Below are 54,934 nucleotides of genomic sequence, written 5' to 3' on the forward strand. Positions count from 1 at the left end.
AAAACCCCCCCCCCCCACCCACCCCCCCAAAACTTTTTTTGTCGCGCGGGGGGGGGCCCCCCCCCCCGGGGGGGGGGGGGGGGGCAATGGCCCCCCGGCCCCGCCGGAACGCCGTCGCGCGCGCTACGCGTCGACCTTCTCCATGACCTCGTCGCTGACGTCGAAGTTGGCGAAGACGTTCTGCACGTCGTCACTGTCCTCGAGGGCGTCGATCAGCTTGAAGATCTTCCGGGCACCCTCCTCGTCCAGTTCGACCTGCATGGTCGGGACGAAGTTGGCGTCGGCGGACTCGTAGTCGATGCCGGCGTCCTGGAGGGCGGTGCGGACCGCGACCAGGTCGGTGGCCTCGCTGATGACCTCGAAGGTCTCGCCGAGGTCGTTGACCTCCTCGGCGCCCGCGTCCAGGACGGCACCGAGCACGTCGTCCTCGGTCAGTTCGCCCTTGGGGACGATCACGACGCCCTTGCGGTTGAACAGGTACGACACCGATCCCGGGTCGGCCATGGAGCCGCCGTTGCGGGTCATGGCGACGCGGACGTCGGAGGCGGCGCGGTTGCGGTTGTCGGTGAGGCACTCGATGAGCACCGCGACACCGTTGGGGCCGTAACCCTCGTACATGATCGTCTCGTAGTCGGCGCCGCCGGCCTCCAGGCCCGCGCCGCGCTTGACCGCGGAGTCGATGTTCTTGTTGGGGACCGACTGCTTCTTCGCCTTCTGGATGGCGTCGTAGAGCGTCGGGTTGCCCTCGGGGTCGGCGCCCCCCATGCGGGCCGCGACCTCGATGTTCTTGATCAGCTTCGCGAAGAGCTTGCCGCGCTTGGCATCGATGACGGCCTTCTTGTGCTTCGTCGTGGCCCATTTAGAGTGGCCGGACATCTGCCTGTCTCCTTCGCGTAACCCGTCTTTGAACGAACGCAGGAATCCTACAAGGACTCCGCCGCCCGCTTCGCGCGCACCATGTCGGCGAAGAGGCGGTGGACGCGGTGGTCGCCGGTCAGTTCCGGGTGGAACGACGTGGCCAGCGCGTTGCCCTGGCGGACCGCGACGATGTGGCCGTCGTGCTCGGCGAGCACCTCGGCCGCGGCGCCCACGGACTCGACCCAGGGGGCGCGGATGAAGACGCCCTCGACAGGATCGCCCTCCACGCCCGTGACGTCGACGGCCGCCTCGAAGGATTCGTTCTGCCGTCCGAAGGCGTTGCGGCGCACGATCATGTCGATGCCGCCGACCGTCTCCTGACCGGAACGCGGGTCGAGGATCTTGTCGGCCAGCATGATCATGCCGGCGCAGGTGCCGTAGACGGGCATGCCGCCGCGCACACGCGCGCGGAGGGGTTCCATCACGCCGAAGAGGACGGCCAGTTTGGAGATGGTGGTGGACTCGCCGCCGGGCAGCACGAGGCCGTCGACCTCGGCGAGTTCTTCGGGGCGCCTGACCGACCTGGCCACGGCGTCTGCCGCGGCCAGGGCGACGAGGTGCTCCCGTACGTCGCCCTGGAGGGCCAGGACGCCGATGACGGGGGTGTCACTCATGGGTCCGGTGCCTTACCAGCCGCGGTTGGCGTAGCGCTCGGCCTCGGGGAGGGTGTCGCAGTTGATGCCGACCATGGCCTCGCCGAGGTTGCGGGACGCGTCCGCGATGATCTTCGGGTCGTCGTAGAAGGTGGTGGCCTTCACGATGGCGGCGGCGCGCTTGGCGGGGTCGCCGGACTTGAAGATGCCGGAGCCGACGAAGACGCCCTCGGCGCCGAGCTGGCGCATCAGCGCGGCGTCGGCGGGGGTGGCGACACCGCCGGCGGAGAACAGGACCACCGGGAGCTTGCCCAGCTCGGCGACCTCGCGGACCAGCTCGTACGGGGCGCGCAGTTCCTTGGCGGCGGCGTACAGCTCGTTGTTGTCGTAGCCGCGCAGGCGGGCGATCTCGTTCTTGATCTGACGCAGGTGGCGGACGGCCTCGACGACGTTGCCGGTGCCGGCCTCGCCCTTGGAGCGGATCATGGCCGCGCCCTCGGCGATGCGGCGCAGGGCCTCACCGAGGTTGGTGGCCCCGCAGACGAAGGGGGTGGTGAAGGCCCACTTGTCGGAGTGGTTGACCTCGTCGGCCGGGGTGAGGACCTCGGACTCGTCGATGTAGTCCACGCCGAGGGACTGCAGGACCTGGGCCTCGACGAAGTGGCCGATGCGGGACTTGGCCATCACGGGGATCGACACCGCGTCGATGATGCCCTCGATCATGTCCGGGTCGGACATGCGGGCCACGCCGCCGTCCTTGCGGATGTCCGCGGGCACCCGCTCCAGGGCCATGACGGCGACGGCGCCCGCGTCTTCGGCGATCTTCGCCTGCTCCGGCGTGACGACGTCCATGATCACGCCGCCCTTGAGCTGCTCGGCCATGCCGCGCTTCACACGGGCGGTGCCGGTCTCGGGGGCCTGGTTTTCGGAGAGCGTGCTGGACACGGGTACCTCACTGATGAGAACGGGGGGTTTCTGCATCACCGAGGAAACGCGAGTGGACCAGGCCACAGCAAGGGCCAATGGACAGCCGGTGGATCCTTTTCCCGGTGGAGACGCCGGGGACCGCGGCTAGGTACCGCGGCAGGCGACGTTCGCCCGGTGAGGAGTGGCGTCCGGTGCGTGCTCCGGGGGTCCCCCGGCCGGAGGCTGGGGGAGTGCCGGCCGGAAGCCCTCGTACTGGACGTACGCGGGCGTTCGTCCGGTGCGGCGAGTGGGGGCACCCCCTCCGGGAGAACGTGCCGGGCGCCGCGACGGGGCGAACGGCGCCTGTGGCGGCACTAGGCCCTGTCCACCAGCGCCGCCGGCGGCTCGTCGTCCATCTCGAAGGCCAGCGGGAAGGGCGCGTGTCCGGCCAGCCGGAACCAGCGCACCTTGCGGTGTTCACGCAGGCGGCGGGCGGCGCCCACGGCGTCGTTGTGGAAGCGGCGGGCCATCGGCACCTTCCGGACCGCCTCGGTCAGTTCGCGGGCCGCCTCCTCTCCCCCGGGCGCCTCGCGCACCGCCTCCACCTGCCGGGGGTCCTCGAACACCGCCCGCAGGGCCTGGCTCAGCTCGCTCTCGGCCACCTCCCGCTGCTCCTCCTCGGCCTGCCGGGCGGCGTGCGCGGCCTCGTACAGGACGATCGAGGCGGCCGGGTCCAGCACACCCGAGGTGGCCAGCTCCTGGGCCACGGAAGCCCTGCGCAGCAACTGGGCGTCGAGCGCGGCACGGGCGGCGTCGATCCGGGCGTGCAGCCGGTCCAGCCGCCCCGCCGTCCAGCTCAGGTACAGGCCGATCGCGATGAGGACGACCAGGATCCAGATGAGGGTGAACGTCACGGGCGGCAACCCTACGGGAGCGCTCCGCCGGGTCGGCCGGGTGCCTCCGCGGTGGGCGTCGCCGGGGGCCGTCGCCCCGGGGCCCCGCCCCGGCCCGAACGGCCTCGTCCGCGAAGCTTCCCCGGAGGGGGTGCCCCCCGGGACGGGCTGGACACGAACCCGGCGTTCAGTCCTTCGCCGCCAGGCCGAAACGTGCCCGCAGGCCCGTCGCCCTCTCGTCCGCCGCCACCGCCGCCGCGCCCGCCGTCACCGTCTCGTAGACGGACAGGATGTCCGCGCCCACCGTCGACCAGTCGAAGCGCCGTACGTGCGCGCTGCCCCGTTCCCGCAGCTCGGCCCGGCGCTCCGGGTCCCCCAGCAGCCGTATCGCCGCCTCGGCCAGCGCGTCGGCGTCCTCGTTGGCGAACAGCTCGCCGGCCGCCCCCTGGTCGAGGACCTGGGCGAAGGCGTCCAGGTCGGAGGCGAGCACGGGGGCGCCCGCCGACATGGCCTCGACGAGGATGATGCCGAAGCTCTCGCCGCCGGTGTTGGGCGCCACGTACAGGTCGACGCTGCGCAGGAAGCGGGCCTTGTCCTCGTCGCTGATCATGCCGAGGAACTCCACCCGGGGGCGCAGCTCGGCGGGCAGGGAGGCCACCGCCTCCTTCTCGTCGCCGCGCCCCGCGACCAGCAGCCGGGTCCCCGGGCGGGCGGCGAGGATCTTCGGCAGGGCCCGCATCAGCACCGGCAGGCCCTTGCGGGGCTCGTCGATGCGCCCGATGAAGCCGATCGTGTCGCCCTGCCACTCGGGCTTCGGCTCCGCCCCGGCGAAGAAACCGACGTCGACGCCGTTCGGGATGACGACCGCGTCCCCGCCCAGGTGCTCCACCAGCGTGCGCCGGGCGTACTCGCTCACCGCGATCCGCGCGCTGATCTTCTCCAGGGCCGCCTGGAGGATCGCGTACGCGGCGATCATCGCCCGCGAGCGCGGATTGGACGTGTGGAAGGTGGCCACGATCGGGCCCTGCGCCGCCCAGCAGGTCAGCAGACCCAGTGACGGCGAGGTCGGCTCGTGGATGTGGATGACGTCGAACGCGCCCTCGTGCAGCCAGCGCCGCACCCGCGCCGCCGACAGGAAACCGAAGTTCAGGCGGGCCACCGAGCCGTTGTACGGCACCGGCACCGCGCGCCCGGCCGAGACGACGTACGGCGGCAGCGGGGTGTCGTCGTCGGCGGGGGCGAGGACGGACACCTCGTGGCCGAGGCGGAGGAAGTACTCGGCGAGATCGCGGATGTGGAACTGGACGCCGCCCGGCACGTCCCAGGAGTACGGGCAGACGATGCCGATCCTCACGAGGCGTCCCGCTCGCCGGGGGCCGGCGCCTTGGCCGGGTCGAGGTCCTTCAGCCACAGGCGCTGGAGCATGTGCCAGTCCTCCGGATGGCCGGCGATCCCCGTGGCGAAGGCATCGGCCAGCGCCTGTGTCATGACGGACGTCCTCTCGCGCCGCGTACCCGACCCGGGCACCTCGACCGGCGGATGGACCCGGCCCCGCATGACCGGCGAGTCGTCGTACCAGAGCGTCACCGGCAGCAGCCGCGCCCCGGTCTGCTGGGCGAGCAGGGCGGGGCCGGCCGGCATGCGGGCCGTCTCGCCGAAGAAGTCGACCTCCACCCCGGAGGCGGACAGGTCGCGGTCGGCGACCAGGCAGACCAGACCGCCGTCGCGCAGCCTGCGGGCCAGCGTGCCGAAGGCCGTGCCGCCGCTGTGCGGCAGGACCTCCATGCCGAGGCCCTCCCGGTAGGCGACGAAGCGGTCGTAGAGCGTCTCCGGCCTCAGGCGCTCGGCGACGGTCGTGAACGGGATGCCCAGTTCGGTGGTGACCCAGGCGCCGGCGAGGTCCCAGTTGGCCAGGTGCGGCAGGGCGAGGATCACGCCCTTGCCCGCGTCCATGCCCTCCGTCAGGTGGTGCAGGTCCTCGGGGGTGAAGCCCGCCCTGACGCGCTCGGCGCTCCAGGCGGGCAGCCGGAAGGACTCCATCCAGTAGCGCAGGTACGAGCGCATGCCCGCGCGCGAGAGCTCCGCGAGCCGCTCCGGACCCGCGCCCGGCACCACGCGCGCGTAGTTGCTCTCCAGCCGCCGTACGCCCGCGCCGCGCTGCTTCCAGGCGAGGTCCGCGACCGTGCGGCCGAACCGCACCGCGACCGGCTCGGGAAGCTTCTTGACGGTGCTCCAGCCGGCGCCGTACAGGGCGTCGGACAGCCGCTCCCGAGCGCTCACTGCGTCGCCTCGGTGCCCTGGTCCTCCTGCGCCGCGGCGTCCGCCTCGGCGGACTCCCGGCGGACGGTGACGACCCGCTGGACCAGCGTGACGAGGCTGCCGACGGCGACGATCCACAGGGCGACGGGCAGCAGGTACTGGATGCCGGGCACGCCGAACTTGTGCAGGCCCGCGAAACCGGCCGCGACCAGGGAGACGACGAGGCGCTCGGCGCGCTCGACCAGCCCGTTGACGGCGACCGGAAGGCCGATCGACTCGCCGCGCGCCTTGGTGTACGACACCACCTGGCCGCTGGCCAGGCAGAAGATCGACACGGCGCACAGCACGTTGTCGTCGCCGTGGCCCGCGTACCAGAGGGCGAAGCCGCCGAAGATCGCGCCGTCGGCGACCCGGTCCAGGGTGGAGTCCAGGAAGGCGCCCCAGCGGCTGGAGCGGCCGAGCTGGCGTGCCATGTTGCCGTCGACGAGGTCGGAGAAGACGAACAGCGTGATCACGACCGTGCCCCAGAAGAACTCGCCCATGGGGTAGAAGACCAGCGCCCCCGCGACCACACCGGCGGTGCCGATGAGCGTGACCGTGTCCGGGCTGACGCCCCTGCGGATGAGAAACGCGGCGAACGGTGTGAGGACACGCGTAAAAAATGCACGCGCGTACTTGTTCAGCATGGCCTTCCCGACGGTCGGTGTGGCCGCGCGGCCCTTGCTGGCCACCGGCTGGCCCATCGTAGTCACGCGCGCGCGTGCACGGCGGACGGGCACCCGCACCCCGGCGCCCCGACCGGGACCGGGGTGCGTCCCTCGTATGGACGCGGCGTGACGGGAGTGGGAATCTCGAAGGACCGCGGGCGTCGCCGGAGCCGCCAGTGCACGCGGTCCCGCGCGTCCGCGCCCACAACGACCTCACCGTGCACGGGAGGCAAGGACATGGGCGAGAAAGCACATACCCACCCCGGAGCCGCCGGCAGGGCAACGGCGGCCGACCACCCCGCGTCCGTACGGAATGTGGTGCTGGTCGGCCACTCCGGATCGGGCAAGACGACTCTGGTGGAGGCCCTCGCGCTGACCGCGGGAGCCGTGAACCGGGCCGGCCGCGTCGAGGACGGCGGCTGCGTCTCGGACTACGACGAGATCGAGCACCGGCAGCAGCGCTCGGTACAGCTCTCCCTGGTGCCGGTCGAATGGGACGGCATCAAGATCAATCTCCTGGACACCCCCGGATACGCCGACTTCGTCGGTGAGCTCAGGGCCGGTCTGCGCGCCGCGGACGCGGCCCTCTTCGTCGTCTCGGCCTCCGACGGGATGGACGGCTCCACCCGCATGGTGTGGGAGGAGTGCGCCGCCGTCGGCATGCCGCGCGCCATCGTCGTCACGCACCTGGAGGCGGCGCGGGCCGACTTCGAGGAGATGACGCGGATCTGCGCGGACGCCTTCGGCGCGGACGACCCCGACGCCGTGCTGCCGCTCTACCTGCCTCTGCGCGGACCGCAGGCACCCGACGGGCACGCGCCCGTGACGGGGCTGATGGGGCTGCTGACGCAGCGGCTGTTCGACTACTCCTCCGGCGTGCGCGAGGAGTCCGAGCCGGTCGGGGACCAGCTGCCGCTGATCGAGGAGGCCCGCAACCGGCTCATCGAGGGGATCATCGCGGAGAGCGAGGACGAGACCCTCATGGACCGCTACCTCGGCGGCGAGCGGATCGACGTCAAGACCCTGATCCAGGACCTGGAGCGGGCCGTCGCGCGCGGCGCCTTCTTCCCCGTCCTGGCCGCCGCCCCCGCCGCCGAGGGCGCCCGGCAGGGCCTGGGCACGGTCGAACTGCTGGACCTGATCGTCCGCGGCTTCCCGACACCGCTGGAACGCGAGGCGCCCCGGGTGACCACGCCCGACGGCGCACCGCGCGAGCTGCGGATGTGCGACCCCGACGAGTCCCTGGTCGCCGAGGTCGTCAAGACGTCCTCCGACCCGTACGTCGGCCGCATCTCCCTGGTCCGCGTCTTCTCCGGCACCCTGCGCGCCGACCAGACGGTGCACGTCTCCGGGCACGGCCTGGCCGACCGCGGTCACGAGGACCACGACGTCGACGAGCGGATCGGCGCCCTGTCGACGCCGTTCGGCAAGCAGCAGCGGCCGGTCACGCACGTGATCGCGGGCGACATGGCGTGCGTGGCCAAGCTGAGCCGCGCCGAGACCGGGGACACGCTGTCGGCCAAGGACGACCCGCTGCTGATGGCCCCCTGGCAGATGCCCGACCCGCTGCTGCCGCTCGCCATCCGGGCGCACAGCAAACCCGACGAGGACAAGCTCTCCCAGGGGCTCGCCCGGCTGGTCGCCGAGGACCCGACGATGCGGCTGGAGCAGAACCAGGACACCCACCAGGTGGTCCTGTGGTGCCTGGGCGAGGCCCACGCGGACGTCGCCCTGGAACGGCTGCGCAGCCGCTACGGCGTCCAGGTCGACGTCGTCCCCCACCAGGTGCCCCTGCGGGAGACCTTCGGCGGCAAGGCGACCGGACGCGGGCGGCACGTCAAACAGTCCGGCGGGCACGGGCAGTACGCCATCTGCGAGATCGAGGTGGAACCGCTGCCCGGCGGCTCGGGCATCGAGTTCGTGGACAAGGTCGTCGGCGGGGCGGTGCCCCGGCAGTTCATCCCGTCGGTCGAGAAGGGCGTGCGGGCCCAGGCGGCCAAGGGCGTCGCCTCGGGCCATCCGCTGATCGACGTCCGCGTCACGCTGCTGGACGGCAAGGCGCACTCGGTGGACTCCTCCGACGCCGCCTTCCAGACGGCCGGCGCGCTGGCGCTGCGGGACGCCGCGGCGGGCGCCCGGATCCACCTGCTGGAGCCGGTGGCCGAGGTGAGCGTGCTGGTCGGCGACGACTACGTGGGCGCCGTGATGAGCGACCTGTCGGGGCGGCGCGGCCGGGTGCTGGGCACCGAGCAGACGGCCGGCGGGCGGACCCTGATCCGGGCCGAGGTGCCCGAGATCGAGATCGGCCGGTACGCGGTGGACCTGCGCTCCCTGTCGCACGGCACCGCACGCTTCGACCGCCGCTACGCACGGCACGAACCGATGCCGCAGCAGGTCGCGGAACGGCTGCGCGAGGAGGTGCACGCGGTGTCGTGACGGCACTTCGCACACCGGCCGCGGCGCTGCCGGAGCGGGCCGCGGCACTTCGGGAACCGGCGCGGGCCGCCCCGCGCCGGAGGCCCGCCACCCCGGCGCACGACGGCGCGCCCGGGTGTCAACCCGCGCGCGTGGGGGCGCCTTTGGCCGTCCGGTGACGCATGCCGCCGGCTACGGATACGCTGATGACCTGATCAACAGGTGTGCGGGGCGGAGAAGTCGGGAAGGCCGCAGGAGCGACAGTGGTGGCGATCGGGGGCGGGAATGACCGTTGACGGCGGTTACGCGGACTTCTTCGGACCGCAGGTTCCGCGTACGGACGACGGGGGGCAGACGGCCACCTTCGCGCTGGCCTCGGCCGCCTACCGGGACAACCCGGTGGAGGAGATCAAGAAGGCCGACAACGAGTGGCACCAGACGACCGTCAACGCGGGCCGCTCCTGGGCCACCATCTTCCGCCCCAACCTCGGCGAGGCCTTCTCCCGCGCGGTGGCCGACCGCATGCTCGGCGGTGACCGCAAGCCGCTCATCCAGTCCTTCGGGGCCGAGCCGCAGGTGGTCGTGGAGCACTGCCTGGCGGCCAACGGCATCCGCAAGGCCCGCGACCGCCGGCTCACCATGGTCAGCGTGCTGTGCGGCCTGCTGTTCCTCCCCGGCATGCTGGTCTGGCTGCTCGGCTTCCAGATCCGCACCACCGTCGCCAAGGCGGAGAACAAGCAGGCCGGCACCCTGGGCACCGCCGTCCTCGTGGCGATCGCCGCCCTCGCCGTGCTGTTCCTGATCAAGATGCCGTTCTCCGGCCTCTGGGCCTGGTACGCGCGCGCGGCCGTCGTGATGCCCGTCGTCGGCTGGTTCTGGGCCAAGCGGATCTGCGAGAGCACCGCCAGGGACCTGCGCGAACGCTGGGACGGCCTGCTGTCCGGCAGCGGCATCGGCGCCAAGGTGCCCGAAGCCGTCCCCAGCAACCCGAACGAGACCGCGGCCGAGCAACTGCGCCAGTCCTTCGCCAAGCTCGGCGCCGAGCAGCAGTCCAACTCCGTCTTCTACGCCGGCCCCAAGGGCATCCTCGGCATGGGCACCCGGTGGGGCAGCTGGCAGCTCGCCGAGGAACTGGTGCCGGCCGACCCGTCCCGGGAGATCCACCCGTTCCGCAGCTGGGACGTCATACGGGCCGTCCACGACCAGCTCAGCATGCTCCAGCGCGGCCCGCTGAACACCGGCGGCTTCACCAAGCCGTCCATACGGCACTGGATCGTCACGCCGATCGGGGAGAACGCCAAGGCGGTGTCCCGTCCGGAGGGCACGGACGTCGAGGCGTACCAGGTCAAGCCGCACGCCGTCCAGGAGATCTGCAACAAGCAGCAGTTCGGTGCCGGCGACCGGCACTATCTGGGCGTGCAGTGGACTCTGTGGGACGGCCAGCTGGTCCTCACGATGATGATCACGGTGACCGTACTGCACGCCACGCTGCGCATCGAGGTCACCGGCCACGCCCTGGGCCCGGTCAACTCCCTCTTCACGACCAAACCGGAGGCCCCCTCCAAGGAGGTCGCCAAGTCGTTCAAGCCGTGGGAGACCCGCAAGGTGATGCTCCCGCTGGTCACCGCCAACGAGGTGGTACGCCTCGCCGTCCGCGCCCCGCTCACCTGGTACCCGCCCCTGCTGAACTGGCTCGGCGGCACGATCGGCCTGCCCGAGCCCTTCGGCCTGCGGCACGCGTGGGCGGACCAGCCCTGGCGGCACCGCTTCATGGCCGACGACGCGCTGCGGGCGGCGACGCCGGTGCTGCGGGCGGTGCACTCGGCGGCCATCAAGGTCCTGGCGGAGAACGGCGTGGACACGGAGAAGTTCGGGGCGCGGTCGGCGTTCCTGAGCACGGCGGTGCAGGATCCGACGCCGAAGAAGGCGGACGTCTACGACGCGTAGGCCTCCGGCGGTCCGGCCGGAGGCCTACGGGCGCGTCGATCAGCCCGCCGGCCAGGCCTTCGCCAGCATCGTGCGGGTGTCCCCCAGCAGCTGCGGCAGCACCTTCGTGTGGCCGACGACCGGCATGAAGTTCGTGTCGCCGCCCCAACGCGGCACGATGTGCTGGTGCAGATGGGCGGCGATCCCCGCGCCGGCCACCGTGCCCTGGTTCATGCCGATGTTGAACCCGTGCGCGCCGGAGGCGGTCCGCAGGGCCGTCATCGCCTGCTTGGTCAGCGCGGCCAGCTCGGCCGTCTCCGCGTCGGTCAGGTCGGTGTAGTCGGCGACGTGCCGGTAGGGCACCGTCATCAGGTGGCCGCCGGTGTACGGATACAGATTGAGCACCGCGTAGACCAGCTCGCCGCGCCGGACGATCAGCCCGTCCTCGTCGGACTTGGCCGGGAGCGAGCAGAAGGGGCAGCCGTCGTCGGCGCCGGGGCCGCTCGGCTTGTTCTCGCCCTGGATGTAGGCCATCCGGTGGGGCGTCCACAGGCGCTGGAACGCGTCCGGCGTCCCCACTCCGATCTGCTGCTCCGGCTCACTCGTCATGCGTGCAGCATATGGCGTCGTCGGGAGCAGCGGGAAAGGCCCCCGAGGTAGCTCCTCGGGGGCCGACCCCCGCATCGGCGGGGAGCACAACCGCTGTCCACGGTTCTGGATCTCCTGCATCGGAGCACCCCGCTCAGGCGGGGAACAGATCACACCTGTGTGCGACGCTCCACCACATCAACGAGCTTTGCCAGCGCCTGGTCGCGGGGGATCCCGTTCTCCTGCGAGCCGTCGCGGTAGCGGAACGACACCGTACCGGCGTTCATGTCGTCGTCCCCGACGATGATCATGAACGGGACCTTCTGCTTCTGCTGGTTGCGGATCTTCTTCTGCATGCGGTCCGAGGAGGAGTCCACCTCGACCCGCAGCCCCTTCTTCCTCGCTTCCGCCGCGAACTGCTCCAGGTACTCGACGTGCGCGTCGCCGACCGGGATGCCGACCGCCTGCACCGGGGCGAGCCACGGCGGCATCGCGCCCGCGTAGTGCTCCAGCAGCACCGCGAAGAACCGCTCGATCGAGCCGAACAGCGCACGGTGGATCATGACCGGACGCTGCTTACCGCCGTCGGGGCCGGTGTACTCCAGGTCGAAGCGCTCCGGCAGATTGAAGTCGAGCTGGATGGTCGACATCTGCCAGGTGCGGCCGATGGCGTCCTTGGCCTGCACAGAGATCTTCGGGCCGTAGAAGGCAGCGCCGCCCGGGTCCGGGACCAGGGGCAGGCCCTGCTTCTCGGCGACCTGGCGCAGCGTCTCGGTGGCCTCTTCCCAGGCCTCGTCGGTGCCGACGAACTTCTCCGGGTCCTTGGTGGACAGCTCCAGGTAGAAGTCGGTCAGACCGTAGTCGCGCAGCAGGTTCAGCACGAAGGTGAGCGTCTTGTCGAGCTCCTCCGACATCTGCTCCCGGGTGCAGTAGATGTGCGCGTCGTCCTGGGTGAAGCCGCGGGCCCGGGTCAGGCCGTGCACGACACCCGACTTCTCGTACCGGTACACGGTCCCGAACTCGAACAGGCGCAGTGGCAGTTCGCGGTAGGACCGCCCCCGCGCGTCGAAGATCAGGTTGTGCATCGGGCAGTTCATGGGCTTGAGGTAGTAGTCCACGCCCTCGTCGAGCTGCATGGGCGGGTACATGCCGTCGGCGTACCAGTCCAGGTGGCCCGAGGTCTCGAAGAGCTTCCCCTTCGTCGCGTGCGGGGTGTAGACGAACTCGTAGCCCTCCTCCTCGTGGCGGCGCCGCGAGTAGTCCTCCATGACCCGGCGGATGATGCCGCCCTTGGGGTGGAAGACGGCGAGACCGGAGCCGATCTGCTCCGGGATGGAGAACAGGTCCAGCTCGCTGCCGAGCTTGCGGTGGTCGCGCTTCTCGGCCTCGGCGAGGAACTCCAGGTGCGCCTTCAGCTCGTCCTTGGTCGGCCAGGCGGTGCCGTAGATGCGCTGGAGCATCGGGTTCTTCTCGCTGCCGCGCCAGTAGGCGGCCGCGTTGCGCATGAGCTTGAACGCCGGGATGTTCCGGGTGGTGGGCAGGTGGGGACCGCGGCAGAGGTCCTTCCAGCACAGCTCGCCGGTCTTGGCATCCAGGTTGTCGTAGATCGTCAGCTCGCCGGCGCCGACCTCGACGTCCGCGCCGTCGTCGTGGGACGCGGAGCCCTTGAGGCCGATCAGCTCCAGCTTGTACGGCTCGTCGGCGAGCTCCTCGCGGGCCTCGTCGTCGGTGACGACGCGGCGCGAGAAGCGCTGGCCGCGCTTCTGGATCTCCTGCATGCGCTTCTCGATGGCCTTGAGGTCATCGGGGTGGAAGGGCTTCTCCACGTCGAAGTCGTAGTAGAAGCCGTCCTTGACCGGCGGGCCGATGCCCAGCTTGGCCTCGGGGAACAGCTCCTGCACGGCCTGGGCCATGACGTGCGCGGTGGAGTGGCGCAGGATGTTCAGGCCGTCCTCGGAGGAGATCTCGACGCCCTCGACGGTCTCGCCGTCCTTCGGCTCGTACGCGAGGTCCCTCAGCTCCCCGTCGACGCGGGCGGCGACGATCGAACGCTCGCCGGCGAAGAGCTCGGCGGCCGTAGTGCCCGTAGTCACCACGCGTTCTTCCCGCTCGGAATCCCGCTGGATGATCACACGGACGTCTGACACCGGTCTCTCCTGACTGAAGTGGGGCAGCGGCGCCATACCGGAGCGCACGCATGAGGGCGATCGTACCGACCCGGGCCCGCCCAGGTCGAAATCATTCCCCGCCGCAGGCCTCCCCGAAGACGTCCAGGTTCTCCTGGAGGGCCTTGAGCAGCCGGTCCCGCTCGGCGTCGTCGACCTGCACGGGGGTGACCTCGCAGGCGCCGGTGAGGCGGCGGAACCCGCCCCGGCTCTCCAGCCGCCCCAGCACGCGCACGGGCAGCCCGACCAGGTGCGCGTGTCCGGCGATCCGGTACGCCTCCTCGTCCAGCGTGATCCGCACGTGCGGCACGTCGGCCCCGGCGAGCACCCGCAGCCGTACGGTGCCGGCGCCGCGCGGCCCGGTTCTGCGCATCCGGACGACCGTGCCGGTGAGCCGCACCGGCACGGAGGGCTCCGCGCGCAGGTAGCGGGCGCCGGCCTCGCGCAGGGCGGGCAGGTCGCCGGGCGAGAACTCGACGGGTTCGGCGGAGGTGGCGCAGCCCTCGGGGACACCGGCGGCCGGGGCCCAGGCGACGGCGACGCGGGCGCCCTCGGTGCCGCGGACGAGGGCGACGAGCGCCTCGGTGAGTTCGTGGCTGACGCCTGCCGCGACGGCGCTGTCGAAGGCGTCCATGGCGCCGGTGGCCCGCCGGTAGTCGACGGCCTCACGGGCGGCGAAGAGGGCCTGGTGGAGGCGGACGGCGAGGGGGCGGCCGGTGGTGACGGGCACGAAGGCGGTGAGCCGGCGGCCGTCGGGGGCGGGGCCGACCAGGACGTTCGCCAGGGACGCGGCGGCGGCGCGACGGTGCCGGGCTCCGTGGTAGCCGGCCCGTGCGCGGGTGGCGAGGGCGCCGGCGAGCAGAACGCCCCGGGCGGCGGAGCGCAGGTGCTCCTCCACCGTCCAGGACGCGGTGCCCGCGGGGCCGGTCGGTAGGTCGCGCGACCAGCGGATCTCGTCGCTGGGTACGGCGAGGGAGACGAGGATCTCGCGGGCGGAGGGCGTGCCGCTGCGGGAGAGAGCGAGCAGTGCCTCGGCGAGCAGGTCGTCGCTGTCGGGGAAGGCGCGGCTGTCGGGCACCAGCAGGCTGGTGGCACCGCCGCCGGGGCCGGGCGGGGTCCAGCGGGCGTAGCGGCCAGGGACGGCGCCGCGCCGGTGCCAGCCGTGCCGGTGCAGCAGGGCGGCGAGCACGGCCGGGTCGACGGCGGCGGGCTCGGGCACCCCGCCGTCCCAGGCGGTGCCGCCGGTGTCGGCGGGGTGTGTCCGGACCGGGCGCAGGGGTTCGTGGGTGGGGCGGTGCGTCATGGTTTCCCTCCCGTCCCGACCCGCGTCATGATCTCGCACAGCGCCCGGTCGTCGAAGACCCGTGCGGTCGGTATCCGCACGGTGGTGCGCCGCCGGCCCGTGACCGGGTGTCCGGCGAGGTTGGTCCAGTAGCAGCAGTGCCTGAGGTCCAGCCGGTCGTGGCCGGCGCGCAGCCACTTGTCGCGGGAGCGCGGGACGATCATCACGACCAGGATCTTGTGCACCGACACCGGGGTGCGGGCGAGCTTGGCCAGGTGGTCGTTGTCGAGGGTGAAGGAGAAGAAGCGGCCCGGTGGGCTCGGCGGGATCTGGTAGGTCGCCTTGAGCTGCACCTTGATGGTGACCTCGTCGTCGACGGTGTGCCCGGGTGCGCTGTGGCTGACGTGCCAGTCGATGCCGTTGTCCGGGAAGGGCTGGGACAACGAGCAGCCGGCCGCGGCGGCGACCGCGTGCAGATAGCCGACCTGCAGGGTCTCCATGCAGGCGGTGGTGGCGAGGGAACCGCGAGTGGGCGCCGTGCACTCGGGCAGCAGCCCGCCCCGTTCGGGCTGCGCTACGGCCATGGCCAACAGCCTTCCAGAACTGGTGAGATCGCGCTGTGGGTCGCTGAACTGCAAAGACCCGTACTCCTGTTGTGTCCTTCCGGCGTACGCCGCAAACAGCCCGGGTATCACCGAACCGGGACAGAAGACGGCGCGTCGGCTGCCGTGTCCGGACGAGGAGTTGAGTGCCCTATGACGTGCTGGTTCGAGGGGCCGCTGGCCGCCTTCGACACGGAGACGACGGGTGTGGACGTCGAGACCGACCGGATCGTGTCGGCGGCCCTGGTCGTCCAGGACGCCCCGGGGCTCAGGCCCCGGGTCAGCCGCTGGCTGGTGAACCCGGGGGTGCCGGTGCCCGAGGCCGCGACGGCGGTGCACGGGTTGACGGAGGAGCATCTGCAGCGCAACGGCCGCTGGCCGGCGCCGGTGATGTACGAGATAGCCGAGGCGATCGGCGAGCAGGCCCGGGCCGGCCGTCCGCTCGTGGTGATGAACGCGCCGTTCGACCTCACGCTGCTGGACCGGGAGTTGCGCCGCCACCGGGCCTCGTCGCTGGCCGCCCGGCTGGAGCGGACGTCGCTGCACGTCCTGGATCCGCGCGTGCTCGACAAACACCTGGACCGCTACCGCAAGGGCCGCCGCACTCTCACCGACCTGTGCACGCACTACGGCGTGGAGCTGGAGGGAGCGCACGACGCGGCGGCCGACGCGCAGGCCGCGCTGGGGGTCGTCCGGGCGCTGGGGCGCCGCTTCCAGGCGCGGCTGGGGCGGCTGTCCCCCGCCGAGCTGCACACGCTCCAGGCGGTGTGGCACGCGGGACAGGCCCGGGGACTGCAGGCGTGGTTCGCGCTCAACGGGACCGAGGAGGCCGTGGACCCGGCCTGGCCCCTGCGTCCGGACCTGCCGGCGGCGGCGTGATCACACGAAGAGGCCGGTCCGTCGCACGACGGACCGGCCTCTTTCCGGGTGGGCGATACTGGGTTCGAACCAGTGACCTCTTCGGTGTGAACGAAGCGCTCTCCCACTGAGCTAATCGCCCGGGAACGCACTGAACAATACAGGGAGCGGCACGGTTCCTTCAAACCGCTTCCGGACCATCGGACAGGCGGGCCGCCAGCCCGCGCCGGCCGGCCCGCATCATCAGCCGGTGGTTGGCCCGGAACAGGGGCCGCCCCGGCACGGCGAGGCGGCGCAGCAGGGGTTTGCGGACGTCGACCTCCTGGTCGTAGCGGACCCTGCTGCCGCCGGTGCCGTCGGGGACGACCGTCCAGCGGGCCCGGCCCTCGATGTCGCCGGACAGGGAGACCTCGAGCACGCCGGCCGCCGGGTCGCGCCGCAGCTCCCGCGCGGTCTGGGTCAGGCCGTACGGGAGGAGGGAGCGGATCCGGAGGACGGCGCCGGCGTCGTCGAGGCGGGTGACCTCGCGCACCTGGGGCCACCAGCGGGGATAGTCCTCGATGCGTTCGAGCTCGCGGTAGACGGCGGGGGCGGGCGCGGGCAGGGTCCACAGGCTGCGGAAGACGTAATGGTTCCAGTCCACCCGTGGAGTGTGCCCGCGTCCGCCCCCGTCACGTGCGGGCTACGGCATCCTGTCCCCCAGGAGTGCGAGGTTCTCGATGGCGGCGAGGCCGTAGAGCGCGGTGTCGTTGGTGGACACCCAGCTCGCCTCGCTGCCCGGCACCAGGGCGACGGGGCCGCTCAGCTTCTCCGTCTTCCAGGGTGCCGACTCCTTGTAGCCGTCGGAGTTGTAGAACTTGTCCCAGGCGCGCCTGGCCAGCTTGTCGTCCCCGGTCCGGACGGCCGCGTAGGCGTCGAGGCGGGAGTGGCCCTGGAAGAGGATCAGGCTGCCGAAGTTGCTGCCGTAGCGGGCGGTCTGTTCGGCCTTGGAGGCGTTGAAGTAGCGGCAGTAGTCGTAGTACGCCTCGTTGAACTTCGGCATGTCGACGAGGTCGATGAGTTCGGCGCACAGTTCGTTCAGTCCGAAGACCGCCGAGAGGTGCGAGACGGCGACGACGGGTTTCTCGGCGATGGCGAACCTGCCGGTGTCCAGGTCGTAGAGGCCGCTGCCCTGGACGAAGCCGTTGGGCTGGGCGGCGATGGTCTCCATGGTGGACAGGACGCGGGCCCTGGCCTTCTGCCACTTCGGGCCCTTGCGTTCCCACTCGGTCAGCCAGGCGGAGACCAGGCCGCTCCAGTCGGTGCCGAAGCCGATCGACAGGGCGTGCGGGTCGGGCGTGTAGTCGGGGTCGGGGCGGACCTTGCGCTGGGGGTCGAGGACGAGGAAGGTCTCGTCGGAGTCGACGTTGGCCCGCATGAGGTCGCCGACGCGTTCGTCGGCGGTGAGGAAGTAGTAGAAGCGCCGGTAGGTGGTGTTGGCGATGCGCTGCTGCTTGGCGCTGTCGGCGTAGTGCTGGACGCCGTGCCGGGTGCCGAGGCCCGCCCACTTGCCGAGGTGGTAGACGTCGACCTCGCCGGTGTGCCGGGTCATGGCCTCGGCGAAGCGGAAGATGTCGGCGCGGCCGGAGCGCAGGTAGGCGTACCAGAGCCACAGGTCCGGGGAGAGCTCGGAGTTGTCCCAGGCGTAGCCGCCGACGTCGTAGCGCCACTGGTGCCGGGCCGTGTCGTAGGTGTGCATGATGTCGCCGTAGTCCCAGAAGCCGTACCAGCGGCGCTGCTCCACCTGGTCCTTGTAGTAGGTGAAGAGGAAGTCGAGGTGGTCCTCGATCTTCGCCTTGGCGGGGGTGGAGCGGTCGGGTTCGGAGTAGAGGCCGCGTCCGAAGACCCCGGCCTTGATGAGCTGCTGGGGCGGGGCGGCGAGCTGCGGCAGGACGCGGACGGCCTCGACCTGCCGGGCGAGCGTCTCGGCGCTCGGGGTGGCGGCGTTGGCCCAGAACAGCAGTTCCGAGGTGCGGGCGATGCCGTAGGGGGTGCCGAAGCCGGGTTCGTAGTCCTCGTAGGTGATGTTGAGGCCCTCGAGCTGTTCGGCGAAGGTGTCCTGGCCCATGCCGTCGTGGTAGAAGCGCAGGTCCATGGGCTGGGCCTCGGGCGACCAGAGCCAGAGGGTGACCTCGGCCTCGTCGGTGTGGGCGTCGCGGACGTCGAGCTGGGCGGGGTACTTCTCCCAGAAGTCGCGCAGGCCGAAGGAGAGGCCGCCGCTCGCGCCGCCGACGTAGCCGAAGCCGGAGGCGCGCCGGCCGCCGCCCGCGCCGATCCAGCCGTGGCCCTTCTTGGTGCGCTTGCGCACGGTGAAGCCGTCGGCGGAGAGCTGGGAGAGGGTGTAGTCACCCCACTCGGGGATGTACTGCAGGCGTGTGGTGACCCGCTGGTCCCAGGTGGACGGGTCGGGCAGTTTCTCGCCGGCGAACTGTGCCGCCTGCACGGCGGCTCCCGGGTCGCGGCGCAGTCCTGTGATGCCCTTGACGGCCTCGCGCAGCAGGCCGGTGCCCTCGCCGCCGATGCGGATGTGGCGGTCGTAGGCCGCGTCGCGCATCGGCACGGTGAAGCGGACGCCGAGGCCGCGGATGAAGTCGCCACTCGCCCTGCCGGGCTCCTGGGTGCCGTCGAACGTGATGGTGTGCACCATGCGGAAGGAGTCGGCGCCCGCGTAGAAGTAGAGGCGGAGGGAGAACGGCAGCCAGCTCCGGTCGCCCTTGCGGTGCTTGCCGTCGATGCGGACGACGGCACGCACCGGGCCCTCCTGCTCGACCTTCACCTCGGTGATCGCTCCGTCGAAGCGTTCGTACTTGACCGTGCCCTGGTCGCCGTCCTCGATCTCGGGCTGGCGCAGCAGGACGAGGCGGCCGTTCTTCGCGATCTCGGTGGAGCCTCTGGTGACCGATCTGATCAGCGTGGCGCCGGACGTGCCGATCCTGGCGGTGATGACGCCGGTCGATATGTCGATGGTGCCGCCGTGCCGGGTGACGGTGACCTTCTCGGCGGGTGCGGCGGGGGTACCGGCGGTCAGGGTGAGTTCGCCCTTGCCGGAACCGACTGCGTGCGCGGTCCATTTCAGGGAGCCGTCGGGCCAGTACGCGAGGGGCCAGGACTGCACGGGTACGGCCTTGCCGTCCGCGTCCGTCACGGCGAACGACTGGTCCTCCCGGTAGGTGCCCTTGGGCCAGGGGACGCCGACGGTGGAGCCGGGGGCGGCGCCCAGGCCGCCGTCCTCCAGCCAGGTCAGGGTGACGGGGCTGTCGTCGGCGGCCCGGGCGGCGGGTGCGGCCTGGGCGTTCCTGGCGCCGAGCGCCCAGCTGAACTGGGCGGTGGCGCCGGCCACGGCGGCCGCCTTGAGGAGGGATCTGCGGGGGATGGGGGACATGGCCTTTCCTTTCCGTTCCGTGCGACAGCAAGGGGATGTCAAGGGCATGACAGAGAGAGGTGCGGCGCCGGGGCGCCGACCTCGGTACGGGGCACACCGCTGGTCAGCGGTGCCGGTAACGCTCCTCCACGGCGACGGCCGCCGCCGCGACGGCGCCCAGCACGGCGATCCCGAGCGGCACGCTGAACCAGGCGGAACAGACCACCAGGGCCAGCCCGCCCACGATCAGGAAGGAGCCGACGGGGTCGAGTACGGTGCGGCGGCCGGCCCCGGCGAGAAGGGAGCGCCAGGAGGCGCCGGGCCGCCAGGCCGCCGCCGCACGCAACCCGGCCACGGCCGCGCCGATCAGGGCGAGCACCCCGACGACGCCGACCAACGGGCCGCCGGGCAGCCCGTTGCGCACGGCCTGCACGTCCACCCACACCGCGGCGAGGACGGCCCATCCCGCGAGTCCGACGAGCCACCCCCCGCGCAGCGCGGCCCGGAAATCGGCCGTGAACTCGCGCAGGCCGCCCCGTTCGTGGGCGAGCCGGCGTCCGAGGTGCCGCGCGCCTGCCGCGAACGCGGCGGGACAGGTGACCAGCGGCAGCGAGGCCACCGCGATCCACACCCCGGTCAGCAGGCACTCGGCGAACAGCGCGAACCGCTCGGCGAGCCGTGACTCCCCGCGTTCCGCACGGACCCTTGCGCGCACCTCGGTCATGATCGGTTCACCTCAGCCCTTCAGACCGGACGTCGCCATGCCGTCGATCAGGTAGCGCTGGAAGGCCAGGAAGAAGGCGAGGACGGGCAGCAGCGCGACGAGCGACATGGCGATCATGCCGCCGTAGTTGGCCAGCCCTTCCTGGTCCACGAACATCTTCAGACCGAGGGAGACGGTGTACTTGCCGGGTTCGTTGAGGTAGATCAGCGGACCCATGAAGTCGTTCCAGGAGTTGATGAAGGTGAAGATCGCGCTGGTGATGAGCGCCGGGCGGCACAGCGGGAGCACGATCGACCAGTAGATGCGGAAGTGTCCGCAGCCGTCGAGGCGGGCCGCCTCGTCCAGTTCCCTGGGCAGGTTGCGCATGAACTGCACCATGAGGAAGACGAAGAACGCCTCCGTGGCGAGGTACTTCCCCAGCAGCAGCGGGGTGTACGTGTTGATCATGCCCATGTTGCGGAACAGGACGTACTGCGGGATCAGCAGGACGTGGTACGGCAGCAGCAGGGTGCCGATCATCAGGGTGAAGAGCAGATTGCGGCCCGCGAATCTGATCTTCGAGAAGGCGTACGCGGTGAGCGAGCAGGACGCCAGGATCCCGACGACCGAGCCGACCGCGAGGAAGAGGGAGTTGAAGAAGAAGGTGGAGACGGAGATGTCCGCGATGCCGTCGGCGAGGCTCGTGTAGTTGGAGACGACCGGATCGGCCGGGAAGAGGTCCAGGCTGCCGACGATGTCCTCGCTCTTCTTGAACGAGCCGCCGATCACCCAGATCACCGGGTAGAGGATCACCGCGAGGATCGCCAGCGACCCGATGTGCCAGGCGAGCGAGCCCGGCATCCTGCGCCGCAGCGCTCCCGTCGTGGACCGGGCCGGCGTGACGTCGGTGGCCTGCGCGCTCATCGGCCGCCCTCCTCGTAGTGCACCCAGCGCTTCTGGGACCAGAACAGCACCGCCGTCACCAGGGCGACCGCGACGAGCAGCATCCACGCCATGGCGGAGGCCAGGCCCATGCGGCTGTTCTCGAAGCCCTGGACGTACAGATAACAGGTATAGACCATCGAGCCGTCGGCCGGGCCGCAGGCGTTGCCTCCGGCACCGCCGCCGACGATGTACGCCGAGCTGAAGATCTGGAACGAGTGGATCGTCTCCAGCAGGACGTTGAAGAAGAGGACCGGGGAGATCATCGGCAGGGTGATGTTCCAGAACTGCCGCAGCTTGCCCGCCCCGTCCACGTCGGCCGCCTCGTACAGCTCGCGCGGCACCTGCTTGAGGCCGGCCAGGAAGATGACCATGGGTGCGCCGAACTGCCAGACGGTGAGCGCGACCAGGCTGTAGATGATCAGGTCCGGGTCACCGGTCCAGCCGCCGACGTCGATCCCGAAGAGCTGCTGGGTGCGGTCGACGGCCGCGTCGTCCGAGAAGATCGCCTTCCACACGATGGCGATGGACACGCTCGCGCCGATCAGGGAGGGGGCGTAGAAGGCGGCCCGGTAGAAGGCCTGCCCGCGCCGCTTCTGCGCCAGCAGCAGCGCGACACCGAGTGCGGCGATCAGCTTGATCGGCGTGCCGACGACGACGTACCAGAGCGTGACCTGCACCGAGTGGCGCCAGCGGGGGTCGCCGAACATCTCGGAGAAGTTGTCCAGGCCGATCCACCGGGGTGTGTCGAACAGGTCGTAGTCGGTGAACGCGAAGTAGAAGGAGGCGATCATCGGTCCTGCCGTCAGCAGCAGGAAACCGGCGATCCAGGGGGACATGAAGAGGTAGCCGGCCAGGTTGTCCCGGCGCCGCCGGCGCTTCAGGGCGGCGGGGCTCGGAGACTTCACCGGACCGTGCCGCGGCTCGGAGTTCCGGGCCAGGTCCTCCATCGCGGGGGCGTGTGTCACGGCGCTTCCCATCAGCCGGCGAGAGCCGTCTTCGACTCGTTGAAGAACTGCTCGACCGCGTCGTCCACGGACCGCTTGCCCAGTGCCATCTCCTCGGCGATGCGCAGGAACGCGGCCTCGCAGATGTCGGCACCGTTCGGGTGCGGGGTGATGGGCTGCAGGACGCCCGCCTTCACGAGGGACTCCTCGTAGGCGGCGATCGCCTTGTTGACCGGGTCGGTCGGCTGGTAGGCGTCGTACTGGGCCTGCGTCGCGGGGACGCCGCGGTCGTACCCCATGATCTTGGCGACCTCGGGGTCGTGGACCATGAAGTCGATGAACTGGGCGACTTCCTTGGGGTGCTGGGTGCGCTTGGAGCCGCTGAGCATCAGGGAGCCCAGGTACTGGCCGGTCTTCTTGCCGTCCGTGGTGGGGATGGGCGCGAGGCCGTACTCGCTCTTGCCCTCCGAGGTGTAGCGGACGGTGAAGTTGTCCCAGGTGAACTCACTGCCCGCGAGTTCCGCGGCGACCGCCGACTTGGGCTTGACCTGGACGACCTTCTTCGGGTCGGCGACCAGGCCGGACTTCAGGCTCTTCTCCGCCTTGGTCCACCACTGGGTCAGGTCGGCCTCGGTGAAGCCGAGTCCGTCCTTCGTGAAGAAGGCCTTGCCGTTCTGACGCAGGTACAGGTCGTAGAGGTACATGACGCCGTACATGCCGCTGTCCCCGGCCCGGCCGGTCCTGTCGCGGATCTTCTTCATCGCCTCGTCGAAGTCGTCCCAGGTCCAGCCCTGTTCGGGCGTGACGCCGGCCCGGGTGTAGACGTGCTTGTCGATGACGAGGGCCATCGAGTTGGAACCGACGGGCACGCCGAGGAGCTTGCCGTCGATCTCGCCGAACTTCTCCAGGCCCGCCCGGAAACCGGCCAGGGAGAGGTTGCCCGCCTCGACCTGGTCGCTCAGGTCGAGCAGGACATTCTTCGCGTCGTATTTGCGGAGAAATCCGATGGCATTCTGGAAGACGTCCGGAGGATTCCCGCCGGAGGCCTGGGTGTTGAACTTCTTCCAGAAGTCGGTGTACTGCTGGAAGTCGGTCTTGACCTTGATCTTCGGGTACTTCTTCTCGAAGAGCGCGATGCTCTTGTTGATCCGCTCGGCCCGGTCCTCGGCACCCCACCAGGAGTAACGGATCGTCACCGTCCCGTCTCCCGCTCCGGTGCCGCCGCCGCACGCGGTGGCCGTGGCACCCAGCCCCGCGACGGCCAGCGAGGCCCCCGCCGCCTTGAGGATCGTCCGCCTCTCCACATTCCTGTTCTGCTGCATATGAGCCTCCCCGCGCCGTCGCGTCGCCCCATGAATCGTTTCAAGTAAGCGCTTGCTGGCACAAGTTACGGACGGCCCACGGGGACGTCAATGATTCGGACAGGAATTGATGGGGCGCGGGAGCGGGCGACGGCGACGGCGGTCACGGCCCCCGAGGCCGACGCGAAGGGAAAACCGCAGGTCGACACGGTGCGGACCGGCCGGCCGAACACCGATACCCCCGACGGAGCCCGCACCGCCGAAGGTCACGGTTGAATGAAGGAAGGCCGAAGCGGAACGGCCGCACACCTTCTCGGTCCGGTCGGGCACGGCCGCTCGCGCGCGAAACGACCGCCCGCCCGCGCACACGACAGAGCGGCCCGGCTCACGATCGGTGAGCCGGGCCGCCTGATGATCCGGTGGGCGATACTGGGTTCGAACCAGTGACCTCTTCGGTGTGAACGAAGCGCTCTCCCACTGAGCTAATCGCCCGGACGCAGGAAGAACATTACCCCATGTCAGGGGGTGCCCGTGACCAGCGGGGGCCGGAGGCCCGCGCCCCCGCCGCGGATCACTGGTCCTTGATCTTCCAGGGCATCTGCAGACCGAACTTCCACAGATAGATCCCGGCCAGCACGCCGATGATCACCACGCCGACCGAGGTCAGGATGATGTTCCGGCGCCGCACCCTGGGATCCAGCGCCCGCTGCGCCGCCTCGGTGACCTTGCGCTTGGTCCAGCGCAGCACCAGCTGGGCCCACACGAACTCGGTCGCCCAGATCGCCATGCCGCCGAAGATCACGACCCAGCCCGGTCCCGGGAGCGGCAGCATGATGATGCCGACCACGACCACCGCGAGCCCCACGACGAAAACGCCGACCTGCCAGCTGACATGCAGGGCACGGCGCGCTTTGATGAATTCCGGCGCCCGCGAGCCGAGCGCACGCTCCTCCGGGGCACCGTCCGTCCCCGATCGGTCCTGTGCCACGACGGCATCGCCTGGCTTGTCACTCCCCGTGTTCATACAGTCAAACACTACCGGAGCGAAACCTGTCACCGGAATGGGCGCACGCCGAGAACGATCTTTCGGCCGGAAGAGTTACCTAAACCCACGCAAAACACTCAGAGGGGTTTACAACGGCACCGTAGGTGGCATGTCGATTTCGCCGACGTGCGAATCCCCGAGCGCACACTGAGCGAAAGGCCCTGGCGCTTATGAACACCACGGTCAGCTGCGAGCTGCACCTGCGCCTCGTTGTGTCGAGCGAGTCCTCCCTGCCTGTCCCCGCAGGCCTGCGGTACGACACGGCCGACCCCTACGCCGTGCACGCCACCTTCCACACCGGAGCCGAGGAAACCGTCGAGTGGGTGTTCGCCCGCGACCTCCTCGCCGAAGGCCTCCACCGCCCCACCGGCACGGGTGACGTCCGAGTCTGGCCGTCGCGCAGTCACGGTCAGGGCGTCGTGTGCATCGCCCTGAGCTCCCCGGAGGGCGAGGCACTGCTCGAGGCCCCGGCGCGGGCTCTGGAGTCCTTCCTGAAGCGCACAGACGCCGCCGTGCCCCCCGGCACGGAACACCGGCATTTCGATCTCGATCAGGAGCTCTCGCACATCCTGGCGGAAAGCTAGGGGCGAGGCCCCGTGAGGCCGCCCGGCGCCGTCGACTCGGGGTGACGGCACGGGCCCGGACAACCGCATACGACACACACCGGCGTCGTCGCCGCGGACCCCCGCGGGACAACGCCGGTGCGCGTGCGTGCCCCGGCGGCCACCGCGGGGCAGCGGCACCGTCCGCCGGGGTGGGGCGGGAAGGGGGCCGGGTACGGAGAGCAGCCCGCGCAGAGCCGGGCGCGGGAGGGCCGTGGGCGGGAACCAGGGCCGGTTCGCCGCCGTTGTACCGGCGACCGCGGGCCCGGGGCCGTGGGCGGAGCCGGTCCGGCCGGCGCGGAAGCCACTACGATCGGCCAGCATCGGCGGGTGCCCGCGCCCGACCCCCAGGCCAGGGAGCAGAACGTGCTGATCACCCACGACACCCGGTGCGCGCTCGACACCGTGGTGGATCTGGTGAACACCGTGCCGGAGGACGACTCGGCGCCGGACGGGCTGCCGGACGTGGCGGCCCTCGAGGATTTCGTGGGAGCGCACGAGATCAGCGACGTGGGTGCCCTCTCGGAGCTGGACCTCGCGGCGGTGCGCAAGATCCGCGGCCGGTTCGCGGCCGTCTTCGCCGCCCCGGAGCCCCGTGCCGCCGCCGGGCTGATCAACGAGCTGGTCGCCGCCGCCGGGACCACCCCCCGGCTCACCGACCACGACGGCTACGACTGGCACATCCACTACTTCGCACCCGGTGCCTCGGTCGCCGACCATCTGGCCGCCGACTGCGGCATGGCCCTGGCCTTCTTCGTGGTCGCCGGGGAGCAGGAGCGGCTGCGCCGGTGCGAGGCGCCCGACTGCCGGCGTGCCTTCGTCGATCTCTCCCGCAACCGCTCCCGGCGGTACTGCGACAGCCGTACGTGCGGGAACCGCCTGCACGTGGCCGCGTACCGGGCACGGCGCAAGGAGGCCACGGGCTGAACACGGACCGACACGGCCCCGGCGGGTGACGCCGGGGACCGCGGGTACGGCTCACAGCAACAGCAGGTCGTGCAACGAAGCCATGAGGAGCAGACACCCGATCACCGCAAGGAAGATCATGAGCGGTGGCTGGGAAAGGGCGAAGAGGCAGCCGCGCGGTTCGTCCTGTGGTGGCGCGGCTTCGCTCTGTCTCGTGTCCAGCTGTGTGTCCAGCTGAGTCGGGTCCGGCATCTCGCCGTGATGATGACGCAGCGCACCCGCCCGGCGCGATCAACACGCCCGTAAGCACCGGGTGTTCGTTGAATTCCGCAATGTCCGGTTCGGGTTGTGATCATTTCCGAGCGTCCGCCGACGGGCCCGGACCGTTGTGTCGTTTCAATACGGCGTCACGCCCACCTGCGCCCTGCTTCCTCGGGCGCCGTGCTCCCTCAGATGCCGTGCTTCTTCAGATGCCGTGCTTCTTCAGAATGGCCTCGATGTCGCTGAAGTCCTCGTCGCCGCGGGGTGCGCTCGCGGGCCGGGCGGGTCGGGGCGCCGCAGAGGCGCCGGAGCCGCCCAGGGACGGCCTGGAGTCCGACGGGGCCGCCGTCTCGCGCTGTGCGGCGGCGCGGGCCTCTTTGCGTTCCTTGCGGGTGCCGCCGCGGCGGCGCTCCACGGCGCGCGTGGTCATGAACAGCACCCAGGCGACGCCCAGCACGGCGAAGCCGGCCCAGGCCGTCGGGCTGAAGGCCGTGTCGGCGAGCCACTCCACGATGCCCGTCATCACCAGGCCGACCGGAATCAGTGCGTACGCGGCGATGCGGGCGGCCGCGAGGAACCGCCTTCGGTACGCGGTGACCGCCGCTATGCCCAAGCCGGCCGCGGACACCGCGGAGCAGACTGTCTCGGCAATCATCCGGTCCTCCAGGGTGGGCTCCGGTCGGGCATGAGCACTTCGTCCCTTCCATCCTGCACCGCCGTGGCCCGGCCGGGCCACGTCCCGACCCCTACATCAGGGAGATCTAGGGGTCGGCTCCTTCCCAGGTGCCGGTGACGGGGTACACCGGCGGCGCCCCGGGTCCGGTTGGGGCGTCCCCGCGGGGGCTGGGAGACTGGGGGCATGAGCGACTCCTCCCCCGCCCCCGCCGCCGTTCCCGTTCTCGACGTCTGGTGCGAGCTGCAGTGCCCGGACTGCCGCACCGCCCTGGACGACGTCCGCGCCCTGCGCGCCCGCTACGGCGACCGTCTCGAGGTGCGACTGCGGCACTTCCCGCTGGAGAAGCACAAGCACGCCTTCGCCGCCGCGCAGGCCGCCGAGGAGGCCATGGAGCAGGGCCGGGGCTGGCCGTACGTGGAGGCCGTGCTGGGCCGGGTCGCGGAGCTGGACCGCAGGGGGGAGCCCTTCCTGGTCGAGGTGGCCCGGGAACTGGGGCTGGACGCGGAGGAGTTCGACACCGCCCTCGTCGACGGCCGGCACATCCTGATCGTCGACGCCGACCAGGCCGAGGGCAAGGCGATCGGCGTGACCGGCACCCCCACGTACGTGATCGGCGGCGAGCGCCTCGACGGCGGCAAGAGCCAGGAAGGGCTGCGCGGGCGCATCGAGGAGATCGTGGACCGGCTCCTGGCCGGACAGGACGCCTGAAGCGCCGTCCGGCCGGGCTCCTACAGCAACGGCTTGGAGTAGCTGTAGCGCGTGGTCTCGTAACCGAGCGACGCGTAGAGCCGCTCGGCCGGGGTGTTGCCCGCGAAGACGTTCAGTCCGACGAGGCGCCGGCCGGCGGCGAGCGCCTGGGTCTCCGCCAGGAGCATCAGCGTGCGGCCGTGCCCCCGCCCGCGATGGGCCGCGTCGGTCTCGACGTCGAAGACGTAGGCCCGGTCCTCGTGCAGCGCCAGCCACAGGACGCCGACCCGGTCGCCGTCGTGCTCGAGCACGCTGAACAGCGTGTTCTCGGTGTCCAGGCCCCGCGGCAGCAGGGTCCGGTGGTCGTTGCGGGCCTTGGCGCGGGCCTCGGCCTCCGGGACGCCCCGCTCCATCCAGGTGCGGACGTACTGTTCCGACTGGTGGCTCTGCCAGGCGTCGAACTCGGCGGAGGTCATGGGGCGCGGGCTGCTGCCCGCGGGCAGGACGGGCGGGGCGGCGCCGAGTGATTTCACCATGCCGCGGGTGCGCAGGACGTAGCCGAGCGCCCCGGCGAGGCGCGGGGCGGCCTCGTCGTCACCGGTGATGCTCACCTGGATCTGCCGGCAGCCCCAGCTCCGTGCCACCTCCTCGGCGGCGAGCGCGGCGACCGTGCCCCTGCCACGCCGTCGGTCGGGTTCGTCGATGCGCAACTCGTGGATCACGGCCACCGAGTCGCCGAAGGCCGGGGAGGTGCCGAGGTGTATCGCGCCGACGGGACGGCTGTTCACACACACCTGGTAGCGGCGTGAACGGCTCCCGTCGGCCGCGCGCTGAAGCGGCTCGGTCGGCCGCAGAGTCGTGGTCATCAGGGGAGTTCTACCCCTCGCACGGCCTCTGGAGCAGTCGAATATCGCCTCTCACGGGTCGAGGTCGTCCCCGGACCGTTCGTCGAAGATCCGCATGGCCTTGGCGGTCACCGGGCCGGGCGCGCCCGGCAGTTCGCGGTCGTCGATCCGGTGCACGGCCTGCACGTCCCGCAGGGTGGAGGTCAGGAAGACCTCGTCGGCGCGCTCCAGGACGTCCAGCGGGAGGTCGGTCTCGCGGGCGCCGGTCCACTCGACGGTCAGCGCCCGGGTGATCCCGGCGAGGCAGCCGGAGGCGACCGGCGGGGTGTGGATCTCGCCGTCGAGGACGACGAAGACGTTGGACCCGGTGCCCTCGCACAGCTGCCCGACCGTGTTGGCGAACAGGGCCTCGGTGGCGCCTCGTTCGCGGGCACGGGCCAGGGCGACGACGTTCTCGGCGTAGGAGGTGGTCTTCAGACCGGCGAGCGCGCCGCGTTCGTTGCGGGTCCAGGGCACGGTGATCACGGCGGTGGAGTCGGGGCGGCGGCCGGTCTCCCCGAGGGCGACCACGAGGGTCGTGCCGTGCTCCCCGCGGTCGGAGCCCAGCGGACCGTGGCCGCCGGTGTAGGTGATGCGCAGCCGGCCCAGCGGCATCGGGTCGGCCTCGAGGACGGCGGCGCAGGCGCGGCGGACCTCGTCGAGGTCGGGGTCGGGCAGGCCCAGGCCGCGGGCCGAGCGGGTCAGCCGGTCGAGGTGCCGGGTCAGCGCGAACGGCCTGCCGTCCACCGCCTTGACCGTCTCGAAGATGCCGTCGCCCACGGTCAGCCCGTGGTCGAACACGGAGACACGGGCGGACTCGATGTCCCGCAGTCCGCCGTCGAGCCAGATCTTCACGTCTGTTGCGCCTCTCCACTTCCGTCGGCCTCGTACGCACCCGACGCTACCGCGAGCAGCCGGGACGCCTTCAGTTCGGTCTCCCGCCACTCCCCCTCGGGGTCGGACCCCCAGGTGATGCCGGCGCCGGTGCCGAAGCGCAGCAGCCCCGCGGCCCGGTCGATCCAGAAGGTGCGGATGCCGACGGCCAGCTCGCCGGTGCCCCGGTCGGCGTCGACCCAGCCGACGCCGCCGCAGTAGGGGCCCCTGGGCGCGGTCTCCAGCTCCTGGATGATCCGCAGGGCGCTCGCCTTGGGAGCGCCGGTGACCGAGCCGGGCGGGAAGGCGGCGCCCAGCAGCTCCGGCCAGCCGGCGCCGGGGCGCAGCTCGCCGCGCACGGTGGACACGAGATGGACCAGCCCCGGGTGCTTCTCCACGGCGCACAGGTCGGGCACCGTCACGCTGCCCGCGGCGCAGACCCGGCCGATGTCGTTGCGGACCAGGTCCACGATCATCACGTTCTCGGCGTAGTCCTTCTCCAGCAGGTCGGCCTCGGTCCGTCCGGTGCCCTTGATCGGCCCGGACTCGACGGTCCGGCCGTCCCGGCTCAGGAACAGCTCGGGCGAGGCGGTGGCGATCTCGAGGCCGTGCCCGGGCAGCCGGATCGTTCCCGCGTACGGCGCGGGGTTGCCGCGGGCCAGCACCGCGGTGAGGGCGTCCACGTCGGCGTCGGGGGCGACGGGCGCCGACAGCACCCGGCAGAGGTTGGCCTGGTAGACCTCGCCGGCGGCTATGTACGCGCGGATGCGGCGCACGGCGGCGGTGTACGCGGCGCGGTCGAGGGAGGACGTCCAGTCGCCGACGGCCGGCCCCCGCCAGCGGCCCGGTACCGGCGCGGGGACGGGGATCGTCCGTACGTCGGCGAAACGTGCGCAGGTCAGGCGGCCCTCGAAGTCCGCGCACACGGCCCAGAAGCCCTGGGATTCGAGGGCGGCGGGATCACTCGTGACGTCGAGCAGACCGGTGGCGAGCCGGTCGCCGAACCGGGCGAGGGGAGGGAGGTCGAGCACGTGGCCGAGTCTAGGCGGCGTGTCGTCCAGGTGACCCGAACGTGTCCTTCCGGAGGCCCTGACCAGGTCCGCGCGCCGGGGCACCGCAGCACGCTGCACAAACGCGTTTTTGTACTGGCCCGGGAATCCGCTAGAGTTCAACACGTCGCCGGGACGCGCAAGCGGACCGGACCGACAGGCGGACGTAGCTCAGTTGGTAGAGCGCAACCTTGCCAAGGTTGAGGTCGCGAGTTCGAGCCTCGTCGTCCGCTCGCAGGAACAGGGGTCCTCCCGGGTCCCCTACACTCCTGGTGGAGTGGCCGAGAGGCGAGGCAACGGCCTGCAAAGCCGTCTACACGGGTTCAAATCCCGTCTCCACCTCCAAGGACGATTAGCTCAGCGGGAGAGCGCTTCCCTGACACGGAAGAGGTCACTGGTTCAATCCCAGTATCGTCCACTGTCCGCAAGGACCCCGCGCGATTAGCTCAGCGGGAGAGCGCTTCCCTGACACGGAAGAGGTCACTGGTTCAATCCCAGTATCGCGCACGCAGTATCTCCAAGGACGATTAGCTCAGCGGGAGAGCGCTTCCCTGACACGGAAGAGGTCACTGGTTCAATCCCAGTATCGTCCACAGCACCGAAGCCCCCGGCCGTCTCGTACGGCCGGGGGCTTCGTCGTGCTCGCGCTCAGCTGGAGAAGAGCATGCGGCCGAAGCTCTTGTGGTGGTGGCCGTAGTGGCCGTGGCCGTGCTGCGGGGCGCCCCAGGCGGGAGCCTGGGCGGCCGGATAGGCCTGCGGGGCGGCGGGCGGGGGCGGCGGCGCGGGCTGGGACCACTGCGCCTCCAGACGGGTCAGCGACTCCAGCTCCCCGTAGTCGAGGAAGATCCCGCGGCAACCGCTGCACTGCTCGATCTGAACGCCGTTGCGGTTGTAGGTGTGCATCGGTGCGTGGCACTTGGGGCACTGCATGTTCGGCTCAACTCCTCGCTGGTCGGTCCTGCTTCGCGTATCGCCTGGACAGACTCCGTCCGGCGGCGGTCGGTTGCACCCTACGTGGGGAAACCCCGGCTCAACTCGGCGGGGAGGGGGGTGCGGCAGGGATGAGGGGAGTGACGGGCGCCATCCGCGCGCAGGCGTCGACCAGGGAGCGTTCCACCTCGTCCAGGGGGCTGCCGGCCGCGGCGGCCTTGGTGACGGCGCGGGCGGCGGTCTGTGCGGTGAGGGCACGCGCCGGCACGTCCAGGGCGGGCCAGGGGTCGCCGTCCTGCGGGACGGCCGGGCCGCCCGCCGCACGGTAGGCGGCCAGGAAGCGGTCCCACGCGTCGGGCGGGAGCAGTCCGCAGGCGTACCAGGCCGCCGGCCGGGCCAGGTCCCAGGCGGGCACGCCCACGCCCAGGTCGTCGACGTCGATCAGCAGCCAGGGGCCGTCGGGGACGGGGTGGCGTATGAGCTGGCCGAGGTGGAGGTCGCCGTGGCAGAGGGTGGTCGTGTCCGGCATGGCCGCCTCGCCGCGTGCCCAGGCGGGGAGGGCGCTCCAGGCCTGCAGGACGGGGGCGGTGGCGGGATGGTGCGGGGCGGTGGCGCGCAGCAGGGCGACGGCGCGGGCCGCCTTCTCGGGGCCGCGCATGACGGGCGGTCCGGCGACGGGGGACGGGGCCCGGTGGAGCCGGGCGAGGAGGGCGGCGGCGGCCTCCCAGGGCGCGGCGTCCGGGGCGTCGGGGTCGACGGGGGTGCCGTAGGGCCAGTGGGTGACGAGCCGTCCGTGCAGGTGGGTGGGGGTGGGGTGGAGCGGGGGGAGGAGGGTGCCGGGGAGACGGGCGGCGACGGTGACCCGGAGTGCCAGCTCGGCCGGGTCGGTGTCCGCGGCGTGGGCCTTGGCGACGGTGCCGGCGTGGCGGACGACGGTGGTGTCGGGGCGGTCGGCGAGGGTGGCCGCGCCGCAGGGGCAGGGGGTGGTGGGGGATGCGTGGGGGTGGGCGGCGGCTCTGACGTGGGCGGTCAGGGCGGGGAGGAGGGCGTCCGGGGTCACGGGGTGAGGGTACGGGGGTGCGGGGCGGGCGGGGGTGGGGTGGAGGCCGGTGCGATCGGGTGCCCGGCGCGGAGAGGGGGTGTAGGGGCCGGTCCGATCGGGTGCCCGGCGCGGGGAAGGGGTGTAGGGGCCGGTGCGATCGGGTGCCCGGCGCGGGGAAGGGGTGTAGGGGCCGGTGCGATCGGGTGCCCGGCGCGGGGAAGGGGTGTGCGGCTGGCGTTGCGGACTTCCCGGCGGGAGTGGGTCGCGTGGCCCGGCGCTGACCAGGTGCCCCTCCGGGGGAGGCACCTGGTCAGCGTCCACCCTCCCCGCGCTCGGCTTCACTCGCCCAGGGGGCCCCATGCGCGGGGACCTCCATCGCCCCTGGGGGTGTTTCCCAGACTGTTCAGGCACCGGGGGGTGCGACTGCCCGCAGCTGCGGTGGCGGCTGGGGCGGGAGGCGGGCGTGGGAAAAGCAATGCCGGCGCAGCTCCCCAGCTGCGCCGGCATTCTGCCGTCCGCCGCACCCCCGTCCCCACGGGGTTTCATGGGTGGATGTCCCTGCCCGGACCGCTCTTCCGGGCCTGGGGGTCGCCTCTCAGCGCCCCAGCATCACACCCACGGACGACGCCTGTGTGGCCACTGTCTCCCACCCGTCGAAGACGAGGAGGAGCAGGACCGCCAGGGGCAGGGCCATGAGGGTCGCCACCACCGGGTGACGACGTCCCTGACGGCGCTGTTCCCGCGTGCGGACCAGCGTCCGCGGTGCCGTCTGGGCCATGGTCCCTCTCCCGACCGTTCCGTTGTCTTTGGCAGCGGCGGGCGTCTGACCTCGGGGGACGAGTGCTGCACCCGCCGCTTGACCTCAAATCTAGGCGCCCGGGGTCCGCGGGACGTCATGCCCTCGTACCGATTGCCGGGCCTCCCGGAGGATGAGCCACGACCCGTGGTGTACTCCCCTGGGTGGAGACCCGGTCCCGCCTCTCGGGGTCTTCCCGGAGGGGACACGCGCCGCCCGGTGACTTCGATCACGTGCGCGACGCACGGGCCGCGCCCTCCGTCCCGGCCGGGGGCCCCGCCCCGCATGATCGCCCCTGTCTGGATCAACCTCCTCCCCCCGCCGGGTGGTTGGGATCATGGGCCGTGTGAGGCTCGGATGCCCCCGGGGGGTCTGACCGCCCTTCAACTCTCCCGCCCCGTACCGACAATCGCTCGGGAGGAGAGGGCGCGGCCTCTGCGCGCGGGCGGCCGGGGAAACGTAAGCTGTGGCACGTCACAGGGACCGGGCAGCGGGGATGAACATGGCGATGATGCGCCTGAGGCGCGAGGACCCGCGCGTCGTCGGCTCGTTCAGGCTTCACAGGCGGCTGGGCGCGGGCGGTATGGGCGTGGTCTACCTGGGCTCCGACAAGAAGGGGCAACGGGTCGCGCTGAAGGTCATCCGGCCGGATCTCGCGGAGGACCAGGAGTTCCGGTCCCGGTTCGCCCGCGAGGTCTCGGCGGCCCGGCGGATCCGCGGTGGGTGCACCGCGCGGCTGGTCGCCGCGGACCTGGACGCGGACCGGCCCTGGTTCGCGACGCAGTACGTCCCCGGGCCCTCCCTGCACGACAAGGTCGTCGACGAGGGCCCGCTCGGTGCGGCGGACGTCGCCGCCGTCGGGGCCGCCCTGTCCGAGGGCCTGGTCGCCGTGCACGAGGCGGGGGTCGTGCACCGGGACCTGAAGCCGTCCAACATCCTGCTGTCCCCGAAGGGGCCGCGGATCATCGACTTCGGCATCGCCTGGGCGACGGGCGCCTCGACGCTCACGCACGTCGGCACGGCGGTCGGCTCGCCCGGTTTCCTCGCGCCGGAGCAGGTGCGCGGGGCGGCCGTCACGCCGGCCACGGACGTGTTCTCGCTGGGTGCCACGCTGGCGTACGCCTCGATGGGCGACTCGCCCTTCGGGCACGGCAGCTCCGAGGTGATGCTGTACCGCGTGGTGCACGAGGAGGCCCAGCTGCGCGGGGTGCCGGACGCGCTCGCGCCGCTGGTGCGGGCGTGTCTGGCGAAGGACCCCGAGGAGCGACCCAGCACCCTCCAGCTGTCCCTGCGGCTCAAGGAGATCGCCGCCCGGGAGGCGCAGGGGTTCGCCGACGTACGGCCGCCCGCGCCGCGGTCCGCGGAGGCGGACCGGCCCACGGGTCGGCTCGCCGACACCTATCCGGAGCGTGAGCGCGTCCAGCGGCGCCCGCAGGGGCAGCCGGGCGGCCAGGGCACTCCCCCGCCCCGGGGCGCGTCGGGTTCGCGGAGCGGCACGCCCGCGCGGGGCGTCACACCGGCGCGCGGCCGGGGCCCCGCCCCGCGCGGCGGCGTGCCGTCGCGCGGGGGCTCCTCCCCACGGAGCGACGGCGCGTCCCGCGGCGACGTCTCGCGCGGGGGCCGTGCGGGGGCCCGGGCCGGGGGACGGCCCACGCCCGTCCCCCGCGACACCGGGCGCAACGGCACGCGCTCCGGCGGCGGCCGGCCCGGGTCGCGCGGCGGGTCCGGCCGTCCGGGGCAGCGGACCACGGGGACCCGGCTGCGTCCCGCCAATCCGCGCCTGCTGCGACAGCGGCTGTTCGTTTTCGTGGTGGTGACGCTGCTGGTCGCCCTCGGCATCGCCGCCGCACAGGGGTGCCAGGGACCGTCCCGGGGGCTCGGTGACGACCGGGGCGGGGTACGGGCCCAGCAGGAGCAGACCGACCTGCGTGCCGACGGGCCGGAACCTGGAACGTCCGGATTCTGACCTGTCCGTCCGGGTGGTCGCCGCCCGCGGCGGTGGGGTCAGGCGGCTCCCGGCCGGGTGACGTAGAAGACGACCGCCGAGGCGGCCGCCACGTTGAGGGAGTCGACGCCGGCGTCCATCGGGATGCGCACGTGCTCGTCGGCCGCGGCGAGCGCCCCGGGGGTGAGGCCGGTGCCCTCCGTGCCGAACAGCAGGGCGAGTTTCCCGTGGTTCTTCGCGGCGAGTTCGTCGAGGGTGACGGCCCGGTCGCTCAGGCAGAGCGCGGCGACCGTGAACCCCGCGGAGCGCAGCGTGCCGATGTCCGCCGGCCAGGACTCCAGGCGGGTCCACGGCACCTGGAAGACGGCGCCCATCGAGACCTTCACGGAGCGCCGGTACAGCGGGTCCGCGCAGCGCGGGGTGAGGAGGACCGCGTCGACGCCGAGGGCGGCGGCGTTGCGGAAGGCGGCGCCGACGTTGGCGTGGTCGACGATGTCCTCGAACACGGCGACCCGGCGGACCGTGCCGTCCCCTCGTCCGTGGGCCGGCGTGGCGCGCAGCAGGTCGGCCACGGCGGGCAGCGGTTCGCGGCGCATGGAGGCGAGGGCGCCGCGGTGCACGTGGTAGCCGGTGACCTGTTCGGCGACGGCGGGATCGACCACGTACACCGGGGCGGGGGTGGCCTCGATGACGTCGCGCATGACGTCGGCCCACTTGGCCGACAGCAGCATCGACCGCATCTCGTGGCCCGCCCGCAGGGCCCGTCGGATGACCTTCTCGCCCTCGGCGATGAACAGGCCCTCGGCGGGTTCGCGGCGGCGGCGCAGCTGGACGTCGGTCAGGTTCGTGTAGTCGTGCAGGCGGGGGTCGTCGGGGTCCCGGAGGACGATCGGTTCGGCCATGTCAGGCGGTTCCCTGCGGCCCCTGGTGGACGACGTCGCCGACGACGATGACCGCGGGCGGCTTGACCCCCTGGGCGACGACGGTGTCGGCGACCGTGGCGAGGGTGGCGTCGACCCTGCGCTGGGCGGCGGTCGTGCCCTCCTGGACGAGGGCGACCGGAGTCTTGGGGGACCTGCCGTGCGCGACGAGGGTCTCGGCGATCTTGCCGATCTTGTCGACGCCCATGAGGATCACGAGCGTACCGGTCAGCTTCGCCAGCGACGGCCAGTCGACCAGGGACCGCTCGTCGTCGGGGGCCACATGGCCGCTGACCACGGTGAACTCGTGGGCGACGCCCCGGTGGGTGACGGGGATGCCGGCCGCGCCGGGGACGGAGATGGAGCTGGAGATGCCGGGGACGACCGTGCACGGGATGCCCGCCTCGGCCAGTGCCTGGGCCTCCTCCATGCCCCGCCCGAAGACGAACGGGTCGCCGCCCTTGAGCCGTACGACCGACTTGCCCTGCCTGGCGTGCTCGATCAGCGCGTTGTTGATGGCCTCCTGCGCCATGAAGCGGCCGTAGGGGATCTTCGCCGCGTCGATCACCTCGACGTGCGGCGGCAGCTCGGCGAGCAGGTCGCGGGGGCCGAGCCGGTCGGCGATGACGACGTCGGCCTCGGCGAGCAGGCGGCGGCCGCGGACGGTGATCAGGTCCGGGTCGCCGGGGCCGCCGCCGACCAGGGCGACGCCGGGGGTGCGGGTGCGGTGGTGCGGGGCGACGAGGGTGCCATCGCGCAGGCCCTCGACGACCGCGTCGCGGATGGCGGCGGTGTGCCGGGGGTCGCGGCCCCGGGCGTCGGTGGTGAGCACGGCGACCGTCACGCCCTCGCTGGTCCCGGTGGCCGGGGTCCAGGCGGTGGCCGCGTCGGCGTCGTCGGAGCGGACGCACCACACGCGGTGGCGTTCGGCCTCGGCGGAGGCGGCGGTGTTGGCCGCGGTGTCGCCGGTGGCGATCAGGGCGTACCAGGCGTCCGCGAGGTCCCCTTCGGCGTACGGGCGCTTCTCCCAGGTGATCTCGCCGGCGTCGGCCATGGCCTCGACCGAGGGGGTCGCCTCCGGGGAGACGAGGCGGATGTCCGCGCCCGCGGCGATGAGGGCCGGAAGGCGGCGCTGGGCGACCTGTCCGCCGCCGAGCACGACCACACGTCGGCCGGTGAGGCGGAGGCCTACGGGGTAGGCGGGGTGTTCGGCCATGAGGGGACGGCTCCTCTTGCGGCGATGGCGCTGACGTGCGGATTTTATGGCGGGGTGGCCGGTGGGGCCCAGGTGGTCCGGTGGTTGGACGGCGTTGCCGGGTGCAGGCGGTCGTACCCACGCGCGGCGTGTCCGCAGGGGGCCCGGCACCCTGGTGCCGGGCCCCCTGCGGTGTGCGGCCGCTACTTCTCGGTGACGCCCGCCGAGTCGAACGTCGCCACCTCGTGCATCGCCCGCGCCGTGCTCTGCACCATCGGCAGGGCGAGCAGCGCGCCGGTGCCCTCGCCGAGGCGGAGGTCGAGGTCGACCAGGGGACGCAGGCCCAGCTTGTTGAGCGCGGCGACGTGGCCGGGCTCGGCGCTGCGGTGACCGGCGATGCAGGCCGCGAGGACCTCGGGGGCGATCGCGCGGGCGACGAGCGCGGCGGCGCCGGCGCTGACGCCGTCCAGGATCACCGGGGTGCGCAGGGAGGCGCCGCCGAGCAGCAGGCCGACCATGGCCGCGTGCTCGAAGCCGCCGACCGCCGCGAGCACGCCGATCGGGTCGGCCGGGTCCGGCCGGTGGAGTTCCAGCGCGCGGCGCACGACCTCCGTCTTGCGGGCCAGCGTCTCGTCGTTGATGCCGGTGCCGCGGCCGGTGACCTCGGCGGGGTCGGCGCCCGTGAAGACGGAGATCAGGGCGGCGGACGCGGTGGTGTTCGCGATGCCCATCTCGCCGGTGAGCAGCGCCTTGTTGCCGGCCGCCACCAGGTCGCGGGCGGTCTCGATGCCGACCTCGACGGCCTGCAGGGCCTCCTCGCGGGTCATCGCGGGACCGGTGGTCATGTCGGAGGTGCCCGCGCGGACCTTGCGGGGCAGCAGACCGGGGGTGGCGGGCAGGTCGGCGGCGACACCGACGTCCACGACGCAGACCTCTGCGCCGACCTGGGTGGCGAAGGCGTTGCAGACCGCTCCCCCGCCCAGGAAGTTGGCCACCATCTGAGCGGTGACCTCCTGCGGCCAGGGAGTGACGCCCTGGGCGTGCACTCCGTGGTCGCCGGCGAAGACCGCGACGGCCGCGGGCTCCGGAATGGGCGGCGGGCACTGGCGGGACAGCCCGGACAGCTGCGCGGAGATGATCTCCAGCATGCCGAGCGCGCCGGCCGGCTTGGTCATGCGCTTCTGCCGCTCCCAGGCCTCGCCGAGCGCCTTGGCGTCCAGCGGGCGGATCTGCGCGACGGTCTCGGCGAGCAGGTCGTGCGGGGCCTCGCCGGGCAGGGCGCGGCGTCCGTACGTCTCCTCGTGGACGACCCACGACAGCGGGCGGCGCTTGGACCAGCCGGCCTGCATCAGCTCGGGCTCGTCCGGGAACTCGTCGACGTACCCGACGCACAGGTAGGCGACGACCTCGAGGTGCTCGGGCAGGCCGAGGGCGCGGACCATCTCGCGCTCGTCGAAGAAGCTGACCCAGCCGACGCCGAGGCCCTCGGCGCGGGCGGCGAGCCAGAGGTTCTCGACGGCGAGCGCGGAGGAGTACGGCGCCATCTGCGGCTGGGTGTGCCGGCCCAGGGTGTGCCGGCCGCCACGGGTGGGGTCGGCGGTGACGACGATGTTGACCGGGGTGTCGAGGATGGCCTCGATCTTCAGTTCCTTGAACTGCTTGGCCCGGCCCTTGGGGAGGGACTTCGCGTACGCGTCGCGCTGACGCATCGCCAGTTCGTGCATCGCGCGCCGCGTGTCGGCGGAGCGGATGACGACGAAGTCCCAGGGCTGCGAATGCCCGACGGAGGGCGCGGTGTGGGCGGCCTCCAGGACACGGAGCAGCACCTCGTGCGGGATGGGGTCGCTGCGGAAGCCGTTGCGGATGTCCCGGCGTTCACGCATGACCTTCAGGACGGCCTCGCGCTCGGCGTCGTCGTAGGCGGGTGCCGCGGGGCCGGAGGGCTGTCGTACGTCTGCCTCTGCGGCCGTGCTCACGTGCGGGTCTTCCTGGTCTTCCTGTCCGGCGTCCCGGGTGTCCAGGTCGTCGGCGTTCTGTACGAGTCCGGCGTCGGCCTCGTACGGCGCGGGGACGTCGGCGACCGCGTGCCGGGCCGGCGCGTCCTGGGCCTCCGCGGGGAGGACGAGCGCCTCGGGCGGGGTCGGAGCGAGGTGCGGGATGGTGGGCACCTGGCCGCCGTCGACCGGCACGAACCGGCCCACCGGCTGTGCCGGGGACTCCGCCGGGCCTCCGGGCTGCTGCGCGGGCACGGTCGTGGTGTGCGCCGCGTGGGTCTGGGGCGCCGCGTCCGTGACCGGCAGGGACTGGGGGCCCTGGGCGGGGTGCGGGACGCCCGGGTGAGGCTGCGGGGCCTGGTCCTGCACGGGGTCCTGCACGGCGGCCGCCTCCTCGGCCGTGACCGCGGCGGGGGCGGCCGTCCGGTCCTCCGGTGCCTCCGGTGCCTCCGGTGCCTCCGGGAAGGGTCCGGGCACGGCGGCCTCGGGACCGTGCACGGCGGGCGCCTGGACGTCCTGGGACGCGGGCGCGCCGGCCGGCTGGGACTCCTGCTTCTCGGAAGCCGGGGCCGGCTCGGCTGCCGCGAGCGGCTCGGCCGGGGCTGCGGGCTCGGAAGGCGAGGCCGGCTCGGCCGCCGCTACCGGGTCTGTCGTCGGCGCAGGCTCGGCCGCCGCTACCGGGTCGACGGCCGGGGCCGGCTCCGCGGACCGGGTCCGGTCCACCGCCGGGACCGACTGGGGCGCGGGGTCTTCCGACGGCTCGGCGATCGGCTCGGCCTCTGCCGCCACGGGCGGCTCGGAGACTTCCGCGGCGGGCTCGGACACGGGCGCCTCGGGGGCGGGGTCGGGCTCGGACACGGGTGCCTCGGGGGCCGGTGCGCCATCGGCCGGCGGCAGTATGCCGGTGGCGGACTCCGACGCGCCCGGCTGCTCGGCGCCGGTCTCGGGCGCGGGCATCACGACGGCGGCCCGGTCGGCCCCCGGCCCCGGCACGGCCTCGGCCTCGGCCTCGGGAACCTCGGCGACCGGGGCGGACTCGGGCGCGACCGACTCGGGGACCGGCGCGGAGTCGGCCACTGCCGCAGGGGCCGAAGCGGACTCGGGCGCCTCGGCGACCGGCGTGGGCTCGGACTCGGGCGCCTCGGGCGTCGGCTCGAGCTCGGACGCCACCGCCTCAGGGGCCGGTACGCCCTCACCCGGCGGCAGTGTGCCGGACGCGGGCTCCGGCACGCCGGGCTGCTGCCCGGGACCGGCCTCCGGAGCGGGCGGAACGGCGGCGGCCTGGTCGGTCTCCGGCTCCGGCTCCGGCACGGTCACGGCCCCGGGTGCCTCGGCGACCGACACGGCCTCGGACGTGACCGCTTCGGGTGCCGGTACGTCAGCCGGCCCCTGCACGGCGCCGGGCTCCTGCGCGGGCGGCTGCTGTGCGGTGTCGGCTCCCTGCACGTCACCGGTCTCGGGCGCACCGTCCGTACCGAGCAGCGGCGCACCGCCGGTCTCGGCCGAGGACTCGTGTCCGCCGTCGGCGATGAGCGCGGCTCCCGTGACGTGGGCCGTTCCGTCGCCCGGCACGGCCTGCGCGTCCGGCACGGCCTGCGCGGCTCCGGGTTCGGCGGCGTCCACGACCGGGGCCCCGGCCTCCGCCGGTGCCGGGACGCCGCCGGTCGCCGCCACGGCCTCCGTCGCCACGCGGGAGACGAGGGCCTCGGCCGCGCCCAGCGGCTCGGGACGCTGGTCCGGGACTGGAACAACCGTTTCCGCAGGCGCCGCCCCGGTGCCCGACGGGGCCGCCTGCGCGCCCCAGGGCGCCGCCCCCTGAGGAGGCGCCGCGGCGGCCTGCGGGACGTCGAGGTACTCGGGGCCGGCGGTCGGCGGACCGGCGTGCCGCACCGGCATGTCGGCGGGGCCCCGGTCGGCGAGGGAGCGGACGGGGCTCGCGGAGGCGTCGGGGATCGGCGGACCGAGGTGCAGGGGCCGGCGCGGCGGGGCCGGCGCGGCCGTGCGCTCCGCGGCCGGTTCCGGCAGGCGGACGCCGCCGAGGTCGACCGAGCCGCTGTCGCGGCCGGACATCTCGTGCGGACCCGGCTGGTGCACGGTCTCGACGACCGGCTCCGGCGCGGGCGGCGCGACCTCGTTGCCCCAGGCGCTCTGGGCGCCCGGCAGCAGCAACAGGTCCTCGTCCTCGGCGGTGGTCTCGGAGAGGTAGGTGTACGCGCCGGATGCGGGGACGCCCGGCTGCTCCACCATGCCTGCGTTCTCCGGCAGCCCCTCGCCCGGGATCTGGCCGGTGTCGGTCATGCGTAACCCCTCGCCCATCGGTTAGTGCTTCTACGACCAGCTCACCCGGGACGGCGCACCGACCGCCCCGTAGTGAAGAACGAGCGTGCGTGCCCAGCGGCACGAACGACCCGCCGGAAAAGACGACAAAGCCATTCAGTGGCATTGTCGCGGTCGTTCCCCCGTCACGACAGCTTGATCCGCAACGGCCCGCTGTGGACTGCGCCACGTTGCGCGTCCTCCGGTTCCGCCGTACCACACACACCACCCGGAACTGGCGGGTTTTCAGGACATTGGGCGACGAAGCGTCCGGTGTCCGAGTGCGGTACAACAATCCGCCAGCCTACCCCGCGCGATACGACGATCCGATCACGGGGCGCGGTCGGGCAGTACCCCACTGAGCAGGAAAACGACGCTCCGCTCCGTCTCCGTCCAGGCGCGGGTGTCGAGCCCCACGGACTGGAGCAGGGCGCATTCGACGCGGTAGCCGTGCTCCGACAGGTCCCTGCCCACGAGTTCGGCCGCGTCGCGGGTCGCCGCGTGGGCGACGATGCGCTGCGGACGGCGGTCGGCGACCGCGGAGAGGACGGCCGCTCCCCCGCCGCCGACGCGGACGACGTCCGGTTCGGGGAGGTTCTCCAGGACGTGCGGGGCGGTGCCGTGCACGGTCTGGAGCTGGACGCCGAAGTGCCGTGCGGTGGCCTCGGTGCGGGCGCAGGCGTCCCGGTCGCGGTCGACGGCGATGACGGCGGCGCCGGCGCGCGCGGCCTCGGTGGCGAAGGCTCCGCTGCCGCAGCCGATGTCCCACACGAGGTCGCCGAGGCGTGGCCCGAGCCGGGCGAGCTGGGCCGTGCGCAGCAGTCCGGTCTCGCCCTCGCCGAGTTCGCCGCCGTACGCCTCGGCGGGCAGCGACCAGCCGCGCGGCCCGGCGGCGGGGTCCCGGCCGGCGATCCAGCCGCCCCCGTCGGCCGGGGCGCCCGGGCCGGTGGCACCGCCGACGACGATGACGACGTTCGGGTCGCGCCAGGTGTGGTCGGCGGCCTTGTCGGAGGTGACGACGGTGACCTGCTCGCGGGTGGTGCCGAGTTCCTCGCAGATGACGAAGGTGCGGTGGACGCCCTCCATCAGCAGGCCGAGTTCGGCGGGGCCGGCGCCCGGAGAGGTGAGGACCGCGACCTTGGTGTGCGCCCGGCATACGTTCACGGCGCGTCGCAGGGTACGGGGGTGGGCGACCACCACATGGGCGTCGTCCCAGGGCATGCCGGCGCGGGCGAAGGCGGCGGCCACGGAGGAGACGGCCGGGTCGACCTCGACCTCCAGGCCGAACTCGGGCGCGCGCAGGGTGCGGACGACGCCGAAGAAGCCGGGGTCGCCGTCGGCGAGGACGACCGCCGTGCCCCGGTGGGCGGCGATGCGGCGGGCGGCGAGGGCGACGCTGCCGAGCCGGATGCGTTCGGCGGCGGGCGGCACCTCGGGGAGCGCGAGGTGGTGGGCGGCGCCGGCCACCAGTGTGGCGGCACCCAGGGCCGCGCGTGCCGCGGCGGTCAGTGGCGAACCGTCCCAGCCGATCACCGTGACCCGGTCGGCCATCGTCGTCAGTCTCCAGGGTTCTTCGCAGGTCGTGTCGCGGATCCGCTCGTGGGCGGGCTCCGTGAGGGTACCCGGTGCCGCCTCGGGGCGCGGTGGTGACGCCGCCGTCCCCCGGATCAGTTCCAGTCGGTGAAGGTGGTGAAACCGTCGCTGTCGGCCAGGTGCCCCGCCGCACCCTCGATGTCCTCGGGCAGCAGGCTCCACACGATGAAGTCGGTGCGTACGTCGGTCCAGGTGCCGTCGTCCGCGCGGACGTGCGCTATGCAGGCGTTGCGCAGGACGCCCTCGCTGATGCAGCCGATCTTCTGGGCGACCTGCTGGGAGGCGGTGTTGTCGGCCGCGGTACGCAGTTCGATGCGCTCGAACTTCTGGTCGCCGAAGAGCCACTGGGCGGTGGCGAGCGCCGCCTCGGAGGCGTAGCCCTCGCCGCGGGCCCAGGGGGCGACGATGTAGGACAGCTCGGTGGACCGCACGTGCCAGTCGGTCTTGGTCAGCTGGACGATGCCGACCAGGCGCTGGGTGAGGAACTCGGTGACGGCGAGGTCGAGCCCGCGGCCGGTGGTGCGCTCGGCGGGGGCGTACTCGGTGATCCAGGTGTGGGCGCCCTGTTCGGTGAAGGGCTGCGGGACGTCGGTCCAGGCGCCGACCTGCTCGTCGTTCATCATCGCCGCGAGGGCGGGGACGTCGTCCTCGTCGAGGGGGCGCAGCACCAACCGCTCCGTGCTGATGGAGATGTTGGGGAAGGTGCTCGTCATGCGCCGCTCCGTAAACCTGTGTGACCGTCAGGGCCTGCTGAACTGCCCAGCATGCAGCATGAAAGCACCCGGCCGCACCACCGGGTCCGCTCCCGCGCGGAGCGGACCCGGGTGCGGCCGGGGGCCGGGTGATCAGAAGGAGGGGAGCACGGCGCCGGCGTACTTGTCCTCGATGAACTTCTTCACCTCGGGCGAGGTGAGGAGCTTCGCGAGCTTCTTGACGCGCGGGTCGTCCTCCTGGCCTTCCTTGACGGCGAGCAGGTTGCTGTTCGGGTTGCCCTTGGCGGCCTCCAGGACGAGGGCGTCCTCGGCGGGCTTCAGGTCGGCCTCGAGGGCGTAGTTGCCGTTGACCACGGCCGCGTCGACGTCGTCCAGGGCGCGCGGGGTCTGGGCCGCCTCCAGCTCCTTGAACTTCAGCTTCTTCGGGTTGCCGGTGATGTCCGCGGGGGTCGCCGAGGTACCGACGCCGTCCTTGAGGGTGATGATCTTGTTGGCCGCGAGCAGCTGGAGGGCGCGGCCCTCGTTGACGGTGTCGTTGGGGACGGCGACGGTCGCACCGCTCTTCAGGTCGTCGGCCTTCTTGACCTTGTGGGAGTAGAGGCCGAGGGGCTCCAGGTGCACGTCGACGACGGGCACGATGTGGGTGCCGCGCTTCTTGTTGAAGTCGTCGAGGTACGGCTTGGTCTGGAAGAAGTTGGCGCCGACCGAGCCGTCCTCCGTCGAGGTGTTCGGCGTGACGTAGTCGGAGACCTCCTTGACCTCGAGGTCGAGGCCCGCCTTCTTCGCCAGGTTGTCCTTGACGAAGGCGAGGATCTCGGCGTGCGGGGTCGGGCTGGCGGCGACGACGAGCGGGCCGGAGGTGTCGGAGGCGGAGTCCTTGTCCGAGCCGCAGGCGGAGAGCCCGAGGGTGAGGGCTCCGACGGCGAGGACGGCGGTGGTGATCTTGGTGGTGTTACGCACGAAAAGTGCCTTTCCTGAAGGGTGGTGCGACCCCGTCTCGGTGGGACGGGGAGTTCTGTGGGGGTGTCAGGCGACCTTGCTCACATCGGCCGCCGCGGGCTCCTCGGCCTTGAGCAGGCGCAGCCGGGGCGCGGCGCTCGAGCGTGAGCCGCGGCGGTGCAGGGTGCGGGCCGCGTAGTCGCCGGCGAACTGGATGAGCGAGATGACGACGGCGAGGATCGCCACGGTGATCCACATCATCCCGGTCTCGAAGCGCTGGTAGCCGTAGCGGACGGCGAGGTCGCCGAGGCCGCCGCCGCCGACGGTGCCGGCCATGGCCGAGTAGCCGATGAGGGCGATGATCGTGGTCGTGGTACCGGCGATCAGCGACGGGAGCGCCTCGGGGACCAGGACCTTGCGGACGATGGTCCAGGTGTTGCCGCCCATGGACTGGACGGCCTCGACCAGCCCCCCGTCGACCTCGCGGACGGCCGTTTCGACGAGCCGTGCGAAGAAGGGGATGCCTCCGATGGCCAGCGGCACGATCGCGGCCTCGCTGCCGATGGTCGTGCCGGTGATCCAGCGGGTGAAGCTCATCAGCGCGACCATGAGGATGATGAACGGCATGGAGCGGCCGATGTTCACGACCTGGCCGATGACCTTGTTGACCACGACGTTCTGCAGCAGGCCGCCCTTGTCGGTGAGGACGAGGAGCACACCGAGCGGGAGTCCGGCGGCCACGGCGATCACGGTGGACCAGCCGACCATGATCAGGGTCTCCCAGGAGGCCTGTTCCAGCAGGGGCTGCATCTCGGACCAGGTCACTTGGCACCTTCCTTCACCAGCGGGGACGGTTCCCGGTTCACCACGTCGATCTGCAGGCCCTGTTCGCGCAGGAAGCCGACGGGCACGACGTTGTCCTCGTAGCGGCCGGGGAGTTCGATGCGCATCCGGCCGATCTGGAGGCCGCCGACGGTGTCGATGGCGGCGCCGAGGATCGATATGTCGATGTTGTAGGTGCGGGACAGCTGGGAGATGACGGGCTGGGTGGCGGCCTCGCCGTGGAAGGTGACGTCGAGGACGGTGCGGTCGTCCCCCGACGCCTCGCCGCCGACCGGGAAGAGGGCGGCGGCGAGCTCGGAGCCCGGCGTCGCGAGGAGTTCGCCGACCGTGCCGGACTCGACGATGCGGCCGCGGTCCATGAGGGCGGCCGAGTCGCAGACGCTCTTGACGACGTCCATCTCGTGGGTGATGAGCAGGACGGTCAGGCCGAGCTCGCGGTTGAGGTCGCGCAGCAGCTGGAGGATGGAGCGGGTGGTCTCCGGGTCGAGCGCGCTGGTGGCCTCGTCGGACAGCAGCACCTTGGGGTCGCCGGCCAGGGCGCGGGCGATGCCGACACGCTGCTTCTGGCCGCCGGAGAGCTGGGCGGGGTAGGACTTGGCCTTGTCGGCGAGCCCGACCAGGTCGAGCAGTTCCAGCGCCTTGCGGGAACGTTCTTTCCCGGACCTGCCGAGGATCTCCAGCGGCAGTTCGACGTTGTCCTGCACGGTCCGCGTGGACAGCAGGTTGAAGTGCTGGAACACCATGCCGATACGGCTTCGCGCCCGCCGCAGCTCCCGGCCTGCGCGGGGGCCGCGGCCGGCCAGCGCGGTGAGGTCCTGGCCGGCGACGGTGACCGTGCCGGAGGTGGGGCGCTCCAGGAGGTTGACGCAGCGGATGAGCGAGGACTTGCCGGCGCCGGACTGGCCGATGACGCCGAACACCTCGCCCTCGCGGACGTGCAGGTCGACGCCGTCCAGGGCGGTGACCTCACGGCCGCGGTGCGACCGGTAGACCTTCGTGAGGCCTGATGTGGTGATCACGTGGTTTCCGTCACTGTCGAGTGCGCGGCGCGGGTGTGTGCGCCGGCACGGGGGCGTTGTTCTTCGGGGTTCTCGCGGGACCTTCGGAACGCGGCACGGTTCTCGCGGTGGCGGTGCGCCGTGGCAGTGAAACCGGGGAGAACGTGTGCGCGGGGCCGGCTCGTCCACGTACGCGGCGTGCGGCGGCGGACATGCGCGGGCGCTCGCTTCGGGGCGCGAGGCTCAGGTGGTGCGGGGGCCCTCTAGAAGGCGCACATTCGGCACATACAACGAGCACCGGGCGTCGTCGTCGCCTCGGTCGCAGGGGTGCGGTCGCTCGTGGTGCTCATGCGATCAGTAAAGCAGACCGGTGGTTCTGAGCGGACACCACTGTCCGGATGCTGGACAGCGGTGGACGGCGACCGGTGACGGGGGCGCGGACCGGCACCGTGCGCAGATCCCGGTCCGCGGCCGGTGACCAGTGGGGACAGGGCCGCAGGTCGCCGGCCGGCGGGCGGCGTCCGGCTCGGCGGCCCGGTGGGGTGTGGCCAACGCCACGATGGTCGCACCGACGGTGCGGCCGGTCGCCCGTGCGGCCCGGCCCGCGCGAACCGTACGGCCGCGATCCCGCACTCGCCGGCCACCGCGCCGCGGGCGGGGCCGCGCGCGGCGGGCCCCTGGGGGCGTAATAGGGTCGCTGCCATGCTTGACGTCCTGACGCTGGTGACCGGAGTCGCCGCGCTGCTGCTCGCCGCCTGGTGCGGCTGGGCGGCCTACCGTGACCAGGCGACGAAGGACTGGCACTTCATCGGCATGGCCGCGGTCTCGGTGCTGGCGCTGATCCAGCTGGCGATCGGGATCGTGCAGCTGGCGCGGGGCGAGAAGCCGGAGCAGGGCACGGTGATCTTCGTGGCGTATCTGCTGGGCGCCTTCGCCTGTGTCCCGGCGGCGGGGTTCATGTCGCTGGCCGAGCGCACCCGCTGGGGTTCGGTGACGGTGGCCGCCGGCGGCGTGGTCCTGGCCGTCCTCGAGGTACGGCTGTTCGACATCTGGGGAGGCTGAGATGGCGGCGACCGAGGAGAAGCCGGCCCGCACGCGGCTGATCGGCGGGCCCGGGATCCTGCTGGTGTGGCTGTACGGGGTGATGGTCGTCGGCGCCGTCTCGCGGTCCGCGTACCAGATCTCCACCGACTTCGGCCGGGCACCGCTCGCCTACACCCTGTCGGCCGTCGCCGGCGTCGTCTACGGCTTCATCACCTACACCCTGGTGCGCGGCGGGGAGACGGCCCGCAGGGCGGCGCGGATGTGCTGCGCCGCCGAGCTGGTGGGCGTACTGGCGGTGGGTACGTGGAGCATGGCCGAGCCGTCGGTGTTCCCCGACGCGACCGTGTGGTCCGACTTCGGCATGGGCTACGTCTTCATTCCGGTGCTCCTGCCGCTGTCCGCGCTGTACTGGCTGCGGAAGGGCGAGCACCGCGGGGACGCCGCCTGACGCCGCCGGGCGGCCGCGGCCCGGCGGCGGTTCACGCCGTCGTCGCGTACGTCCCCGCCGGCTTCTCCAGAACGATCATCAGGACACCGTCCGCGCCCTCGGCCGTCCCCACCGTCTCGTAGCCGACCCGCCGGTACAGGCGCAGGTTGCTCTCGCTGCGGTGGCCGGTGTGCAGGCGGAAGCGGGTCGCGCCGCGCTCCTCGGCGAGGGCGGACTCGACGGCCCGCAGCAGGCGGGCTCCGATGCCGTGGCCCTGGAGGCGGGGGTGGACGCACAGCTTGCCGATGGACGCGGCGCCGTCCTCGGTCACCCGGCCCCGCACCGAACCGACGACCTCGTCGCCGAGCCGCGCCACGAAGACGCAGTCGCCGGCGACCTCTTCGCGCACGGAGTCGAGGGTCTGGACGAGCGGGTCGATGCGGTAGTTGCCGTACAGCGCCGCCTCGCTCTGGAAGCAGAGGTACTGCAGCCGGAAGATCTGCTCGGCATCCTGCCCGGTCGCCGCCGAGATGGTCACGCTCATGCCCATGTGCGCATGCCTCCCGCTCACCTGATCGCCTGTGGTCCCCCACTCCTATCCCCGTCCTCAGCGGGCCGCAACCTCCGGTGTGAGCAATCGCCGGAGACATCCCAGACATCTGGAGCGTTCCGGGCCGAGACTGCCCTGTGAGATACCCAACTCCCCCGCGATCTCCCGGTAGGTGAGGTCCTTCGGGGACAGCAGGGCCTCCATCAGGCGGGGGCATCGGCCGGGCAGCCGGCGCACCGCGTCGCGCAGGGCGCGGTGGCGGGCCGCGGTGAGGGCGAGCTGCTCGGGCTCGCGTTCGGCGGCGTCGACGGGTTCGGTCTCGTACGGCCGCTCGGCACGGGTGGTGCGGCGGGAGCGGCGGGCCTCGATGCGGACGGCGCTGCGCAGCCAGCGGTGGGGGTCGTGCGGCGGGCCGTCGGCCTCCAGGCGTTCCAGGAGACGCAGCCACACCGCCTGCTCCAGGTCTCCGGGCTCGGCGCCGGTGGCATATGCCTCGGCCGAGGCCTCCGCGGCGAGGAGCGGGCGCAGGGTGGTGACCAGGTCGTGCGTCATATGCAGTGCGACGCGGCCGCCCGGGCGGCGGTTGCCCCGGGCGGCCGGACGTCACCCCAACCGGTGGGGGCTCCTCAGCGGTTGACGAAGTCCTCGCGGGCCAGCACGCCGGTGTCCGGGTTGTCGGTGAAGACGCCGTCGATGCCGGTGGCGAAGTACGTCCGGAAGGCCCCGAAGGCGTCACCGTAGGCGTCGGGGTCCGACCCCTTGCGGAAGTCCGCGGGCAGGAAGGGGTTCTCGTTGCGCATGGTGTACGGGTGCAGGATCAGTCCCGCCCGGTGGGCGTCGCGCACCAGGGTGGTGGGCTCGGTGAGCCTGCCGGCCGAGTCCTTCGGGATGATCAGGTCGAGAGTGGGGCCGATGCCCTGGGCGTAGGAGGCGATCTCCTTCAGGCCCGCGGGCGTGACGAGGTCGGCGGTCGTGCGCGGGTCGCCGGTCTCGACGAAGTCCCAGGGACGGCTCTTCGCCCCGGACAGCAGGACGGCGAGCGGGTTGCCGACGAGCTTGTTCATCCGCTGGATGCTGGTCGGCTCGAAGGACTGGATGATGACGGGCGCGTTCTTCCCGTCCTTGCCGTGCCTGCGCAGCAGCTTCGCCAGGCGCTCCTCGGTGCCGAGGCCCAGCTTGCGGAAGTAGGTGGGGTGCTTGATCTCGGGGTAGATCCAGACCTGCCTGCCGCGCCTGCGGGTCTGCTCGTCCTGCCAGCGGAGCACCTCTTCGAAGGTGGGGATCTCCCAGCGGCCGTCGTACAGGGTGTTGTGCGGGCGGTTGGCCGGGATGCGTTCGGTGGCGCGGAGCGTCTTGAGTTCGGCGAGGGTGAAGTCCTCGGTGAACCAGCCGGTGGTGGAGACGCCGTCGAGCAGCTTGGTGCGCTTGCGGTCGGCGAACTCGGGGTGGTCCGCGACGTCCGTGGTGCCGCCGATCTCCGGTTCGTGCCGGCACACGAGGTGACCGTCCCTGGTGGGGACGAGGTCACCGGCCTCGACGATGTCGGCACCCATGTCCAGGGCCAGTTCGTAGGCGCCCAGGGTGTGTTCGGGGCGATAGCCGCTGGCGCCGCGGTGGCCGATGACCGTCGGGACGGGCAGGCCCTTCAGTCCGCCCCGCCCGCCCCGTCCGCCGCCGTGCCGGGCGTCGGCGGCTCTCGCCGTGCCGGACAGGCCCAGTACGGCTCCGCCCGCGCCCAGCACCGCCGCGCCGAGGAGCGCCCGCCGTCCGGTGCCGCCCGCCCGCTCGTCAGACTCCTGCGTTCCCATCGGGACCTCCCGCCGTCGACCGTCAGTGCGGGCCGATCGTAGGGGCGCGTACATGACGAACGGGAGACCGCGTGCGGAACACGCGGGTGATCCGGGATGTCGGGCGGGTGTGGAGGGGCAGGTGGGGCGGGATGTCTGACGTTCCGTCGGCTTGGTGGTGCCGGGCCGGGGTACGCGGTCGGTGGCCGCGCTCGTCGTGGCGGCGCCCGACGGGACCCGTGGCCACCGGGAAGGGACCGGCGGCGCGCCTCACGCGATCCGCGTGTCGCGTGTGCTTCGATCCGGGCGGTGTCCGCGCCCGGGGAACGACGACGCCGGTCCCCGCGGACCAGGACGGTGACGGCGGCTGCCATGACGGCACGGAGCACGGCGGGAACGGCGGACACGCGTGGGCGGATCCTGCCCCGCGGAAGCGAGTTGCCTCACATCCCGACGCCCGTGTCACGGCGGTGCCGCACCCCGGCACCGCAGGTGAACGCGCGTCAACACCGTGTGACACGTCGGTCGACCCGACGTGCGCAACACCCTGGGCCGCGAGTAATGTCCTCACCTGCACAGACTCATACCGCATCCCCGACACCGGAGGACCCGTTGTCCCGCTTCGCGCTCATCAAGGCAGTGCTCGGTCCGATCATGCGCCTGATGTTCCGCCCCCAGGTGGAGGGCGTGGAGAACATTCCGGGCGACGGCCCGGTCATCCTGGCCGGCAACCACCTCACCTTCATCGACTCGGTGATCATGCCGCTGAGCTGCGACCGGCAGGTCTTCTTCATCGGCAAGGACGAGTACGTGACCGGCAAGGGCCTCAAGGGCCGGCTGATGGCCTGGTTCTTCACCGGCGTCGGCATGATCCCGGTCGACCGGGACGGCGGCCGGGGCGGGGTCGCGGCGCTGATGACCGGCCGCCGCGTGCTGGAGGAGGGCAACGTCTTCGGCATCTACCCGGAGGGCACCCGCTCCCCCGACGGCCGCCTCTACCGGGGCCGCACGGGCATCGCCCGGCTCACCCTGATGACCGGCGCCCCCGTCGTGCCGTTCGCCGTGATCGGCACCGACAAGCTCCAGCCGGGCGGCGCGGGCCTGCCCCGGCCGGGCAAGGTCACGGTGCGCTTCGGCGAGGCGATGGAGTTCTCCCGCTACGAGGGCATGGACCGGGACCGCTACGTCCTGCGGGCCGTGACCGACTCCGTGATGACCGAGGTCATGCGGCTGTCCGGCCAGGAGTACGTGGACATGTACGCCAGCAAGGCGAAGGCGGCGTGACACCGCACAGGACACACGCGCCGAGGGCGGGCCACCGGATCGTGGCCCGCCCTCGGTGCGTGCGTACGGTTCACGGGTGCTCGGCCCCGTCCTCCAGGCGCTGGCCGCGCAGCAGGAACCAGGCCGCGCCGGCGGCCGCCAGCAGCACCGCCGCGCCCACGCCCGCCGCGAGCGTCATTCCGTCCACGAAGGACTGGCGGGCGGCGTCCAGCAGCGCCTCGGCCGTGTGCGCGGGCAGCCCGGAGGCGGCCTGCACCGCACCGCCGAGCGACTCGTGGGCCGCGGCCGGGGTGCCCGCCGGACCGGTGAAGTCCCGGTAGACGCCGGTCACGATCGAGCCGAGCAGGGCGATGCCGAGGGCGGCACCGAGTTCGTACGCCGTCTCGGAGACCGCCGAGGCGGAGCCCGCCTGCTCCCCCGGCACACTGGAGAGGATCACGTCGGCGGTGACGGTGAACGAGAACCCGGCGCCGACACCGACGACGAGCAGGACCGTGCCGAGCAGCGGGTAGCCGGTGTGCTGGTCGATGACGGTCAGCACGGCGAGCGCGAGACCGACGGCGGCGAGCCCGCCGGAGACCACGGCACGCACCGAGAAGCGCCGGGCCGCGCGGCCCGCGATCAGACCGGCCACCACCGCGCCGATCGCGGCGGGCAGTTCGGCCAGCCCCGCCTCGAACGGCTGTCTGCCCTGCACCAGTTGCAGGTACTGCGACAGGAAGAACACCAGTCCGGACAGACCGAGAACGGTCAGCAGGTCGGCCAGCACGGCGCCGCTGAAGCCGCGGCTGCGGAACAGCCGCATGTCGAGCAGCGGGACCGGCATGGTCAGCTGGCGGCGGACGAAGCCGTACAGCGCGGCGGCACCCAGCAGACCCGCGGCGAGCGTGGCCCACGCGAAGCCGTGCGCGGCGGTCTCCTTGACGGCGTACACGAGACCGACCATGCCGACCAGGGAGAGGACGACGCTGGCCAGGTCCCACGGGCCGGGGTCGGGGTTGCGGGACTCGGGCAGCAGCTTGGCGCCGACGAGGACCAGGACGGCCATCACGGGCAGGTTGATCAGGAAGACCGAGCCCCACCAGAAGTGCTCCAGCAGGAAGCCGCCCACGATCGGGCCGACCGCCATGCCGGCGGAGGCGGTGGCGCCCCAGATGCCGACGGCCAGGCTGCGCTCGCGCGGGTCGTGGAAGATGTTGCGGATCAGGGCGAGGGTGGCGGGCATCAGGGTGGCGCCCGCGACACCGAGCAGGGCCCGGGCGACGATCAGCAGCTCGGGCGTGGACGCGTAGGCGTTGAGGACCGAGATCGCGCCGAACGCCGTGGCACCGATGAGCAGGATCCGCTTGCGGCCGATGCGGTCGCCGAGGCCGCCCATGGAGACCAGCAGACCGGCGATGACGAAGGAGTAGACGTCGCCGATCCACAGCAGCTGGGTGCCGGTGGGTGCGAGGTCCTCGCTGATGTAGGGGGTGGCGAGACCGAGGACGGTCGCGTCGACGGCCACCAGCAGTACGGCCAGCACGAGGACGGACAGCGCCAGCCAGCGGCCGGGGCGCTTCACCGCCTCGGTCGACTGCGCCGACTGCAGGGTGCGGGTCATGGTTCACTCTCTCCGAAGTGCGCCGCCGAGCAGCAGCTCGACGATCATGTGCGTGAGGTCGTTGCGGGCCACGCGGCCCTCGGTCACCGCCCAGGCGCCGGAGGCCAGCAGGCCGTAGAGCGCCTCGGTGAGCCAGGCCGGGGTGAGGTCGATGCGGAACTCGCCGTTCTCCTGGCCCCGGCGGAACAGCTCGGTGAGCCGGGCGTCGATGCGGGCCCAGCCCTCGTTCTGCTGCTCGCCCTCGAACAGCTGGTTCTCGGTGTAGAGGAAGGCGAGCAGGCCCGCGGCGGGTTCCAGCTCCCGCACGAGCCGGCGCACCGCCTCCGCGGTGGGCCCGTCGTCCGGGCGGGCCGCGTCCAGGGCCGCCTCGCACTCGGCGATGCCGAGCGCCTCCAGGGCGCGGACGAGGGCGTCGCGCCCGGCGAAGTGACGGTGCAGCGTGGCCCGGCTGATCCCGGCGGCCCTCGCGACCTCGTCCATGGTCGCGGTGGCTCTGCGGGTCAGCAGGGCCGCGGCGCTGCGCAGTACCTGTTCTCGATCGACGGCCATGAGACAATAGTATCCCAGATGAGACGTTGATGTCTCACAGTGGGCATGTGTGGCTCACCACGAGGCCGCAGGGGCGGGCCGCTGCGGGCGGTCACACAGCCCGGGGCCCGACCTGGGACCCGCTCAGTGCCAGGGCAGCTGTCCGCGCCGCTCCCAGTAGGCGCGCGGGTCCTCGGCGAGGGTGGCGAGGCGGGCCACCTGGTCGTCGTCCAGGTCGACGACGGCGGCGTGCAGGTTCGAGCCGAGCTGGGCCACGGTCGCGGCGCCGGAGAGGACCACGCCGGCCCAGGGCTGCCGCAGGATCAGCGCGAGGGCGACCGCGTCGCAGCCCAGGGTCGTCTCCTCGGCCACGGCCTGCAGGACGTCCGGCGCGTGCGGCTCGGCGAGGCGCCCGTTGGCCATGCCCTCCTTGACGATCACCGTGAGGCCCGCTTCGTGCGCCTCGGCCAGCGCGGGCCCGGCGGAGGTCTCCAGCACGTTGTACGTGGACTGGACGGTGCGGAAGAGGGGCTCGCCGTCGACGGTCACGGCGAGGGCGGCGCGGATGGCGTCGGCCTGGGCGGGGCCGCTGGTGGAGAAGCCGACGGTGACGCCCCGGGCGGCGGCCTCGGCGAGCCTGGCGTGGAGTTCCTTGTCGGTGAGGGCCGGGCTGTCGGGGGTGAGGGAGTGGATCTGGTAGAGGTCGAGCCGGTCTCCGAGGAGGGCGTCCGTCTCGGCGCGCTGGCGCTCGTACGTGGCGACGCCGTGGTCCTTGACCTCGTGCCGCTCGGCGTCGGCGGACCAGTCGGCGGTGTAGGTGTAACCCCACTTGCTGCCGACGACCACGTCGTCGACGTCGGGACGGTCCCGCAGCCAGGCGGCCAGGAACTCCTCCGCCCGCCCGTAGGAGCGGGCCGCGTCGAAGTACCGGACGCCCTGCGCGTAGGCGGCGTCGAGGAGGTCGTGGGTGCGCCGGCGCATCGCCTCGACGCCGCGGTCCTCCCCGAGGTCGCGCTCTCTGCCGAGGTTGATGTAGCCCGGGCGGCCGACGGCGGCGAGGCCCAGGCCCATGTGAGCGGCGGGCGTCGTCGCGGTCGCG

Annotated in this window: 50 protein-coding genes and 7 tRNA genes (1 of these 57 cut by a window edge); 15 read left to right on the forward strand and 42 right to left on the reverse strand. The window is 72.4% G+C overall.

The window, feature by feature from the left end; translation table 11 throughout:
• Positions 1 to 123 precede the first annotated feature (123 nt).
• The 7 genes from ACIRFH_RS21675 to pgsA all read right to left on the reverse strand — a co-directional run bounded on the left by ACIRFH_RS21675 (position 124) and on the right by pgsA (position 6,312).
• Complete coding sequence (locus ACIRFH_RS21675; protein WP_356554000.1) at positions 124 to 876, reverse strand: YebC/PmpR family DNA-binding transcriptional regulator; 753 nt, start codon at positions 874 to 876, stop codon at positions 124 to 126.
• A gap of 47 nt (positions 877 to 923) precedes the next feature.
• On the reverse strand, positions 924 to 1,532 hold the full coding sequence (gene pdxT / locus ACIRFH_RS21680; RefSeq protein ID WP_403523130.1) for a pyridoxal 5'-phosphate synthase glutaminase subunit PdxT: 609 nt from the start codon (positions 1,530 to 1,532) through the stop codon (positions 924 to 926).
• Between the two features lie 12 nt (positions 1,533 to 1,544).
• Positions 1,545 to 2,492: a pyridoxal 5'-phosphate synthase lyase subunit PdxS gene (gene pdxS, locus ACIRFH_RS21685; protein WP_403523133.1), complete on the reverse strand. Its 948-nt coding sequence runs from the start codon at positions 2,490 to 2,492 to the stop codon at positions 1,545 to 1,547.
• A 299-nt stretch (positions 2,493 to 2,791) separates the two neighbouring features.
• Positions 2,792 to 3,331 (reverse strand): hypothetical protein, encoded by a 540-nt coding sequence (locus ACIRFH_RS21690; protein WP_403523136.1) that lies wholly within the window; start codon positions 3,329 to 3,331, stop codon positions 2,792 to 2,794.
• Between the two features lie 166 nt (positions 3,332 to 3,497).
• Entirely contained in the window at positions 3,498 to 4,664 is a 1,167-nt protein-coding gene (locus ACIRFH_RS21695; protein WP_403523138.1) for a glycosyltransferase family 4 protein, read from the reverse strand.
• Positions 4,661 to 5,590, reverse strand: a complete 930-nt coding sequence (locus ACIRFH_RS21700) for a phosphatidylinositol mannoside acyltransferase (RefSeq protein ID WP_403523140.1) — start codon at positions 5,588 to 5,590, stop codon at positions 4,661 to 4,663. The genes ACIRFH_RS21695 and ACIRFH_RS21700 overlap by 4 nt, the downstream gene beginning before the upstream one ends.
• A complete protein-coding gene (gene pgsA / locus ACIRFH_RS21705) occupies positions 5,587 to 6,312 on the reverse strand; it encodes a phosphatidylinositol phosphate synthase (protein ID WP_403523436.1) in 726 nt (241 codons plus the stop codon). Before pgsA ends, ACIRFH_RS21700 begins: the two co-directional genes overlap by 4 nt.
• Positions 6,313 to 6,513: 201 nt before the next feature.
• Between pgsA and ACIRFH_RS21710 the strand changes: the two genes are divergently transcribed.
• Positions 6,514 to 8,712 carry an elongation factor G-like protein EF-G2 gene (locus ACIRFH_RS21710; protein WP_403523143.1) on the forward strand — a complete coding sequence of 733 codons (2,199 nt, stop codon included), beginning with the start codon at positions 6,514 to 6,516 and terminating at the stop codon, positions 8,710 to 8,712.
• A 264-nt stretch (positions 8,713 to 8,976) separates the two neighbouring features.
• Positions 8,977 to 10,638: a hypothetical protein gene (locus ACIRFH_RS21715; RefSeq protein ID WP_403523146.1), complete on the forward strand. Its 1,662-nt coding sequence runs from the start codon at positions 8,977 to 8,979 to the stop codon at positions 10,636 to 10,638.
• A 39-nt stretch (positions 10,639 to 10,677) separates the two neighbouring features.
• On the opposite strand, the gene ACIRFH_RS21720 is transcribed toward ACIRFH_RS21715, so the two are convergent.
• The 4 genes from ACIRFH_RS21720 to ACIRFH_RS21735 form a co-directional block, all read right to left on the reverse strand.
• The gene (locus ACIRFH_RS21720) at positions 10,678 to 11,226 is read right to left on the reverse strand and encodes an HIT family protein (RefSeq protein ID WP_403523149.1); all 549 of its coding nucleotides are present in this window, start codon (positions 11,224 to 11,226) and stop codon (positions 10,678 to 10,680) included.
• 149 nt (positions 11,227 to 11,375) lie between these two features.
• On the reverse strand, positions 11,376 to 13,352 hold the full coding sequence (gene thrS, locus ACIRFH_RS21725; protein ID WP_403523151.1) for a threonine--tRNA ligase: 1,977 nt from the start codon (positions 13,350 to 13,352) through the stop codon (positions 11,376 to 11,378).
• Between the two features lie 91 nt (positions 13,353 to 13,443).
• On the reverse strand, positions 13,444 to 14,673 hold the full coding sequence (locus tag ACIRFH_RS21730) for a hypothetical protein (RefSeq protein WP_403523154.1): 1,230 nt from the start codon (positions 14,671 to 14,673) through the stop codon (positions 13,444 to 13,446).
• The gene (locus ACIRFH_RS21735) at positions 14,670 to 15,236 is read right to left on the reverse strand and encodes a DUF4365 domain-containing protein (protein ID WP_403523157.1); all 567 of its coding nucleotides are present in this window, start codon (positions 15,234 to 15,236) and stop codon (positions 14,670 to 14,672) included. Before ACIRFH_RS21735 ends, ACIRFH_RS21730 begins: the two co-directional genes overlap by 4 nt.
• A 171-nt stretch (positions 15,237 to 15,407) precedes the next feature.
• Here ACIRFH_RS21735 and ACIRFH_RS21740 point away from each other — a divergent pair, with 171 nt between their 5' ends.
• The gene (locus ACIRFH_RS21740) at positions 15,408 to 16,133 is read left to right on the forward strand and encodes a 3'-5' exonuclease (RefSeq protein WP_403523160.1); all 726 of its coding nucleotides are present in this window, start codon (positions 15,408 to 15,410) and stop codon (positions 16,131 to 16,133) included.
• 49 nt (positions 16,134 to 16,182) lie between these two features.
• Here ACIRFH_RS21740 and ACIRFH_RS21745 read toward each other — a convergent pair.
• The 9 genes from ACIRFH_RS21745 to ACIRFH_RS21785 form a co-directional block, all read right to left on the reverse strand.
• A tRNA-Val gene (locus ACIRFH_RS21745) sits at positions 16,183 to 16,254 on the reverse strand.
• A 39-nt stretch (positions 16,255 to 16,293) separates the two neighbouring features.
• A complete protein-coding gene (locus tag ACIRFH_RS21750; RefSeq protein ID WP_403523162.1) occupies positions 16,294 to 16,755 on the reverse strand; it encodes an SRPBCC family protein in 462 nt (153 codons plus the stop codon).
• Positions 16,756 to 16,794: 39 nt separating this feature from the next.
• A complete protein-coding gene (locus ACIRFH_RS21755; RefSeq protein WP_403523164.1) occupies positions 16,795 to 19,533 on the reverse strand; it encodes a Tat pathway signal sequence domain protein in 2,739 nt (912 codons plus the stop codon).
• A 103-nt stretch (positions 19,534 to 19,636) separates the two neighbouring features.
• Positions 19,637 to 20,236 carry a hypothetical protein gene (locus ACIRFH_RS21760; RefSeq protein ID WP_403523167.1) on the reverse strand — a complete coding sequence of 200 codons (600 nt, stop codon included), beginning with the start codon at positions 20,234 to 20,236 and terminating at the stop codon, positions 19,637 to 19,639.
• A 12-nt stretch (positions 20,237 to 20,248) separates the two neighbouring features.
• On the reverse strand, positions 20,249 to 21,139 hold the full coding sequence (locus tag ACIRFH_RS21765) for a carbohydrate ABC transporter permease (RefSeq protein WP_403523169.1): 891 nt from the start codon (positions 21,137 to 21,139) through the stop codon (positions 20,249 to 20,251).
• On the reverse strand, positions 21,136 to 22,137 hold the full coding sequence (locus ACIRFH_RS21770) for a carbohydrate ABC transporter permease (RefSeq protein WP_403523172.1): 1,002 nt from the start codon (positions 22,135 to 22,137) through the stop codon (positions 21,136 to 21,138). Before ACIRFH_RS21770 ends, ACIRFH_RS21765 begins: the two co-directional genes overlap by 4 nt.
• Entirely contained in the window at positions 22,137 to 23,426 is a 1,290-nt protein-coding gene (locus ACIRFH_RS21775; RefSeq protein ID WP_403523174.1) for an ABC transporter substrate-binding protein, read from the reverse strand. Before ACIRFH_RS21775 ends, ACIRFH_RS21770 begins: the two co-directional genes overlap by 1 nt.
• A 399-nt stretch (positions 23,427 to 23,825) precedes the next feature.
• Positions 23,826 to 23,897, reverse strand: a tRNA-Val gene (locus ACIRFH_RS21780).
• A 79-nt stretch (positions 23,898 to 23,976) separates the two neighbouring features.
• Complete coding sequence (locus ACIRFH_RS21785) at positions 23,977 to 24,429, reverse strand: TIGR02611 family protein (protein WP_403523177.1); 453 nt, start codon at positions 24,427 to 24,429, stop codon at positions 23,977 to 23,979.
• A gap of 191 nt (positions 24,430 to 24,620) precedes the next feature.
• On the opposite strand from ACIRFH_RS21785, the gene ACIRFH_RS21790 reads away from it, so the two are divergent.
• Positions 24,621 to 25,034 (forward strand): SsgA family sporulation/cell division regulator, encoded by a 414-nt coding sequence (locus ACIRFH_RS21790; RefSeq protein WP_004002642.1) that lies wholly within the window; start codon positions 24,621 to 24,623, stop codon positions 25,032 to 25,034.
• Between the two features lie 384 nt (positions 25,035 to 25,418).
• The gene (locus ACIRFH_RS21795; RefSeq protein WP_403523439.1) at positions 25,419 to 25,979 is read left to right on the forward strand and encodes a CGNR zinc finger domain-containing protein; all 561 of its coding nucleotides are present in this window, start codon (positions 25,419 to 25,421) and stop codon (positions 25,977 to 25,979) included.
• Positions 25,980 to 26,030: 51 nt separating this feature from the next.
• On the opposite strand, the gene ACIRFH_RS21800 is transcribed toward ACIRFH_RS21795, so the two are convergent.
• Together ACIRFH_RS21800 and ACIRFH_RS21805 are read right to left on the reverse strand one after the other, a co-directional pair.
• Complete coding sequence (locus tag ACIRFH_RS21800) at positions 26,031 to 26,210, reverse strand: hypothetical protein (protein ID WP_403523180.1); 180 nt, start codon at positions 26,208 to 26,210, stop codon at positions 26,031 to 26,033.
• A gap of 214 nt (positions 26,211 to 26,424) precedes the next feature.
• On the reverse strand, positions 26,425 to 26,874 hold the full coding sequence (locus ACIRFH_RS21805) for a hypothetical protein (protein WP_403523182.1): 450 nt from the start codon (positions 26,872 to 26,874) through the stop codon (positions 26,425 to 26,427).
• Between the two features lie 204 nt (positions 26,875 to 27,078).
• Here ACIRFH_RS21805 and ACIRFH_RS21810 point away from each other — a divergent pair, with 204 nt between their 5' ends.
• Complete coding sequence (locus tag ACIRFH_RS21810) at positions 27,079 to 27,603, forward strand: DsbA family protein (RefSeq protein ID WP_403523185.1); 525 nt, start codon at positions 27,079 to 27,081, stop codon at positions 27,601 to 27,603.
• A gap of 20 nt (positions 27,604 to 27,623) precedes the next feature.
• Here ACIRFH_RS21810 and ACIRFH_RS21815 read toward each other — a convergent pair whose 3' ends face one another.
• From ACIRFH_RS21815 to ACIRFH_RS21825, 3 genes are read right to left on the reverse strand one after another with little or no spacing between them, the layout of a single operon-like run.
• Positions 27,624 to 28,448: a GNAT family N-acetyltransferase gene (locus ACIRFH_RS21815; protein ID WP_403523188.1), complete on the reverse strand. Its 825-nt coding sequence runs from the start codon at positions 28,446 to 28,448 to the stop codon at positions 27,624 to 27,626.
• Positions 28,449 to 28,499: 51 nt separating this feature from the next.
• Positions 28,500 to 29,321, reverse strand: a complete 822-nt coding sequence (locus ACIRFH_RS21820) for an aminotransferase class IV (protein ID WP_403523191.1) — start codon at positions 29,319 to 29,321, stop codon at positions 28,500 to 28,502.
• The gene (locus ACIRFH_RS21825) at positions 29,318 to 30,370 is read right to left on the reverse strand and encodes a chorismate-binding protein (protein WP_403523194.1); all 1,053 of its coding nucleotides are present in this window, start codon (positions 30,368 to 30,370) and stop codon (positions 29,318 to 29,320) included. Before ACIRFH_RS21825 ends, ACIRFH_RS21820 begins: the two co-directional genes overlap by 4 nt.
• Before the next feature lie 178 nt (positions 30,371 to 30,548).
• Here ACIRFH_RS21825 and ACIRFH_RS21830 point away from each other — a divergent pair.
• The 5 genes from ACIRFH_RS21830 (at position 30,549) to ACIRFH_RS21850 (ending at position 30,981) form a co-directional block, all read left to right on the forward strand.
• Positions 30,549 to 30,621: transfer RNA gene (locus ACIRFH_RS21830), tRNA-Gly, on the forward strand.
• Between the two features lie 38 nt (positions 30,622 to 30,659).
• A tRNA-Cys gene (locus ACIRFH_RS21835) sits at positions 30,660 to 30,733 on the forward strand.
• 1 nt (position 30,734) lies between these two features.
• Positions 30,735 to 30,806, forward strand: a tRNA-Val gene (locus ACIRFH_RS21840).
• Between the two features lie 17 nt (positions 30,807 to 30,823).
• Positions 30,824 to 30,895, forward strand: a tRNA-Val gene (locus tag ACIRFH_RS21845).
• A 14-nt stretch (positions 30,896 to 30,909) separates the two neighbouring features.
• Positions 30,910 to 30,981, forward strand: a tRNA-Val gene (locus ACIRFH_RS21850).
• 55 nt (positions 30,982 to 31,036) lie between these two features.
• Here the strand turns inward: ACIRFH_RS21850 and ACIRFH_RS21855 are convergent.
• The 3 genes from ACIRFH_RS21855 to ACIRFH_RS21865 form a co-directional block, all read right to left on the reverse strand.
• Positions 31,037 to 31,318 (reverse strand): zf-TFIIB domain-containing protein, encoded by a 282-nt coding sequence (locus tag ACIRFH_RS21855; RefSeq protein WP_403523196.1) that lies wholly within the window; start codon positions 31,316 to 31,318, stop codon positions 31,037 to 31,039.
• A 100-nt stretch (positions 31,319 to 31,418) separates the two neighbouring features.
• Positions 31,419 to 32,378: a phosphotransferase family protein gene (locus tag ACIRFH_RS21860; RefSeq protein ID WP_403523200.1), complete on the reverse strand. Its 960-nt coding sequence runs from the start codon at positions 32,376 to 32,378 to the stop codon at positions 31,419 to 31,421.
• A 577-nt stretch (positions 32,379 to 32,955) separates the two neighbouring features.
• The gene (locus ACIRFH_RS21865) at positions 32,956 to 33,138 is read right to left on the reverse strand and encodes a hypothetical protein (RefSeq protein ID WP_161165735.1); all 183 of its coding nucleotides are present in this window, start codon (positions 33,136 to 33,138) and stop codon (positions 32,956 to 32,958) included.
• A 514-nt stretch (positions 33,139 to 33,652) separates the two neighbouring features.
• Here ACIRFH_RS21865 and ACIRFH_RS21870 point away from each other — a divergent pair.
• A complete protein-coding gene (locus tag ACIRFH_RS21870; protein WP_403523442.1) occupies positions 33,653 to 35,122 on the forward strand; it encodes a serine/threonine-protein kinase in 1,470 nt (489 codons plus the stop codon).
• A gap of 38 nt (positions 35,123 to 35,160) precedes the next feature.
• Here the strand turns inward: ACIRFH_RS21870 and ACIRFH_RS21875 are convergent, their stop codons facing one another.
• From ACIRFH_RS21875 to ACIRFH_RS21910, 8 genes are all read right to left on the reverse strand, one after another.
• Positions 35,161 to 36,003 (reverse strand): TrmH family RNA methyltransferase, encoded by an 843-nt coding sequence (locus ACIRFH_RS21875; protein ID WP_403523203.1) that lies wholly within the window; start codon positions 36,001 to 36,003, stop codon positions 35,161 to 35,163.
• A gap of 1 nt (position 36,004) precedes the next feature.
• Entirely contained in the window at positions 36,005 to 37,237 is a 1,233-nt protein-coding gene (gene cobA, locus ACIRFH_RS21880) for a uroporphyrinogen-III C-methyltransferase (RefSeq protein ID WP_403523206.1), read from the reverse strand.
• A gap of 182 nt (positions 37,238 to 37,419) precedes the next feature.
• On the reverse strand, positions 37,420 to 41,508 hold the full coding sequence (gene cobT / locus ACIRFH_RS21885) for a nicotinate-nucleotide--dimethylbenzimidazole phosphoribosyltransferase (protein WP_403523209.1): 4,089 nt from the start codon (positions 41,506 to 41,508) through the stop codon (positions 37,420 to 37,422).
• A 348-nt stretch (positions 41,509 to 41,856) separates the two neighbouring features.
• The gene (cbiE, locus tag ACIRFH_RS21890; protein WP_403523211.1) at positions 41,857 to 43,077 is read right to left on the reverse strand and encodes a precorrin-6y C5,15-methyltransferase (decarboxylating) subunit CbiE; all 1,221 of its coding nucleotides are present in this window, start codon (positions 43,075 to 43,077) and stop codon (positions 41,857 to 41,859) included.
• 116 nt (positions 43,078 to 43,193) lie between these two features.
• Positions 43,194 to 43,832, reverse strand: coding sequence for a GNAT family N-acetyltransferase (locus ACIRFH_RS21895; RefSeq protein WP_403523214.1), 639 nt, complete (start codon positions 43,830 to 43,832; stop codon positions 43,194 to 43,196).
• A gap of 132 nt (positions 43,833 to 43,964) precedes the next feature.
• The gene (locus tag ACIRFH_RS21900) at positions 43,965 to 44,792 is read right to left on the reverse strand and encodes a MetQ/NlpA family ABC transporter substrate-binding protein (RefSeq protein ID WP_403523217.1); all 828 of its coding nucleotides are present in this window, start codon (positions 44,790 to 44,792) and stop codon (positions 43,965 to 43,967) included.
• 66 nt (positions 44,793 to 44,858) lie between these two features.
• On the reverse strand, positions 44,859 to 45,596 hold the full coding sequence (locus ACIRFH_RS21905) for a methionine ABC transporter permease (protein ID WP_403523220.1): 738 nt from the start codon (positions 45,594 to 45,596) through the stop codon (positions 44,859 to 44,861).
• Positions 45,593 to 46,633, reverse strand: coding sequence for a methionine ABC transporter ATP-binding protein (locus tag ACIRFH_RS21910; protein ID WP_403523223.1), 1,041 nt, complete (start codon positions 46,631 to 46,633; stop codon positions 45,593 to 45,595). The genes ACIRFH_RS21905 and ACIRFH_RS21910 overlap by 4 nt, the downstream gene beginning before the upstream one ends.
• Positions 46,634 to 47,314: 681 nt before the next feature.
• Between ACIRFH_RS21910 and ACIRFH_RS21915 the strand changes: the two genes are divergently transcribed.
• Complete coding sequence (locus tag ACIRFH_RS21915) at positions 47,315 to 47,674, forward strand: hypothetical protein (RefSeq protein ID WP_403523226.1); 360 nt, start codon at positions 47,315 to 47,317, stop codon at positions 47,672 to 47,674.
• Position 47,675: 1 nt separating this feature from the next.
• Entirely contained in the window at positions 47,676 to 48,104 is a 429-nt protein-coding gene (locus tag ACIRFH_RS21920; RefSeq protein ID WP_403523229.1) for a hypothetical protein, read from the forward strand.
• A 31-nt stretch (positions 48,105 to 48,135) separates the two neighbouring features.
• Here ACIRFH_RS21920 and ACIRFH_RS21925 read toward each other — a convergent pair whose 3' ends face one another.
• From ACIRFH_RS21925 to ACIRFH_RS21935, 3 genes are all read right to left on the reverse strand, one after another.
• A complete protein-coding gene (locus ACIRFH_RS21925; protein WP_403523232.1) occupies positions 48,136 to 48,633 on the reverse strand; it encodes a GNAT family N-acetyltransferase in 498 nt (165 codons plus the stop codon).
• A gap of 57 nt (positions 48,634 to 48,690) precedes the next feature.
• Positions 48,691 to 49,185, reverse strand: a complete 495-nt coding sequence (locus tag ACIRFH_RS21930) for an RNA polymerase sigma factor (protein ID WP_403523235.1) — start codon at positions 49,183 to 49,185, stop codon at positions 48,691 to 48,693.
• 74 nt (positions 49,186 to 49,259) lie between these two features.
• On the reverse strand, positions 49,260 to 50,441 hold the full coding sequence (locus tag ACIRFH_RS21935; RefSeq protein ID WP_403523238.1) for a glycerophosphodiester phosphodiesterase: 1,182 nt from the start codon (positions 50,439 to 50,441) through the stop codon (positions 49,260 to 49,262).
• A 591-nt stretch (positions 50,442 to 51,032) separates the two neighbouring features.
• On the opposite strand from ACIRFH_RS21935, the gene ACIRFH_RS21940 reads away from it, so the two are divergent.
• A complete protein-coding gene (locus ACIRFH_RS21940) occupies positions 51,033 to 51,704 on the forward strand; it encodes a lysophospholipid acyltransferase family protein (RefSeq protein WP_403523241.1) in 672 nt (223 codons plus the stop codon).
• 70 nt (positions 51,705 to 51,774) lie between these two features.
• On the opposite strand, the gene ACIRFH_RS21945 is transcribed toward ACIRFH_RS21940, so the two are convergent.
• The 3 genes from ACIRFH_RS21945 to ACIRFH_RS21955 all read right to left on the reverse strand — a co-directional run.
• Positions 51,775 to 53,307, reverse strand: a complete 1,533-nt coding sequence (locus tag ACIRFH_RS21945; protein ID WP_403523243.1) for an MFS transporter — start codon at positions 53,305 to 53,307, stop codon at positions 51,775 to 51,777.
• A 3-nt stretch (positions 53,308 to 53,310) separates the two neighbouring features.
• Positions 53,311 to 53,856: a TetR/AcrR family transcriptional regulator gene (locus ACIRFH_RS21950; protein ID WP_403523247.1), complete on the reverse strand. Its 546-nt coding sequence runs from the start codon at positions 53,854 to 53,856 to the stop codon at positions 53,311 to 53,313.
• 123 nt (positions 53,857 to 53,979) lie between these two features.
• Positions 53,980 to 54,934, reverse strand: partial view of an aldo/keto reductase gene (locus ACIRFH_RS21955; protein WP_403523250.1) — the 3' portion only. Its footprint extends 17 nt past the window's final position; the window shows 955 of its 972 coding nt (coding positions 18-972); the start codon falls outside the window, past its right edge; its stop codon occupies positions 53,980 to 53,982.

The organism is Streptomyces sp. NPDC093586 (assembly GCF_044764905.1).
Classification (GTDB): Bacteria; Actinomycetota; Actinomycetes; order Streptomycetales; family Streptomycetaceae; genus Streptomyces.

Coding starts and splice junctions, on each gene's coding strand:
- ACIRFH_RS21675 (WP_356554000.1), bottom strand. CDS start 876: ATGTCCGGCCACTCTAAATGGGCCACGACGAAGCACAAGAAGGCCGTC.
- pdxT (WP_403523130.1), bottom strand. CDS start 1,532: ATGAGTGACACCCCCGTCATCGGCGTCCTGGCCCTCCAGGGCGACGTA.
- pdxS (WP_403523133.1), bottom strand. CDS start 2,492: ATGCAGAAACCCCCCGTTCTCATCAGTGAGGTACCCGTGTCCAGCACG.
- pgsA (WP_403523436.1), bottom strand. CDS start 6,312: ATGGGCCAGCCGGTGGCCAGCAAGGGCCGCGCGGCCACACCGACCGTC.
- ACIRFH_RS21710 (WP_403523143.1), top strand. CDS start 6,514: ATGGGCGAGAAAGCACATACCCACCCCGGAGCCGCCGGCAGGGCAACG.
- ACIRFH_RS21715 (WP_403523146.1), top strand. CDS start 8,977: ATGACCGTTGACGGCGGTTACGCGGACTTCTTCGGACCGCAGGTTCCG.
- ACIRFH_RS21720 (WP_403523149.1), bottom strand. CDS start 11,226: ATGACGAGTGAGCCGGAGCAGCAGATCGGAGTGGGGACGCCGGACGCG.
- ACIRFH_RS21730 (WP_403523154.1), bottom strand. CDS start 14,673: ATGACGCACCGCCCCACCCACGAACCCCTGCGCCCGGTCCGGACACAC.
- ACIRFH_RS21735 (WP_403523157.1), bottom strand. CDS start 15,236: ATGGCCGTAGCGCAGCCCGAACGGGGCGGGCTGCTGCCCGAGTGCACG.
- ACIRFH_RS21740 (WP_403523160.1), top strand. CDS start 15,408: ATGACGTGCTGGTTCGAGGGGCCGCTGGCCGCCTTCGACACGGAGACG.
- ACIRFH_RS21755 (WP_403523164.1), bottom strand. CDS start 19,533: ATGTCCCCCATCCCCCGCAGATCCCTCCTCAAGGCGGCCGCCGTGGCC.
- ACIRFH_RS21760 (WP_403523167.1), bottom strand. CDS start 20,236: ATGACCGAGGTGCGCGCAAGGGTCCGTGCGGAACGCGGGGAGTCACGG.
- ACIRFH_RS21765 (WP_403523169.1), bottom strand. CDS start 21,139: ATGAGCGCGCAGGCCACCGACGTCACGCCGGCCCGGTCCACGACGGGA.
- ACIRFH_RS21770 (WP_403523172.1), bottom strand. CDS start 22,137: ATGGGAAGCGCCGTGACACACGCCCCCGCGATGGAGGACCTGGCCCGG.
- ACIRFH_RS21775 (WP_403523174.1), bottom strand. CDS start 23,426: ATGCAGCAGAACAGGAATGTGGAGAGGCGGACGATCCTCAAGGCGGCG.
- ACIRFH_RS21785 (WP_403523177.1), bottom strand. CDS start 24,429: ATGAACACGGGGAGTGACAAGCCAGGCGATGCCGTCGTGGCACAGGAC.
- ACIRFH_RS21790 (WP_004002642.1), top strand. CDS start 24,621: ATGAACACCACGGTCAGCTGCGAGCTGCACCTGCGCCTCGTTGTGTCG.
- ACIRFH_RS21800 (WP_403523180.1), bottom strand. CDS start 26,210: ATGCCGGACCCGACTCAGCTGGACACACAGCTGGACACGAGACAGAGC.
- ACIRFH_RS21805 (WP_403523182.1), bottom strand. CDS start 26,874: ATGATTGCCGAGACAGTCTGCTCCGCGGTGTCCGCGGCCGGCTTGGGC.
- ACIRFH_RS21810 (WP_403523185.1), top strand. CDS start 27,079: ATGAGCGACTCCTCCCCCGCCCCCGCCGCCGTTCCCGTTCTCGACGTC.
- ACIRFH_RS21815 (WP_403523188.1), bottom strand. CDS start 28,448: ATGACCACGACTCTGCGGCCGACCGAGCCGCTTCAGCGCGCGGCCGAC.
- ACIRFH_RS21855 (WP_403523196.1), bottom strand. CDS start 31,318: ATGCAGTGCCCCAAGTGCCACGCACCGATGCACACCTACAACCGCAAC.
- ACIRFH_RS21865 (WP_161165735.1), bottom strand. CDS start 33,138: ATGGCCCAGACGGCACCGCGGACGCTGGTCCGCACGCGGGAACAGCGC.
- ACIRFH_RS21870 (WP_403523442.1), top strand. CDS start 33,653: ATGAACATGGCGATGATGCGCCTGAGGCGCGAGGACCCGCGCGTCGTC.
- ACIRFH_RS21875 (WP_403523203.1), bottom strand. CDS start 36,003: ATGGCCGAACCGATCGTCCTCCGGGACCCCGACGACCCCCGCCTGCAC.
- cobA (WP_403523206.1), bottom strand. CDS start 37,237: ATGGCCGAACACCCCGCCTACCCCGTAGGCCTCCGCCTCACCGGCCGA.
- cobT (WP_403523209.1), bottom strand. CDS start 41,508: ATGACCGACACCGGCCAGATCCCGGGCGAGGGGCTGCCGGAGAACGCA.
- cbiE (WP_403523211.1), bottom strand. CDS start 43,077: ATGGCCGACCGGGTCACGGTGATCGGCTGGGACGGTTCGCCACTGACC.
- ACIRFH_RS21895 (WP_403523214.1), bottom strand. CDS start 43,832: ATGACGAGCACCTTCCCCAACATCTCCATCAGCACGGAGCGGTTGGTG.
- ACIRFH_RS21915 (WP_403523226.1), top strand. CDS start 47,315: ATGCTTGACGTCCTGACGCTGGTGACCGGAGTCGCCGCGCTGCTGCTC.
- ACIRFH_RS21920 (WP_403523229.1), top strand. CDS start 47,676: ATGGCGGCGACCGAGGAGAAGCCGGCCCGCACGCGGCTGATCGGCGGG.
- ACIRFH_RS21925 (WP_403523232.1), bottom strand. CDS start 48,633: ATGGGCATGAGCGTGACCATCTCGGCGGCGACCGGGCAGGATGCCGAG.
- ACIRFH_RS21930 (WP_403523235.1), bottom strand. CDS start 49,185: ATGACGCACGACCTGGTCACCACCCTGCGCCCGCTCCTCGCCGCGGAG.
- ACIRFH_RS21935 (WP_403523238.1), bottom strand. CDS start 50,441: ATGGGAACGCAGGAGTCTGACGAGCGGGCGGGCGGCACCGGACGGCGG.
- ACIRFH_RS21945 (WP_403523243.1), bottom strand. CDS start 53,307: ATGACCCGCACCCTGCAGTCGGCGCAGTCGACCGAGGCGGTGAAGCGC.
- ACIRFH_RS21950 (WP_403523247.1), bottom strand. CDS start 53,856: ATGGCCGTCGATCGAGAACAGGTACTGCGCAGCGCCGCGGCCCTGCTG.